This is a genomic window from Thioalkalivibrio sp. ALE16 (genome assembly GCF_000381305.1).
Taxonomy (GTDB): Bacteria; Pseudomonadota; Gammaproteobacteria; order Ectothiorhodospirales; family Ectothiorhodospiraceae; genus Thioalkalivibrio.
In genome coordinates, this window is sequence record NZ_KB906366.1 from 1 (window position 1) to 55,890 (window position 55,890).

Sequence of the window (55,890 nt, forward strand, 5' to 3'; positions counted from 1 at the left end):
GCGGTGATGTCGAACCACTATCACCTGGTGGTGCGGCTGGATTCGGATCGGGCGGCGGCGTGGAGCGAAGGCGAGGTAATGGAGCGCTGGGAGCGGCTGTTCTCCTTGCCGGTGCTGGTAGCCCGCTATCGGGCGGGGCAGACCAAGACGGTGGCAGAGCGCGAGCGGGCGCAGCTACAGATTGCCGAGTGGCGGGACCGACTGCAGGACCTGTCGTGGTTCATGCGCAGCCTGAACGAACATCTGGCGCGGCGGGCGAATGCAGAGGATGGCTGCAAGGGCCGCTTCTGGGAAGGCCGCTACAAGAGCCAGGCGCTGCTGGACGACGCGGCCGTGCTGACCTGCATGAGCTACGTGGATCTGAACCCGGTGCGCGCCGGGATGGCGGATGCGCCCGAGGCCTCCGATTTCACCTCGATCCAGCAGCGCATCCGGGCACTGGCCCGGGAGGGCCAGGGTCATGAAGGGCCGGCGTGTGAAGGCGACGAGCCTCGCCTGACCGTATTGGGGCGGGAAGGCGACGATCCACATGGCAATGCGGTGGCCTTTACTACGGAGGACTATCTGGAACTGGTGGACTGGACCGGTCGCGCGATCCGCGAGGACAAGCGGGGGGCCATCCCGGAATCCATTCCGCCGATCCTGGAACGTCTAGGGATCGATCCAGTGCATTTCCTGCGGCATGTCGGAAGGGGACAGAGATCGCACCATGTAGCGGCCCTGGGGCACGTGGAGCGTTTTCGCGAGGCGGTGAAGCAGCTCGGCCGTCGCAGCATCAAGGGTGTGGGGATATCGGTTCGGATGTTTCTGGCGCCGGCCGGTTGTCGTTGAACCAGCCCGGTTTCAGGGGACCGAAGAAAGGGACCGAAGAAAGGGACAGCCATGATTTCTTGCGACAGACGATGGAGACAGCCTGGATTGATGCGATGTGGCTTCGTGGGTCGGTGCGCCCATAGCGCCGGCGCCCGGGGGCACCGACGCATTGGGCTAGAACAGGCCGCAGGCGGGGCCGGTGCGTGCCGAGCGGACGTTGCGGATGTCCGGGTGGGCTCGCAGGTCATCCACCATCTGGCTGTACAGGCCGTCCGGGACGTCGCGTGCGAAGGTGATATCGACGGTGCCGTTGCGGCGCATGTTGTAGGCGGTGAAGGCGTCCGCCTCGTAATCGAACAGGATCTGGGCGAGCGCATCTTCGGAAGCGAGTGCTTCCGGTGTGTTCGGCTGGGAGGTGGATGCGCAGCCGCTAACGGCGAGCGGAAGCGAGATCAGGAACAGCAGGGCAAGGGTGAAGCGGATGTTCATGGCGGTGTCTCCTTGCTGGGAGCGACAGGAATGCTCCCCCAGACCATGGCGTTCGGTGCCCACTGACTCGCAGCGGCAGGCCCACGGGCTTTTTACAAGCATATGTTAAAACCAGAAGAAAACAAGGGTAGGGGGTTGGGGCATGCGACTTGGGGCCGCGCGAATGGAACCCGCTGTGGTCCGCCTTTGGCGTCATCTGGCACTTGGTTCGGGTGTCCACTCGTTCGCATAGCGGGGCAGGGTCTTGCGGAAGACCTTACAGGAACCGGATTCCAGTTCGCCGCGGTTGCACAGGTTGTTGATTCGAGTGAATCCGATGGCATCCATTAGGAGTGCGGATTCGAGCGTAGAACGATCTGATTTGGCCCAGGCCTGAAGTAATTGAACACCGCTTTCATCGAACTCCCAGTGGCGAGCGATGGCAACAGAGACGTTGCGTGTCAGTCCCTCGAACTCGTCGATGAAGCCTCGGGAGAGGGTGGATGCGCTGAGTGTTTGTAGTTCCCGCAGAAGAACCATGAGTCCGCTGCTATGTGCCAGGGCGGATAGATAGAGTGCGAATCCTTCGCACCCTCCGCCTAAATGCTGGGCACCGATTTTGACATTCATGGCCGTTTGCAGCGTTTCTGGCCAGATTTTCTGGATCCCCGCTGGGCTCAGACGATTGTCCCTTTCGAACTGGGCTATGGGGCTTACGATGGCCGCTGCGACTGCTTCCCTCATGCGCTGATTGCCGAGGATCGTAACGGCCTGTTCGATGCTCAAAATCTCAGACCGGGTTGGGCGTACGGACGGGCTATTGACGACCTTGAGCATGTTTCCGGCCAGAACCGGATCGCTTTCCAGCATTTTCGCGATCTCTTTTGACCGGTATTGCTCGGGGTCGCGCAGCGTGGCCATGAGCCGGGGTGCGATTCGGGGAAGCCGCGGCACTTTGGCACTGAATGAGGTGGCATTCTCCATAAGCCGGTCGCGGAGGCCACGCAGCCAGGCTCGTTCTTCCGGGGAGGGCTCGTCCCAGGAATCGAGCCCTATTTCGAATAGGCCCGCACAGTAGCGCGAGGAGAGCTCTCGTTCCGAGAGAAGCTGCTCCATGCCGTCGTGTTCTTGTTCCCGAGGGCTGTTGGCGAACTCTTTGTTGGATGGAGGCGGGTCGCTGGGTGGCAGATGTTTGTTGTCGCCCACGCGACTGAACCATCGGCGAAGGCGAGAGAGCATCATGGCGGATAGCCGTCCTCGAGTACGGTATATGGCTAGTGGCAGCCGGCGCTGGCTGGCAGCCGCGAGCCCCAGACTGGCGTGTACGGGATAGACCTCAGGTTACTTTCTGGCACAGACCCGATTGAGCGTTTGGCGGCACGAGCGTGAGGCCGACGTTAGGGAGTCACATGGTTTGTGCGTTCGGTGAGTCAGTCCCCGCGATGTGTCATATTCCGGAACGCAAACACAGCGCTGGCGATGATCACCGCGATGGCGAGGCCGTAGTAGAGCGTTTCCAGTGATGCGCCAACCTCCACTGCCTGCTCCAGAAAAAGCACCACCAGGATCACGATCGCGACCTGAATGATCGTGACTTTGAGGTCGTGGAAATGCCGGATCTCCAACACGGAGAGCAAGCTGCTTTTGCTGCCGGAATCCGGCTTGATGAACAGCCGAAACAGGCCAACCGCGATGATCTGGAAAGTCACAGCGATGAGCAGCATGTCGAGGACCTTCAGGAACCTCACCGCCAGGCTCTTGCCCTCATCGACCGAGCTGGGTACCTGCTGGACAAAATCGACCACGATATTGAACACGATGTATACGTTGGCGGCATACAGCAGGAGAGCCGCGATGGTGCTGACCACGACCGTCACCAGTACCAGCAGCCGGCTGGTGGTGAACATTCTTTCGATCATTCGTGCATGACTCCATGGCGGGTAGTGGCGATCCGGAGAATGGAATATGAGGCGGACCGGCGGATATTGATCTATCGAGTGTGGGCCAGCTGGTTCCGGACGATGCTGCCGCCCTTCATGATCAGGTCCAGGTGGTCGGCGGGTGCATCCAGCCAGTCCAGGCCGGCTGCCGGGTCGGCATCGACCACGAGCAGGTCGGCCAGGGCCCCTTCGGCGATGACGCCGAGGCGGCCGGGGTAGGGGGCGCGGTCGCCGGACAGGGCGAGCAGTTGGCCGGCCGCGCCGGTGGCCATGTGCAGGGCCTCCAGCGGGGACATGAAGCGGGTCAGCTTGGCGAGCTGGCGGCCCTGGCTGGCGGCGCCCTCGGGGCTGAACAGGATGTCGGTGCCGAAGGCCATGGGCACGCCGTACTGGCGGCCCAGTTCGAAGGCGCGCTCGGTGCCCGCGCTCACCTGGAGCTGCTTGGCCCGGGAGACGGGGTCCGTCTTCGGGTTGGCGTCCTCGTCGTCCAGGAAGGGCTGGATGCTCCACCACACGTTGGCATCCGCCATCATGCGCACCGTCTCCTCGTCGGCGAGCTGGCCGTGCTCGATGGAGCGCACCCCGGCGCGGATCGCGCGCTGGATGCCCTGCGGCGTGTAGACATGGGCGCATACGTAGGTGCCCCAGTCGGCGGCGGCGCGCACGGCGGCACGCATCTCCTCTTCCAGGTACTGGGCGGTATCCAGTGGGTCGTACAGGCTGGAGACGCCGCCCCCGGCCATGATCTTGATCTGGCTGGCGCCTTGCATCAGCTGTTCCCGGGTGCGGCGCAGCACCTCGTCCACGCCATCGGCGATCGCAGCGACACCGCTGCTCTCGATGTAATTCGGCGGGGTGCTCGGCATGCGTGGCAACTCGTGGCGCTGGCGAAAATCGCCGTGCCCGGAGGTCTGGGAGATCATCGCGCCGCAGGGGAAGATGCGCGGGCCGGCCACCGCGCCGCGGTCGATGGCCATCTTCAGGCCGAAGGCCGGGCCGCCGAGATCGCGCACGGTGGTGAAGCCGCGCATCAGGGTCGCGCCGGCCTCGCGCCCGGCCATCAGGTGCAGGAAGCCGATGTCCGCGGTCATGGCGGTCATCTGGCTGACCCCGACCAGCGTGCTGTGCCAGTGAGCGTCGATCAGGCCCGGGATGACCGCGCGCCCGCCGCAGTCGATTATGCGTGCGGCGGTCGGGCCCTCGCCGCGCCGGGGCAGCGCGGCGATGCGGCCGTCCTCGATCAGGATGTCCACGTCCTCGCGCATCTCGAGGGTCTCGCCGTCGAACAGTCGCAGGTGTGTGAGCAGCAGCGGCTGCCCGGGCTCGCCGGCCTTGAGCTCGCGCGGGGCGAGGCCGAAGCCCGCGAACATGCCCAGCACGGCGGCGGCACCGCCGAGGAACTGGCGCCGGTTCAGGTCGGCCTCGATGCGCCGGAGGGCTGCCTGGGTATGGGCCGCGCCACAGTGGCAGGGGTTGATGCCGGCGTTTGCGCCGTGCGGTGCACAACAGGCCATGCCCATGACGGTGTGGCTCCTGGTTAACGCACGCGACATCGGGATGCGGCGCCGCGTGGTTCGGGACGCGCCCCGACGCCCGTGCGGGTGCCGGAATCCCGGCCGCTGCCGATCGCGAGCGATAGCCGGGGCTATGCTTGCAGCATACCCAAGATCTGGCGCGCGTCTACTGGCCTGACCGGGGCGCTGGCGAAAAGATGAAAAGATAAGGACACCCATGATCTTCCCAGGCCAAGCCTGCTCGAAGTGCGGCAGCGCCATGGTGAAGCGCAAGGCCCGTCGGGGCTCCAATATGGGGCAGGAGTTCTGGGGGTGCACGCAGTATCCCGGCTGCCGCGGGACGAAGGCAGTCCAGTAGGCGGTGACCGGGCGAGACGATGCCCCTGTCGAAGGTCAGTTGTCCCGCCGAGCCAACAGGTTGGTTACGGCACGGATGAGCTGCCACTGGCCCACCAGGCCCACGCCTCGCGCATCGATGTGGGAGAAGCCTTCGATCAGATGCAGGTCGGTCTCGCCGACTGCATGGGCGAGGCGCTCGCTTTCGGTGTGGGGAATCATGTTGTCGTCGCGGCCGTGGATCAGGAGCGCCCCGCTGGAAAGGTGCGCGAGGTCCCGGTGGGCCAGGGATAGCATGTCGATGGCCTCCTGTGCGCTTTCAGGTAGGTCTTCGAGGAGCGCTGGCACGCGTTCCTGGTCATCGTTCCGGATTAACGCCAATAGGCTTCGCCCCTCTTCGCCGAGACCGGCGGCCAGTTTGTCGATCGGGGCCTCGGGATCGTGCATGCGCCGCCAGGCAATTTCGTCGAGGATCTCGCGGTCTGCGGGGGCATTAAGCATGTGCAGATTGCCGCGCAGGAATAGCCACTTCGCCAGTGGATCGGGAGTCCTGGTCATCCAGCGGTCTGACCCAGGTTCCTGGAAGGCCCCGGTCGTGGCGAAGGTGATGACGTTCTTCGTGTCGTAGTAGCCGCCGACCCCGACCAGGAAGTCGATGCTGGCTTCTCCCTGTGGCGTTAGCGTCGCGAGCGCGGCCAGGCCCACGGCGTAAGAGATTGCCGCGACCCCGACGTCCTGGTGATCCGGGGCGCGCTCTGCCTCCAGGCGGGACAACAGAGCAGCGGCATCCGCGATGGCGGCGGCATCCTGGGTGCGGATCCTCAGGGCTTTCGTGCCCTCCAGATCGGGGACCAGCACCAGGAAGCGTGCCCGGGCCAGTGTATTGGCGAGTTGTACTAGGCGGGGGTCGTCCTTGCCCTCTGGCGTAAAGCCCGGCACAAGGACAATACGGGCGCCGACATCCTGCCGGGGATGGTAGAGGTCGGCTTCGATGGCCCCTTCGCTCGTCGTGACTGCAAGCGTTTCGCGCGCGGGTTCCGGGGTGCGGTCCTTCAGCGCGCTCGGTCCGTCACCGGCCTCGATGTCCTGGAGCACCCGCATGGCCTCCCAGTTTTGCACTCCGATGTAGCTGGCAAGAATCACAAGGCCCAGCAACACGGCAGCGATGCGAAGCACTAGTCCTGACCTTCTGGGGGTTCTGGTTCACTCATTTGGAAGACGACTCGGTTCCACCCGGCGTTTTTGGCTTGATACAAAGCGGCATCGGCTTGACGGATGAGGGCGTCCGGATCAAACCGGCGACCGGCTGAAGGGGCCATGCCAAGCCATTGGAAGGGGCTTGCACGTTGAGGCTCGAAACTGGTGGACAGAAGGGGTGGAGTGCACTTCATTTTCAACGTGTTATGTCGCACAGCATGGCAACGGACCCGAATCAGGTTTGGCTTCCATGCAGTCTGCCATTAACGGAACATCGAATGTCCCGTCTGCCACGCGCAGACACTGAAGGCAAGATGAAGTAGGAAGGTGGATCCCGACGCGCAGGCGAGTAGATTTCGGTGTGCAGCCCAGTACAATCCGGAGCTTGAGTGTTGTAGTCCTGACTAGCCCGCGAAGGAGACCAATGTTTCGTATCCGGGAAAGTCAGGATCGGCGAGATGCGGCTGATTCACGCCATGGGTCCGGTCCCTCCGGATGCCTGACAGGAAAGGGAGCGCCCATCATCTGTCCTGCTAACCGTAATCTTCCCTCTGCGGGATCTGCTGGTGAGTGCGTCCCTGCGCGACGCGGCGCGCTTCGGCTGTTCATCGCGCTTTGGGTGGGTGCCGCTTTCGGCATCACAGGTCTGTCGAAGGCGGATGATGAAGCGGTATTCGTGGTCGCCCATCCAGGCGTGTCGACCCAGACCCTGACCCGCGACACGACCCGGGCCTTGTTTGGCATGCGCCAGCGCAGCTGGCCGGACGGCGAGATCGCGCGCGTGTTCGTGCTGGGGGACAACGACCCCGTACATGTGCGCTTTGCGAAGGAAGAGCTCGGGGTCTTCCCCCATCAATTACGCCTTGCGTGGGACCGAGCGGTATTTTCCGGCACCGGCCAGGCACCCCGTCGAGTGGGATCTCTGTCGGAGATGCATGAGCGTGTGGGCACCACGCCCGGCGCGATTGGCTACCTCACAAAGGAGTACCTGGATGAGCGTATCCAAGTCATCGAGATGGAATAAGGTGCGGCCTGCCCTGGGCGGGACCCTGTTACTGATTGCGTCATCGGCAGCCGGCCCGGCGATGGCCGACGAGGGTGCGCTGGGGACCTTGCAGTTGCACGGGTTTCTCAGTCAGGGCTGGGTGACGACGGACTACAACAACTTTTTCGGATCCAGCAGCGACGGCAGCGGCAGCTTCGACTTCACGGAGCTTGGGGTTAACGCCTCCCTGCGGCCCCGTGAAGACTTGCTGCTCTCGGCGCAAGTGCTCAGCCGGCGTGCCGGGGAGATCGGGGATGATGGCCGGCCGAAACTGGATCATGGTTTGATCGATTACCAGGCGCTATCCGGGCCCGAGCGAACGGTGGGTGTGCAGCTAGGGCGAGTGAAGAATCCTTTCGGCCTCTACAATCAAACCCGCGATATGCCCTTTACCCGGCCGGGCATCCTTCTGCCTCAATCCATCTATTTCGATCGTGCCCGTTCGCTGGCGCTGGCCTCCGACGGTGGCAAGGCCTATTTCGAGGAGCGGATAGGCGATGCCGGGCTCCTGCGCGGCGAGGTCGGTTTCGGACGGCCTCAGGCCGATGACGATCTACAGGGGGCGCTGCGACTGGATAACGTCCCGGGTTCTATCGAGCCGCGTAACTCGACGATCGCGCAGCTGCTCTACGAGCACGATGGTGGCCGTGTGGTCGCTGGGTTGAGTGCTGCTCAGGTCAAGGCACGCTTTGAGCGCGATGGTGGGCCCGACGGGCAGTTTGCATTCGAGCCCTGGATTCTTTCCCTCCAGTACAACCAGCCCTTGTGGAGCCTGACCGGTGAATATGCGCTGCGTCATTCCAGCATGGAGGGACTAAGCGACCTCGGGGCCGATTTCGATATCACCGGGGAGAGTTGGTATCTGCAGTACTCGCGTCGCTTCAGTGATGACTGGGAATGGTTGATTCGTTACGACAGCCTGGTGGTCGATCGCAGTGACCGTTCCGGACGTGGCTTTGCAGCCGCTACTGGCCTGCCGGCACATGCGCGCTACGCCGAAGACTGGACCGTTGGCTTGCGCTGGCATCCGCACCCGCAGGTCATGCTGGGGGCGGAGTATCACCACATCGAAGGTACGGGCTGGTTGCCATCCGGTGACAATCCCGACCCATCCGAGACCCGGAAGCGCTGGAACATGCTGATGTTGCAGCTCTCCCTGCGTTTTTGAAACCGGCCGGAACGCAATAGAACGGGCACCTGGGGATGACGAAGCCACACACATCGCATTCGCGCATCCGGGTGGGACTCACGGGGCGGCTTATTGTGCTGACCAGTCTGGTGCTGGTCGGTCTGGTAGCGCTGATTACCACGCTGGGCCATGACATCCTGGAAAGCCAGTTCCAGCAGGAGCGCGAGGACAGTCACGCCCGTGAGCAACGCGAGATGCGGCTGGCGCTGGAACGTGCCGAGGACAGCCTGCAGCAATTGGCAGCCGTGGTGGCGGCGGCGCCGGGCTTGTCCCGTGCGCTCGAGCAGCGAGACAACATACTGGCCGATCAGGTGTTGGCGACCCAATGGCCCACGTTGGAACTGGACGCCGGAGTGGCGCAGGTCCGGATCTATCTCGAATCGGGGCGTCTGCTCTCCAGCCGAGGTGACGACGACAGCCTGACGCCCGGGCTCGTCGAAGATTGGCTGGATCGGGTCCGCGACACAGAGCGGCCTCACAGCGATCTGCGCTGTGCAGCCGACTGTCTTATCCACAGTCTGGTACCGGTGCTGGTGGATGGGGAAATGGCGGGGACTGTGCTGGTTTCCCGGTCTCTGGCCGATCTCACCCAACAGGTCCGTAACGTGTCCGGCAGTGAGGTTGCCCTGTTATTGCGCAGCGCAGGGCAGCCCGAAACGGGGGATATGCTCCGTCAGGTGCCGGAATGGGGCGGGCATCTCCTGGCGATCACCCGGATCGAACAGACGTTGCCGACCCTGCGCGCCATGGCCGAGGAGGTGGCGTGGTCCTCGCTGTCTCGGGATCCAGTGACGTTCAAGGATGGATCGCGGGTTCTGGAGGTCCAGGCGCTCCCGCTTGCGGGCCATGGCGGCACGGATACCGATGTTGAGGGGTACTTGCTGTCCCTCTCGGATATCTCCTCTCAGGTCGCTGCCATCCGGGAGCACACCCGTAACCTGTTCCTCGCCGGGATGACCGGTTGGGTGATCGCGGAGGTCATCGTGTTGCTGATCGTCTGGCCACCGATGCGGCGCCTGTATCGACTGGCTGAGGTGCTGCCGGGGCTGGCCAGCGGTGGCTTCGCGCGAACCCGGGAGGTGATTCCGGAACCGCGCCGGCGGTTTCAGGACGAGATTGATGAACTGGAGACCACGACCCTGGATCTGGCCGATCAGCTGGAGACCCTGGAGGGCACGGTGCAGAACCGGGATCAGCAGCTGGCGGCGCAGATCCAGGCACTGGCGCGCGAGCGCGATTTCATCGGTAGCCTTCTGGACACGGCACGGGTGTTTATCATCAGCCAGGATTCGGACGGGCGGATCACCCTGGTCAATGAATACACGACGACCGTGCTGGAGCATTCCGAGGAGGACTTGATCGGCCGGACGTTTGACGAGGTCCTGCCCATCGGATCTGCCGTCCTGGATGGAGATATCCAGCAGGGGGAGGAAGAACGTTCGTTGCGCACGCCCGGTGGTGAGGAACGGGTGGTCGTTTGGTACCACGCGCCGCTTCCCGGGGATGAGCCGGGCCGGATCTCCGTGGGGCTGGACATCAGCGAACGCAAGGCCGCCGAGGCTCGACTGACCTGGCTGGCCCAGCGCGATCCGCTCACCGAACTCTACAATCGCCGCTACTTCCATGAGGCGCTGGATCAGGCCCTGGCCAAGGGTGCCCATGGCGCCGTCCTGTTGATGGACCTGGATCAGTTCCGGGATGTGAACGAGCTACGGGGCTACCACGCCGGGGACGAGTTGCTGCGCCGAGTGGGCCATACCCTGTACGAGTATCTGGGATACCGCGGCGTAATCGCGCGCCTGGGCGGTGACGAGTTCGCCCTGTTGCTGGAGGGCGCGAGCGACGATCAGGCCATGTACGTGGCGCAGTATGTGGTGAAGCTGCTGGAGGATGTGGATCTCGCCATCGGTGAGCAGCGCCATCGAGTGTCGGCCAGCATCGGTATTGCCCGTTTCCCGGAGCACGGCGCTACGCCCGCTGACCTGATGGCAAGCGCCGATGTGGCGATGTATCAGGCGAAAGAGGGAGGGCCTCAACGCTGGCACATGCTGCACGCGGTGGAAGACGTCAGGGATGAACTGGAGCAGCGGGTCTACTGGGTGGACCAGTTGCACAAGGCCCTGAAGACCAACACTTTTGAGCTGATGGTTCAGCCCATTGTGCGCCTGAGTGACCGCAGCGTGCGTCACTATGAGGTGCTGCTGCGCATGCACGGTGGTGAAGGCGAGTTACTGATGCCGGGACGTTTTATCCCCTTTGCCGAGCGCAGTGGTCAGATCGTGCAGCTGGATCGTTGGGTGCTGCGCGCGGCGCTGCAGTTGTTGGGCAGGATTCAGGACGAAGACATCAGTCTGGCCGTGAACCTCTCCGGGCAGTCATTGCATGACGACTACCTTACGGATTACCTGGCCGAGGAGTTGCGCGCCAGTGGTGCCAACCCACGGCAACTCATCCTGGAAGTGACCGAGACCGCAGCCGTCAGCGACTTTTCCACGGCACGGGGTGTGCTGACCGGCATACGCGCGCTTGGATGCCGCGCGGCACTGGATGACTTTGGGGTGGGGTTCAGCAGTTTCCACTACCTGGGCCAGCTGCCAGTGGACTACATCAAGATCGACGGAAGCTTTACTCGTAGACTCGTGGATGACCATGAAAGTCGGGTCATTGTCCGGGCGATCGCAGATCTTGCGGTTGGCCTTGGCAAGGAGGCGATCGCTGAATTCGTTGATCAGGAGGCGATTATTCCCATTTTGCAGGACTACCGGGTTGCCCTTGGACAGGGCTACCACCTGGGCCAGCCGGTGCCCGCGTCGGAAGTGTTCGGAGACCTCTGAAGACGAGCACCGAGTCAACACCATAAAGAGGACACGCACTATGAGTTCTGCGGATGCAGGTGTGTGTCGTTGGAGGGGGATGCGGGATCTCGCGAACAGTCGAAAATGCAAGGATGTGCTGGCGGAGCGGTCGGGCGCGGGCGCGTTCTGGCCTGGACGCGGCCGCTCGGTTCGACGCGTCGCGCCCCGGGTCGCCGCCGGTGTGGTAGTCACGTTGCTCGTGATCAGTGGTTGCACGCCGTCGGGGGAGGAAGAGCATCCGTCCGGGTACGGCGAGGCGTCCGTGCAGGCGCCGCTCGACATCCGTGAGGCGTCTGTTCGGACGGCGGAGGGTGCCACGCTCCTTGGCATTGAAGACCTGCCCGGCCATATCCAGGTGGACGCGCAGAACGCCTTCGGTGCGACAACGCGATTCCGGGAGGCCAGGGCATCCCCGGACGATGCCTGGGTAGCGGTGGTCACCAGCGGTGCGGCCCACAGCGCCGGCTGGCTGGTGCGGGCGGACAGCGGCGCGGCGAGCCCGGCGGCGTTTCAGTACGGGGGCCGCGTCACGATCGGGCCCTGGAGCGACGATGGGCGCCATGTGGTGTTCGCGCAGGAAGGACCTGCAGGGAACCGTACCCTGACGGTCGTGGATCGCGAATCGCTGGGCGATTCGGTGGAAGCGAATGCGATCCCAGTGCGTGTTGAGCACCACGGGGAGCTGGATCCGGAGGCGCAACGCTACGAGGCGCTGGGCTGGGTGGAGGGAACTCTTCGGTTCCGCCTCGGCGACGAACCATGGGTGTTTGATCCGGCCTCGGGGGCGGTGGAAGCGGGGTAGTGCCAGGCCGAATGGACAGGTTGCCTCGAGCTCTGGTTACTCGCCGCGGGCCGGCAGGGAGGCGTAGTAGGCCGCGAGTGCCGCCATTTCTTCCTCTTCCAGTTCGCTCACGATGCCCTGCATCAAGCCGGCAAGGGACGTCTCGCGCGCGCCGTGGACATAGGCCTGGAGCTGTGCCATCAGATAGCGGGGCGGGTGGCCGGCCAGCGGCGGCAGGCTGGGGTTCCGTTCGCGTCCTTCGTCCCCATGGCAGGAGGCGCCGGACTGGACGTTGCGTTCCGGCAATCCTGCAAGGGCAATCTCGCGCCCTCGTTCCGCCAGATCGCCCGGCACGTCATGCGGGCCGCCCGCCGGTTCCATCTCCGCGTAGTGCCGGCTGATCGCTTCGATCTCTTCGTCGTTCAGGTGCTGGGCGATCCGCGCCATGGTGGCGTTCGGGCGCAGGCCGTCCAGGTAGGCCTCCATCTGCTCCACCAGGTATTGCTCCGGCAGCCCCGCCAGGCGCGGGAACGGCGGCTGCGACTGGCCCTGACCCTGTTCGCCATGGCACTGGATGCAGGCGGTCGCCCCGCGGTCGTTGCCTTCCTGGGCAATGCGTGCACCGAGGTCCTCGTCCCCGCTGGCACTGGCCGTCGGCAGACCCAACGATGCCGCGGTCAGTGCGAGCCAGGCGACTGCGCCGAGGGGTTGGTGGAGGCGTGCCACGCGCATGGCATTGGCGTTGTTCAGGCCGTGTCGGTGCGTACGCCCGGGTGGGCATGGCGGTGGTAGTTCGCGCGATCCGGGATGACGTTGCGGATGCCGCCGCGAGGGTCTTCGACGTCGCCCGCGTAGCGCGGCAGCAGGATCACGTGCAGGTGGTCGATGCTGCGCCCGGCCATGCGGCCGTCGTTGTTGCCGACGGTATAGGCATCGGGCGGATTGCCCAGGAAGGGCAGGTCCAGGACGTTGTCGATGTGGTCCTTGGGGCGCTCGCGCAGGTCTTCGCGGACGCGCATGTTGCGGTACAGCTTTTCCAGGTCCGTGGCTTCGATGACCCGGCGCACGCCGTGAAGCGCGTCGAAGTAGTCCGCCTGTTCGGTGTCGTCGAGGTCGAACAGGGAGACCACGTGGCGCCGGGGAATGACGAGTGCGTGCCCGGGGTTGACCGGATTGGTGTCGAACAGGGCGACGAACGAGCGGTTCTCGTAGATCAGCGGGTCGGCCAGGCCGGCGGATACCCGGCAGAAGTAGCAGTTCGGGGTGGCTGGTTGGGCACTGGTCATGGGAAGGCCTGCGAGTAGGGGCTTGCGTCAGTTGGAAAGTGGCGGATTTTACGCGACTTCCACGCTTGCGTGCCCGCGTCCCTGTATGCGGCGAATCGGATACGCGGTGTGGCCGCGGGACGAATCGGGCCCAGTCGTGCGCGAGCAACGCTCTTTGTGAACGGTAATGTCGGCGCAGGTTCCGAAAACCCTGATGGCTGCATGGCTTGACGGCCGGGATCGCACCACGTAAGTTCCCTAGCATTGTAAGGGGTTTTTGCGGTCCGGTCACTGAGTGATCTCCCGGCCGACCCACCATCCCCCGATACGTTTGTCGAGGCTGTACGCCCGCGCCAGCGGCCGCCGCGCGCCTCGACGACCGGTCGCGCGCAGGCACGACCGGGCTGCACAAACCGGATGTCCGGGCCTGACCCGGGCGGTGGCGTCGCGCCTGGCGCGTTCTTCTTGAACGTCGCGGGTGCCCGCTGCGCCGGAGGATCTTGTGTCACGACGTATCGAAGGGGGAGCTCATGTCCATGCCACTTTCCGGCCTCGTGTTTGCGCTGCTGTGCGGCGTTGTCGCGCTGGTCTACGGTCTGTTGTCCATCCGCTGGGTGCTTTCGCGATCGGAGGGTACCGACGAGATGCGGCGGATCGCACGCGCGATTCAGGAAGGCGCCTCGGCCTACATGAAGCGGCAGTACACGACCATTGCAGTGGTCGGGGTGGTGCTGTTCGTAGGGCTGTGGCTGGTGATCGGCATCGGCTCCGCGGTCGGGTTTCTGATCGGTGCCGTGCTTTCCGGGGCCGCCGGATTCATTGGTATGCATGTGGCGGTGCGCGCCAATGTGCGCACGGCCGCGGCCGCGAAGTCGAGCCTGGAGGCGGCGATGGATGTGGCCTTCCGTGGGGGCGCGGTGACCGGCCTGCTGGTGGTCGGGCTCGGGCTGCTGGGCGTGGCGGGCTATTTCGCCGTGCTCTGGTGGCTGACACCGGAGGGGGGCGATGTGGGACTTTCGCCCCTGGTCGGGCTGGCCCTGGGCGGTTCGCTGATCTCCATCTTTGCCCGTGTGGGTGGTGGCATCTTCACCAAGGGCGCGGATGTCGGGGCGGACCTGGTGGGCAAGGTCGAGGCCGGTATTCCGGAGGATGACCCGCGGAACCCGGCGGTGATCGCCGACAACGTGGGCGACAACGTGGGCGACTGCGCCGGGATGGCCGCGGACCTGTTCGAGACCTATGCAGTGACCATCATCGCGACGATGATCCTGGGCACGCTGCTGATTCCCGAGCTGGGGCTGATGGCCGCGGTGTATCCGCTGGTGCTGGGCGGCGGCGCGATCCTGGCCTCGATCGTCGGTACCTTCGTGGTTAAGGCGCGCGAGGGTTCCGAGATTATCCGGGGGCTCTACAAGGGGCTAATCGTCTCGGGGGGGCTGGCTGCCGTGGCATTCCTGCCCATTACCCTGGTGCTGGTTCCGGATACCGCGCTGGCCAACAACATGGGCATCGAGAGCGGGGCCGCGCTGCGCCTGTACGGGGCGGCACTGGTGGGGCTGGTCCTGACCGGCGTCATTATGGTGGCGACGGACTACTACACCTCCACGGTCTTCCGGCCGGTTCGCCATCTGGCCGAGGCCTCCACGACCGGTCACGCGACCAACATCATCGCCGGGCTGGCGCTGTCGATGAAGGCGACCGCCGCGCCGGTGCTGGCGGTGTGCGCCGCCATCCTGGTGGCCTATGCCTTTGGCGGGCTCTACGGCATCGCGATCGCCGCGACCACGATGCTGTCGATGACCGGGATCATCGTGGCGATGGATGCCTACGGTCCGATCACGGACAACGCCGGTGGCATCGCGGAGATGGCCGACTTGCCCTCCGAGGTTCGGGATACCACCGATGCGCTGGATTCGGTGGGCAACACCACGAAGGCCGTGACCAAGGGCTATGCCATCGGCTCGGCGGGCCTGGCGGCACTGGTGCTGTTTGCCGACTACACCCACGAGCTGGTGCATTACACCGGGGGTGGGCACAACTTCGAGCTGAGCAATCCGAACGTGATCGTGGGCCTGTTTATCGGCGGCCTGATCCCGTACCTGTTTGCGTCGATGACCATGGAGTCGGTCGGCCGCGCGGCCTCCGGCATCGTGAACGAGGTGCGGCGCCAGTTCCGCGAGATCAGCGGGATCATGGAGGGCACCACGAAGCCGGACTACACTCGAGCCGTGGATATGCTCACCAGCGCGGCCATCCGCGAAATGATCGTGCCCTCGCTGCTGCCGGTGCTGGTCCCCGTTCTGGTCGGCGTGTTCCTGGGTACCGAGGCCCTCGGGGGGCTGCTGATCGGGACGATCGTGACCGGGCTGTTCGTGGCGATCTCGCAGACCGCGGGCGGCGGCGCCTGGGACAACGCGAAGAAGTACATCGAGGACGGGCATCACGGGGGCAAGGGGTCGGAAGCGCACCATGCCGCAGTGACCGGCGACACGGTCGGTGACCCCTACAAGGACACCTCGGGGCCCGCGATCAACCCGCTCATCAAGGTGCTGAACATCATGGCGCTGCTGCTCGTGCCCGTTCTGTAGGGCCCCGAACCGGAAGGAGAATCGACATGCCGAGAATCCGCGTACAAATGGCCCCGGATCTGGAGTTCAACATGGAACTCGACGTCGAGGGCGTCGACTGTGACAGCCGCGACTGGGACGTCCAGCAGCACAAGGCCGAGATCTATGCCGAGTTCGAGCGGCGGCTGAAGGCGGCCTTCCCCGAGGGGGTGAAGATCCACACCTTCGAGTACGGCCTGGCCTGCAAGCCAGGCTGACCCGGCGGGAGGACACGCAGACGTGCGTGTCCTCCCGCTGCGCTGCGCAAGCGTCAACCACGGGGCGGGCTGTTGCGAGCACCGCGCCGCCGCGAGCGTGCGCATTCATCAGTCTAGGGAGACGCTGATTGAATCGCACGTCCGCGCTCGAGTCGCTTTTGCGTGCGAACAAGGTGCGGTGACTGCCGTGCAGTCATTCTGCACAAGGGAACCGCAACGCTGTGCGCGCGCCCGTTTTTGATCAACAACGGGCGGCCGAGCCCCTGCTTTCTATGGCTTGTGCGGTTGGTGCCCCCCCGATTCTGAATGAATATGGCCCGATCCTGCGTTGTGCCCCGAATCCAGCAGAAACGGGCGGGTAGAACCACTACCCGCTGCACGACGCGCCTTGTCTCGGAACGCTTTGTCTCGAAAAACTGGGGGGCACCAACGCGGACGTGCGATTCAATCAGCGTCTCCCTAGCGCATGGTGAGGGATTCCACTCGGTTGCGGCCGGCGCGCTTGGCGCGGTAGAGCCCTTCGTCTGCGTGGCCCACCAGGGCTCGAGGCTCCACCGGCCAGCGGGTGTGCACGCTGCATACGCCGATACTGACGGTCACGCGACCTTCGGCGCTTTCCGGATGCGCCAGGTTGAGGGCGTATACCGCTTTGCGGATGTGCTCGGCGACCTGCAGCCCGCCTTCAGGGTCGGTATCGGCCAGGATGCAGGCAAACTCCTCGCCGCCGTAGCGCGCGACCAGGTCCGATGGCCGGTTAAGGATGGAGCGCATGACGTCGGCCACCGCGCGCAGGCAGTCATCCCCGGCCTGGTGCCCTAAGGCGTCGTTGTAGGGTTTGAAATGATCGAGGTCGATCATCAGCAGCGACAGGGAGCGCTCGCGCCGGGCCGCGCATTCGCGCTCCAGCTGGCTGTCGAACTCGCGCCGGTTGGCCAGGCCGGTGAGCCCGTCCACGCGTGCCTGGCGGGCGAGTTCCAGCTCGACCTGTTTGCGCGCCAGGGTGCCCGCGATCATGTCGGCTACGAGCCGCAGTACGGTGATCTGGTCCTCGGTCCAGCAATAGGGCGCATCGACTGCGTCGAATCCCAGGATGCCGAAGGCCTTCTGGTCACTGACCAGGGGGATCAGCAGCAGGGAGCGGATCTGCTCGCGGCGGAATTCTTTCTGCTCCGTACTTGCCTCGGGTGGGAGGCCGTCGATGTCCGGCACGTGCACCACTTGCCGCGCGAGGACCTGTGACGTGACCCAGTTATGCGCCTTGAGCGGAATACCCTGGAGGTTGTCGCGGTGGGCCTGCACGCCGTCCGCGCACCACTCGTCGACTAGGCTCATCTGCCCGGCGGGGAGATCGAAGCGGAATACGTAGGCGCGCCCGAGCCCGAAGAACACGCCCAGGCGCTCCAGGCTTTCCTCGACGACGCGGTCGACGTCCTCGGCGGCGATGTTGATCAGGGCGGCGGAGATCTCCGCGATCAGGCCCTGCAGGCGATACTGCCGGTCGTGGGAATCCTCCAGCCGCCGGCGGTCGGTGATGTCGTAGGCGACGGCGCTGGATCCGAGCAGCGTCCCCTGCGGGTCGAACAGCTGTTCAGAGTGCCACGACAGGATCCGGTCGTCCCCGGCGCGGGTACGGATGGTGGTCTCGAAGCCCTGAAGTGCGTCGCCCTGCTGAATGATCTGGCGGGTGCGTGTTAACAAGGCCTCGCGGTAGTAGGGGTCGGGATACAGCCATTCCCAGACCCGGGTGTGCCCGAGGACCTCTTCGCGGGTATAGCCGCTGATGCGCTCGGCGGCGCGGTTCCAGAAGGTGATGCGCCCCTCCACATCCAGCGAATTGATCCAGACCGCGGCGTTGTCGACGATCAGCGCGTTGAGCTGATTCTGATCCCTGAATGCCATCCATGCCCCCCAGAGCAGAAGAACGACCCTGACCCCAGAATGCCAGAATGCCCGGTCCGGGCAAGCATCCCGTGTGTGATGGTCCAGGCCCGGTGGGTGGATGACGCCGTGTACTCAAAAGGCCTCAGCGGGCCCGGTCGACGTTGAGCGCGCAGGTGAACGGGGGCGTCTCGTCCAGTGAGTGGGCGAGGGCATAGGCGGCGGAGGGCCGCATACCGGCGACGACCATTTCCACGCCGCAGATGGCGCAGATGGCATGAACGGCCTTGAGCCATTCGTAGTAGACGCGGTCGATTACGGGAACCTTGGTCAGATCGTAGATCAGGCGTCGGGCATCCCGGCCCTGAAGGAACGCGGCTAGCGGCTCCAGATAGGCGTTGGCATCTGTCGGGTCCAGACCGTCGCCCGGTTCCAGCAGCACAATCGCTCCGCCGATCGGAGTCAGGTGCATCCCCTGGACGCTTGCTTCGCTCATCGTGGCAGGCCCGTGATTACCTGGACGCCTGGTGCCGTTTGAGGCTCACTGGGAGGTGACGACGTGGACGTCGAGGATCTTGAACGCTTCCTTGAGGCCTTCCGCCAGGGTGGAGCGTGTGAGGACATCGCCGAGCTCGATGTTCAGGCTCGTCAAGGCCCGGGCAATCTCGGGGCGAATGCCGGTGAGGACCGCGCTGGCCCCCATCAGGCCCACCGCGCGGATCATCTGCACCAGATGGTGCGACACCTGGGAGTCGATGGCCAGTACGCCGGTTACGTCCATCACCACCACACGCGCGCGGTCCTGCTCGATGCGTTCCAGCAGTTTTTCCATCACGATCATGGTGCGGGACGAATCCAGTGTGCCAATAATCGGTAGCGTGAGGACCCCGTCCCAAATCTCTGTAATCGGGGTGGAAATTTCGCGGAGTTCCTCCTGCTGCGCCTGGATCGTGCTTTCTTTCTGCTCGAGGTAGACGCGATAGACATCCAGGATGATGTCGTTGAATACGCCCGCGAGGAGCAGCAGGGTCTCCTTGAGCTGCTGTGCGGAGAGCTGGCCGTCTTCGCCGAGCCCATCGATCATCACGTGCTGCATGAACTGGATATAGCGTACGAACTCCTCCATGTTCCCGCCGCGCACCTGGATCTGCTGCGACATGGTAGTGAAGAGCTGGCGCAGGGCCTTGAATTCGGCGCTGCGGCGGTCGACTTTCGAGCCGCTTTGCAGGAGCATCACGAACAGTTCGAGGAATTCGACGCTGTAGTCGTTGATCTCGTCCTTGGACAGGATGTTTCCCTGGACGAAGATGTTCTTGCCACGTTCCTCGATGACACCCGAGATCGTCCCGATATTGAGCATCAGCTGCTCGATCAGGATCTGGTCGGCGGTTTTGGACTTCGCGGGTTGTTTAGCCATGCGTTCCCCCCTTCGCGGGTGTGCTTCGGATCACGAGTAAGGATTTGTCGTCATTGCCCCGGCCAAGCACCTGCCCGAGCAGCAGCGCGATCAGCTGCGGGTGCAGGCGCCAGAGCGACGGAAAGCTGCCGAGGGTCCAGGTTCGCCGGATGCCGTCGGAGCAGGTCATGAGTAGCGCATGGGCCGGAAACGCCATCTCGGTTTCGTCGAAACTGCGGTGGGCATGGCCCAGGACGCCGGGGGAGAAGGTGACGTTGCGTTTCTCCCCATTGCAGATCAGGTAGGCATTCATGTCGCCCACCCCGCAAACGCGGGCTTGTACCTGGGCGGCGTCCACCTCGCCGGCAAGTGCGACGGCGCCGCGTCCGCCGCGCAGGCGCTTGCTGAGATCCCCCAATGTCTCCTGCAGGTCGCTCTCCAGCCTGGACGCCTGACAGCTTCCCGACACGGCGTCGTGGGCCTCGGCACCATGACCCAGACCGTCCATGTGCAGCCAGCGCAGGCGGCTGCCCGCCTGGTCCAGGTCCAGGCAGTCGCCGTTGTACGGTCCGTCCTGGTAGGCACGGAGGAACTGCCCGGCCTGGAAAGGTGCTGCCGCCTTCGGGGCCTGCGGATGAAAGCGGGCCCAGATGGCCGTGCCGTGCCAGGGGGCCTCGGGCGCCACACCATTGGGAATAGTGTAGAACTCGGATTCGTGGGCCAGTCTGCGGATCGCGCCCAGGCCCTTGCCCATTGTGCCCGACGTGGTGTAGCCATCCTCCAGCGCCGCTGGCAGATTCGGGATGCCCGGGCCGAAGTCCATCGCAAACAGGTCGACCGCAGGTGCCGGGCGGGTGGTTTCCCATATCTGCACCAGCCCGGCTCCCCCGGCGTACTTGACCTGATTGGTCACCATCTCCTTGCAGGCCAGTTCCATGTGCTCGCGTGCCGCTTCGGAGAACCCCATGCGGCGAGAGACGGCGCGCAGCTTTGAACGCAGCAGTACTTGGCCACTGCCGTCACTGGAGCCCTGCTCGGTAAGCAGTCGGATGGGCGGATCGTGGTCCGCAATGTCGCTCGCTATGTTCGGGACTCGACCGGCCATTAGGCTTTGCCGGCCGAGGCCACGCAGGCTTCGCCTCCGGCGAGAGAAACTCGACCACGGCCCTTGTGCTTGGCATCGTAGAGTGCGACATCCGCGCGGCCAATCAAGGTATCCAGGGTGTCCTCCTCGCGCAGTTGTGCCACACCAATGCTTACTTTGTTGTCCATGCCCGCGAGTACCCGGTCGGAAATGGCGCGCGCCGCGTGGGTGTCTCCCCAGACAACGATGGCGAACTCGTCACCGCCGATTCTGCACACCATATCGACATGCTCGCGAATGGACGCGCGCATCACGTCGGCCATGCGCTGCAGGTACTGGTCACCATGCTGGTGGCCGTGGGTATCGTTGATCTCCTTGAAGAAGTCGAGATCCAGCAGGATCAGGCACAAGGATTCACGTTGGCGACTGGCCCGGAGCACGGCCTCGCGCAGCCGGTTGTCGTAGGCGCCACGGTTGAGCAGGCCGGTGAGGCTGTCCGTCTCGGCCTTGCGTATGGAGGCCTGAAGCTCGTTTTTCTTGCGATCCAGGTCTGCCTCCAGTTCGGCCATCTCGTGCGCGGCCCGCTGACGCGCCTGTTCGAGCTCGGCGGCAAATTGCTCGTTGCGCCGGCGAAGGAGTTCGGGGTCGGCCGATTCACTGGCCTTGCGCAATGCTTCCGCCAGTTCGTGCACGTCCTTGCCCGCCGGGGAGGCCGGCAGCTGGGCAACCAGATGCTGCTCTTCGAGCCAGTCCCACTGTACTTTGTTGTTGTCTACGCGCAGGGAGGCTTCGAGGACACCGGAGGTTTCGATCGCGGCAGCGCGCAGTCGCTCCAGCAGGGGGGGTAACGCAACCGAGGCCGCGAACTCGCTTCCACCCAGGATACGCACGGCATCCACCGAGAAGCGGGCCAGCCGAAGCCGGTCCGGTTCCACCGATACCGAGAGCCTGAGCAAGGTTTCTCCCAAAATGCGATCGCCCTTTCCCTGTGTAAGCCTGCACGAGTCCGGCTGCAGGTGACTTACCCCGCTTGCCTCCTTGCAGCAGGCCGGTCCCAAACGCGAGCGTCTCCCTAGCCTAACCGGGTGGCTGGACCGGGTCTACGGGGTGTTGTCGGATGCCCCCGAATATGCGATCCCCCTTGGGGGAAACAGCAAACGAGCGCTTCCGTCCGGGATCGCGGGCCTCGCTGTTCGCGTTCTTCTATCAGGTCGAGTTCCTGGCCAAACGTTTGCGCCGGGTTCCCACAGGACGGTACTTGCAAGCCAGGCATTTCAAACACTGCGGATCGTGGTGGAGGGCCCGCTGCGTCGCGCTAACGGGTCCAGGAATGTGCGGGCAAAGCACGTAGTTGTGTGGTAGCTCGCGTGGGTACCACGGGTTTCCCCGAGAACAGGCGCGTGGGGTACCGGGTGGGCCCCTACCAGGCGAGTGCGAGCAGGCCCGCGCCGATGCAGACGACGATGACCGGGACAATCGTCTCGCGGATCACCTGACCCTCGCGGGCCTGCAGCCCGGCGGCCCCGGCCGCCATGGCGATGTTGTGCAGCGAGATCATGTTGCCCACCCCGGCACCGATCAGTTGCAGCGCCAGCACGGTCGGAATCGCCATGCCCAGGGCGTCGGCGGTATCGGCCTGGAGTTGCGCGAACAACAGGTTGGAGACGGTGGCGCTGCCGGTCATGAACGAGCCCAGTGCGCCGATAAAGGCGCTGAACATCACGAATGTGCCGCCCAGGATCTCCGCCAGTCCCTGGCCCAGGACCTGTGGCATCGACGGCAGGCCGGCCGCGTTGTGGCCGGAGGTCAGCAGGAGCTGGGTGAGGGCGATGATAAAGGCCAGCACGATCGCGGCGACGCGCAGCTTGGTCCAGGTGGCGGCGACGGCCTGGGCCAGCGTGGGGCGGCTCACGCGGAACAGCACCAGGGCGGTGAGCAGGGCAAGACCAAAGTAGAAATACGGGGTGTACAGCGGGGTCAGGCTCTGGCCGAGTTCGATCTCCCGAAACGCCCCGGGCGACCAGCGCACGGACTGCAGGGCCTCGCGCAGGGGCATGATGGTCCGCGACGCGATCAGGGCAACGGCCATTACCGCGAAGGGGACGAAGGCCAGCAGGACGCGTCCGACCGGGGCCTGCTCGACTTCCTCCCGTCGCTCGTGGCCGGGCAGCAGGAAGCCGCGGTGGGCCGCCAGGGCAATGATCGCCATGGCCGCCACGCCCCCGATGATGGACGGCAGCTCAGGCCCCACCAGCCAGGCAACCAGCAGGTACGGGATGCCGAAGGCCAGGGCCGACAGAACGGCGAACGGCACGAATGCGCGGAAGCGCCCGCGTTCCTCGCCCAGGGTGGCGACCCAGACCATGAACAGCGTGACAAACGGCGCCAGAGCGGTGTGGATCACGGCCGTCTGCAGCACCGCGGAGCGGGTGGTTTCCGCATCCAGGCCGAGGCCGGCGAAGCCGATGATCACGGGGGTGCCGGCCGCACCGAAAGGGACGGCGGTGCTGTTGCCGATCAGGGCGATGGCGACGGCCTTTAGCGGCCGCATCCCGAAGTAGACCAGTAGCGGGGCGGCCAGCACCGCGGGGGTGCCAAAACCGGCGATGCCCTCGACGAAGCTGACCAGCCCCCAGCCGAGGAGCATGGCCAGTACCCGGTGGTCGCGCGAGACGCTGGCGATCACCGACTGGATCGCGCTCATGTGCCCCGTACCGATCATCACGTTCAGCACCAGCAGCGCCAGTACGATGATCAGCAGGACCTCCACGAACACGACCGCGGCGTCCAGCAGACTGGCCACCAGCACGGGGCCCGATACCTCCCAGACCAGGACGGCCAGCACGAGTGTGGCGAGATAGGCGAGCGGCGCGGCCTCGAAGGCCGGGCGGCGCAACGGCACCAGCCATGCGAACAGCAGCAGGAAGGGCACCAGCGTAAGCCAGAACAGCACGATCGCTTCTCCCGCGCGACGCGAATGGGATCATGCTACCCCGTCGCCGAGCGCGCATACACATCGGTGCGGTCGGATCGCTATAGAACAGGCACGCGAACCTGCACAGACAAAGGGATATCCGTCATCGGTCACGCCGCGTGGAGATCCGGTGGAAATCGTTCGGAGGGGATGCGAGGGGGCGGAGGAAGGTGTTCGGCTCCGGGCCACCAGGACTTGCGTTGGCTCGGGAAAGCCCATGGCGCGTGCCATGGGCAGGAAGGTTCAGGGGGTAAAGGGGATACCCCCGCTGGTTCGATGACCCCGGGCATCGCTCCCCGGGGAGCAGGCAGTACAGGCCGGCCGAAGGGGCCGGCCTGTCGACGGACCTGGTTTCAGTCTTCTTCCTCCTCGGTGTCATTCCCCAGGTCGATGCCACCTTCGGCTTCGGCATCGGTTTCGGCTTCGGCGCCGTCATCACCCATCCGGGTGTCCGCGCCGGCACCTGCGCCCATACCGCCTTCGGCACCCGGGGCCCGACCGTCACCGGTCGCACCGCCGGCCGCGCCACCGGAGGCCTCGGACCCCCGTTCGGAGCCGCCGGCCATTCCGCCACTGGCCTCGGCCCCGGTTTCGGCCGCTCCTTCTGCCGACCCGCAAGGGGGTAACACTGATCCATGTACACGCTCGCGCTCGAGTCGCTTTTGCGTGCGTTTAATGCGCGGTGACTGCCGTGCAGTCATTCTGCACAAGGGAACCGCAACGCCGTGCGCGCGCGCATTTTTGATCAACAACGGGCGGCCGGGCACCTTCGTTGATTAAGTTGTGGGGCTGGTGCCCCGGGTTCCCCGATTCTGCGTTGCGCCTCGAATCAATTAGAAACGGGTGGGTAGAACCACTACCCGCGGCATGCCGCGCCTTGCATCGGAAAACCTGGGGGCCAACGCGAGCGTGCAGATTGATCAGTGTTTGCCAAGGCCGCGCAGCTTTCTTCGGGCCTTATCGCGCCAGTTGGCGGCCAGAGCCTCGCAGTCCGCGAGCTGCTCCAGGGGCGTGCGCTGCTTGTGCTGGTAGACCGCCGCCATGGCGCCCGCGATGCTGAGGGTGTCGGGCAGGCGTTCAAGCCGCTCGATGGTGTCGCCCACGCCGAGGGTGCCCGGTTGCAGCACGCGGTAGAACCAGCCACAGCGGCCGGTGTCCTGGACCTCGCGGGCCAGGCCCGGGATGTCGAAGCGTACGTCGAGTTTCCAGCACGGCGTACGGGGCTGGCTGACCTGCACCCGGGCGGAACCGATGCGGTAGATATCGCCGATGTGGACGTTGCGCTCGTCCATGCCGTGGCTGGCGAGGTTCTCGCCAAAGCCGGAGGCGACGAAGCGGGCGGCGTGAGCCGGGTACTGCGCCTGCCAACCGTCGTACCGGTCCAGGCTGTAATGGAGCAGGGCGCGTTCCGGTCCGCCGTGGTTGTCCGGGTCCGCCTGCTCGTCACCGTCCAGGCCCAGGGGCCCCACCGCGAGCGGGCCGGCCACCGGCTGCTTGTCGATGGCGCTGGCGCGGCCTCGGGCGTAATCCGGGGCCACGCGGCCGGTGTAGAGGCCGATGAGTCGGTTGGCGGTCATACGGGTGCAGTTCCGGGCTTGCGCATGGTCGCGACGATACAACAGGTCCGCGTCTGCGTGACGCCTGTTCGCTCAGCGCCCGGCCAGATAAAGCAGCCGCGCGATGAAGGCGATGCCCAGGATGATCCAGCCGATGGGGTAGGGCACCACGCCGGAGAAGAACGCGGTCAGGCTGGCGACGAGCAGGGCGCCGATGATAAGCAGGGGGATATCCATGGCATTGAGAGCACTCACGGCGGCGGATGTTCCGCAAGCCCCGTGCCCCCCGACAGCCAAGTGCGCCGCGCCATAATACGGACCACGTCGGTACCGCTGATGGTATCGGAGAGCCTGGCGCCGCAAGGAGTTGCTGCATGTTCAAGACCGTCCTGATCCTTGGCCATATCCGCGGGATTCGTATCCAGCTCCACATCAGCTGGGTATTCATCCTGATCCTGCTGGTGGCCAGCATGAGCACGGGCTTTCACCATCAATACCCGGAGTGGAGCCTGGCCATGGCGGCCGGCACGGCGCTGGTGACGGCCCTGCTGTTCTTTGCGTCCATCCTGGCGCATGAACTGGGGCACAGCATCGTCGCGCTGCGGCGCGGGGTACCGGTGGAGTCCATCACGCTGTTCATCTTCGGCGGCGTGGCGCAGATGGAGCGGGATCCGGAGCGGGCCGAGGACGAGTTCTGGATCGCCATTGCCGGGCCCGCGGTGAGCGTGGCACTGGCGCTCGGTTTCGCCGCGCTCGCGCAGGCCACCGCGGGCGGGTACGAGCCGATCCCGGTGGCCCTGGGCTGGCTCGCGCTGATCAACCTGATCGTGGCGATCTTCAACCTGATCCCCGGGTTCCCGCTGGATGGCGGGCGGGTGTTCCGCGCGGTGATCTGGAAGCTCACGGGTGATGCGCGCCGCGCCACCGAGGCAGCCGTTTGGGGCGGGCGTGTGGTGGCGTTCCTGCTGTTCGGCTTCGCCTTCTGGAACCTGGTGGTGATCGGCAACCTGATCGGTGGGCTGTGGATGATGCTGATTGCCTGGTTCCTGCTGACCATGGCCGAGGGCCAGGGCCGAATGTTCGATATGCGGGAACGCCTGGCCGATGTGCGCGCGCGGGACCTGGCCAGCCCGGATCCGCCCTGCGTGCGCCCGGAGACCACCATCGACGACTGGATTCACCACGATGTGCTGCCGGGCGGGCGCCGGGCCTTTCTGGTGGGTACGCCGGAGCGGGTGCAGGGCCTGGTGAGCCTCAGCGACAGCCGCAAGCTGCCGCGCGAGCAGTGGGCCGCGCGCCGGGTCGACGAGATCATGACCCCGGTGGAGTCGCTGAGCCGGGTGGCGCCAGACACGAAGGCCGAGGCGATCCTGCGCATGATGAGCGAGCGCAACCTCAACCAGATCCCGGTGATGGAGGCCTCCGGGCGCGCGATCGGCTGGATTGAACGCCAGCAACTGCTGCGCACCATCGAGATCCACATGGATCTGCAGCGGCCATAGGCAGGCCGCCCGGGGTGGCGGCGAGCGGGGCTTTCCGGCCGTGCGTTGGGTGCCGATGGTCTGGCGGCCGTTGGTCTCGATGCTGGCACAGCCCCGGTTCGTTCCGTCGTTGCGCGAGGCCTGAACGGGCCGGCCGAGACCGCTCGCGGTTGGCGTGGCTTCGGTCAGTCGGAGGCGGGGCGGGCGCGCCACTGGTCGAGGATGTCGAGGATCGGGTCGATGGCGGGGGGCTCGTCCGTCAGCGGGCCGGGGACCAGCAGCCCCCGGTGCGAGGCCTCAAGAATCAGGGGCTCCGGGTGTCCCTCCAGGCTCAGTGACTCCAGCGGTACGACGCCGTCGCCCAGTTCCTCGTCGGTCTGCTCCCACCATTCGCTGATGCGTCCGGCCACCGCCTCCAGGTCGATCTGCTCGTCCAGCGCGGCGAGGCTCTCGCGCATGGCGGGGGTGGGTTCGGGGAGCTTGCCACCGATGATGCGGACCGGGATCGCCTCGGGCCAGGGACGGGCATTCAGTTCGGCCAGGAAGGGGCTGTCGGGACGCAGGTCGATCTTGGCGGCGCCGGTGCCGTCGCGCAGCCCGGCGAACAGCGAGAAGCGCTGCTCCTGGAGGTCGGCCAGCCATTCGCGCACCTCCAGCCAGACCCGCAGCCGTGCCCATTCGGAGCCGTGGTTGGGGGTGGCGACGAGGATGACACCGGCCACTGGCCGCCCCCCGACCCGGGGCGGCTTGCCCTCGGGTTGCCGGTAGCGCGTCACGAAATCGCGGATCACCAGGCCACCCATGCTGTGACCGATCAGGATCAGCGGGGCATCGCCCTCGAGTTGCCCCCAGTGTTCCGCCAGGAGGTCCGTGCTGTGGTCGATGGCCTGGTCGTTGGGGTAGCGGAACTCCCAGCCGTTGAGGCCGGCTTCGTCCAGCGCCGGCGCGAGCGTATCCCAGATATCGCCAGGCTCGTCCAGCCCGTGCAGGAGCAGGACGTCCGGCGGGTGGTCCTCGCCGAAGCGCTCGGATCGGGGAATGAAGCCGAGCAACTCGTCGGGAAGCTCCATGGCCTCCGGAAACCACTCGCTCAGGCGGTCCTGCACCTCCACGCGCAGTTCGCGCTCCTGCTCCGGGTTGTGTTCGGCCCAGCCGACCCAGATTGTCAGCGCGAGCAGGGGCAGGCCCACCAGGATCAGGAAGGCCGCGAGGCGCCGGCGGCGCCGGGACGAATCGGGACGGGGGGCGTTCATGTGTTCACCATCGGACAAGCGGGCCTGCGCGGCAAGGGGTGTCGCGGGGTATGGACCAGAGGGTTTTCCACCCTGTGTATCATGACGGGACTCCCGTTATGGATCACCTGTTATGCGCCGCGCTTACCTGCTCCCCTGGCTCCTTCTGCCCTTCCTGCTGACGGCCTGCGCGGGACTGGACGTACGCGATTTCGGGCTGGATGGGGGCGGGGGTGATCGAGCCGAAGAGGCGATCCGCGAGGCCCTGCGCGTCGGGACCGAGCGCACGGTGGAACGCACCGGCCGCGAGGACGGCTACTGGGGGAACGCGCTGATCCGCATCGGCTTGCCACAGGAGCTGGAGCAGGCCGGGGATGTGCTGCGCCGCGTCGGGTTCGCGCGCGAAGTGGAGGACCTGGAGCGGCGCATGAACCGGGCGGCGGAGTCCGCGGCACGGGAGGCGGTGCCGGTGTTTGTCGACGCCATCCGCGGGATGCGTCCCGAAGACGTTCAGGGCGTGCTGCGGGGTGCCGATGATGCCGCCACGCAGTACCTGCGCGGGGCGTCGGAGTCCACCCTGCGCGAGCGCTACATGCCCATTGTCCGGGAGCAGATGGAGCGGGCGGATGTGTATCGCGTGTACCAGCCGCTGCGGGATGCGGCGGGACGCATTCCCGGCCTGGAGGCGCTGGACGTGGATCTGGACCGCTACGTGACCGATCACGCCCTGGACGGGTTGTTCACCATCCTGGCCGATGAGGAGCGCCGTATCCGCGAGGACCCGGCGGCACGCACCACCCAGTTGCTGCGGGAGTACTTCGGTCAGTAGTGGACCGCGTGGAGCCCGCCGGTGCGAGGCGCGTCGGAGAGCAGCAAGGTCGGGATCTCTTTGGCCAGCAGCGGGCGGGCGAAGTAGTAGCCCTGGACGCAGTCGAATCGCAGTTGGCGGCCGATCTCCAGTTGCTCCCGGGTCTCCACCCCTTCGGCGATCGTGCGCAGACCCAGGGAGTCGGCCAGCAGGACGATGCCCCGCGACAGGTCCCGAGCGGAAGTATCCAGACCCAGTCCGGAGATGAGCTGGCGGTCGATCTTGAGGATGTCGATGGGGAAGCGATTGAGGTAGGCGAGGGATGAATAGCCGGTTCCGAAGTCGTCGATGGCCAGCGGGACACCCAGCGACTTGAACTGGTGCAGGGTGTCGGTGGCATTGTCCATGGCCAGCACGGTTTCCGTCAGTTCGATGTGGAGCAGCTCCGGCGGGAGTTGATGCCGCTCTAGCGCGGCCGCGACGTGGGCCGCCATTTCGGGTCGCACGATGTCGTGTGCCGAGAGATTGATCGCGACGTACCAGGGTGGGGGGCCATGCTTGGTGGCCTGGGCCCTCCATTCAGCGGCCTGGCGGCAGCCCTCGTTCAGTACCCGGTCGCTGATGTCGTGGATCAGCGAGGAGTCCTCCGCTACATCCAGGAAGTCGGCCGGGGCGAGTTCGCCGCGAATGGGGTGCTGCCAGCGGATCAGTGCCTCGACCCCGACGTGGCGTTCCAGCTCCAGGGAGTAGATCGGCTGGTAGCGCAGGAAGAACTCGTTGTGCCGAAGCCCGCGCCGGATATCGAATTCCTGGCGCATCCGCCGCAGCTCCTCGGTAACCGGATGCAGCGCCGGGATGACCAGCCAGGCCATCAGTTGTCCGATGCCGATGAAGAAGCCGGTGCGCGTCAGCCAGCGCTCGGTCTCCTGGGCGGTGCCGGCCGCGACATCCACCGGCGTCAGGGGGCCGGCCAGCACGCCGGCGACCAGGGCCACGACCAGCGCGGTGCTGGCGCCGAAGCGCGCCGCGGCGAACAGGATGGGGACGTAATAGAAATGCGGGACGATACTGTCGGCCCCGCCCGCGGTGTAGACGATCAGCCAGGAAAGGATCAGCCCACCGAGGATCAGCGCACTCGCGGTGACAAACGACATGCCGACCCAGGCGCGCAGGGTCGTGCGGGCGAGGTGGTCGGAATACCGAAGGCCGCCGGCGGAGGGAGGAGCCGATTCGAACCTGGACATCGCGTACTTCCTTTGGCCGATCCCGGGCCGGTTGCTGCAGTGCGGGCCGCCTCATCGCGGGGCGCGGCTCACGGCCGCGATCCGGAATGTACGAGATCGCGACCTATTTCCCGAGTGTAGCCCATGCGCGGGAAAACGCCGGCCGGCGTCCGCCATGGCCCGGGCCTGTTGCCGGCTGGGTCGCGCGGGGATCCAGTTGTCCGGTGCGGGTCGGGCGCCCGCACCGGATTTGACGGGCTAGTCGCAGGCGGTGGCGGCGGCCGGGAGGTTGCCGCGCACGCAGGTGCTGATCTCGGGCGGGTTCTCGTTGCTGCGCAGGCGGACGAAGCGGCCGTCGATCTCGCCCGCGGCGTTGGTCGGGTAATGGTCGCCCATGTGCATGCCGGCCCCGTGCAGGACCCAGTAGTTGAGCATGTGCGCCTCGCCGTGGGGCTGTTCCAGGTAGACCAGGGTGGCGCCGTGGGCCATCTCGGTCACGATCAGCCGTCGGATCCGCTCGCCGGCCTCGAATTCGACATACCCCAGCGCATGGCTGCTGGCATGGCCGCCGCGCATGCCCTGCATCTCGGGGGTGTGATTGGTCTGGATCACGCGGAAGCGCCCGTGGGGCTGGCCGTCCCGCATCTCGCCGTCGAAGCGCATGACCATCTTCATGCTGCTGTCCATGGCGGAGGCGGCGTACAGCCGCCGCGCCTCCTCGATGCTGGAGACGGCCGCCGGTTCCATGGCCTGGTGGTTCTGGTACCAGGTCATCCAGAAGCTGACGGGCCCGTTGTCGACCGCATCCGGGCAGGCGCCGTCGGCATGCAGTTCGAAGCGGTCGAAGCCCAGGTCCACCGAACCGCGTCCCTTGTTGGTGACCAGGGCGCGGGCAAAGATCACCTCGGCCGGCGTTTCGAGGTTGGCCATGGCGCGGTAGCGGTCGTCCCAGGCGCATTGCGTGGCGCCGCGTCCCGGCAGGGCCTGGCGGCTGATCTGCCGCGCCTCGCGCGAGCCGCGTTCGCTGCGATAGGTGTCCAGCAGCGCGCGGGTGCCGGGCTCCAGCAGGGACGTGTCCACTGCCTGGATGTTGCGGTCGAACTGGCGGTCGGCGCCCGGGGTGGCGTGGGCGGCCGTGGCGGCCAGGCCGAGGGTCAGGGCGAGGCCCAGAGCAAGGAAACGGGTGGGTGTCGGGTGGGTGCGCATCAGTCGGTTCTCCGTGGGTTTACTGCCATTGCAGGTCCATGCGTTGCTGCATGCGGTGCCATTCGGCGGTGATGATGTCGCCCGCCACGCGATGGGCGGCGTCCATGCGCGGGCGCGCCTCGGGGTAGAGGAGCATCACGGCCTCGCTGGCGCGGGCGAAGTCGCGCCGGGTGCGGTAGTGCACCATGGTGTGCACCAGCAGGCTGTCGAGATCGTCGAAGGAGCGGTCGGCGGCCTCGCGGTAGCGCGCCATGCGCTCCGGGGTTAGTTCGAGCTGGCGGTGGGTCTGCGACAAGCCGTCGAACAGGGCGAAGAAGCCCATCCCCAGATCGGCCCCCTGGCGCAGGGCGTGATCGCCCAGCTGGCGCTGCAGGACCTCGCCGGCGCCGAAAAGGCCGGCATTGCCATCGCGCGCCAGCAGGCCAAAGAGGCTGCCGGTGGCACTGGCCGGGGCGCCACGGGGCCGGGAGAGTTCGCGGATCTCGCGGTCCAGGCGCTGATGCCCCGCGTCCAGCAGGAGTTCGAGCGCCGGGGCGGTGTCGTCACCCAGCGCACGCAGGACGTCCTGGCGCTGTCCGTGTGGCAGGCGCTCGAGATCCCGTAAGACCCCGGCGACATCCCGCGATCCGATCTGCAGGCGTTCGAGCTCGCCGCGCACGGCGGCTTCCGGGTCCTCCAGCACGCGCGCGAGCTGGCGCACCTGGTGCCCGGCATGCTCGCCGACCAGTCCGTGCCGGCCCAGCTCTCCGAGAATCGCGGTGACCTGTTCCAGTCCGCCGGCGGGGGTGCGGCCGGGCTCGGTGGCGGCGACCAGGGCGCTGCCGAAATCCATTGCGGGGACACCGGCGGTGCGGCTGGCATGATCGAGCAGGCCGCTCATGCGATGCGTCTGCTGCGCGCCATAGGCCATTGCGGCGGTCTGCAGCAGCCGCCCGGCGAGACCCGCGATGTCGCGGGAGGATTCGCCCACGGCCTCGTCGACCCAGCCGGCGAGATCCCCCTGCGCCGTATAGGGCGAGAGATAGGCCCCCCGATTGTCGGGCAGCGGCTCCGGGGCCACGGAGGCCACGGCGGGCAGGCAAAGCAGGCCCCCCAGTCCGAGCAGAGCGGGGCGAAGCCAGGGGCCGAGTCTGGCGATCAAGCCGGGCATGCGCAGGGGCATGGGGCGGGTTCCTCCCTGTCGGGTGGTCGCGGCCCATTCGGATCCATTCCGGTATGTTCGCCACCGATCCTGAAGGATCGCCACCCAGTCGTGAGATTAGGCGAAGCGGTGGACGGGGTCAAAGCCGCGCGTGGCGCCGGGGGCGAGACTACAGCGTGACGTCCGCCTCGAGGATCAGAAAGACCAGCAGGGCGAGGGTGGTGGCCCATAGCAGGAGGTAGCCCGCCATGCTTTGCGCGGCGGCTGCCCGCTGCGCCTGGCCGCGCGGGCGTACGCCCTGGTAGAGGAAGACGAGCTTGGCCGAGAGGTTTACGCAGACTACGTTCACCGCGAGCAGCAGGGCCGCCATGTACGCGGCGGAGAATTCGCCGGAGCCGAGCATGATCCCGACGGTCGCGGCCGGCGGGAGCAGGGCCACGGCGACCATCACGCCGACCAGCACCGTGGGCAGGCCGGTGGTCAGCGACAACACGGCCGCGGCACCGGAGGCCAGGGCCAGCGCGACCGAATCCAGTCCGACCTCGGTGCGCATCTGCAGCTCGCGGGCACCCACATCCACCGACATGACCGTGGCGAGCAGCATCCCGATCAGGATGGCACCCCCCAGGCCCACCGCGTTCGTGCGCAGGGAGCGGCCGATCAACCGGGTGTCCGCCATGGAGGTGCCCAGCGCCAGCGCCAGGTTGGGCCCCAGCAGGGGCGCAATGACCATGGCGCCGATGACCACGGCCACGTTGTTCTCCAGCAGGCCGATCGCGGCCACGATGGTGGACAGCACGGTCAGCAGCAGGAACTGGCCGGTGAGATCCGCCCCGCCGGCGACGTTGGTGTAGAGCTCCTCGCGTGACACGGCGCGGGCCTTCTTGCCGGCCGCCTCCTTGTCGGCCTCTTTCGGCTCCTGAAAGGGGGCCGGCAGTACGGCCTCGACCGGCAGCACCAGGATACGCGCGGTCTCGGACGCGCCGAGTACACGGTAGAGGTCGTCCATCAGGCGTTGGCGGTACTCGGTGCTGACCAGCATGTGCACCGCCATGCGGTCGCGGTTCTCGTCCACGCCGTGCCACAGCACGTCGATCGCGAGCCCCTCGGCGATGCCCAGCACGGTGTCCAGGTGCCCGGCGGGTCCCACGACCTCGATGATCTTGCTGCTCATGAACGTCCTCCCGGTGGATGACCGGCATCCTAGCAAGGCTTCTCGTTAGGCGCCGTTAGCCGCGATTTGTGGCTCTCCGGTAGTGGCAGGATAATCCCGGCCGCGGGGCGCCCCGTGCCCTGACTCGACGAACCTGGGACACGAATGCTGAAGAAGATCAAGGTGGAGCACGTCGTTTGCGGGATGTTTATCCGCGAGTTGTGCGGGTCGTGGATGGAGCATCCCTTCTGGCGTACGCGCTTCCTGCTGGATGACCCGAAGGATCTGGCGAGCCTGCGGGACAGCAGTATCCGCGAGGTGTGGATCGACACCTCCAGGGGGCGCGACACGGAGGCCGTGGAGGCCGTTGTGACGCCGGAGGAACGCGACGTCGCGGTGCCGGCGCCGTTGCAGTTCATCCCGGATACGGGGCGCGACCGGGAGCCCGCCTCGACCCGGGAGGAGCTGGAGCGGGCGGCCACCATCTGCCGGAAGTCGCGCCAGGCCATGACGTCGATTTTTGGCGAGGCGCGGATGGGCCGCGCAGTGGATACCGAACTGGCGCGCAAGGTGGTCGAGGAGATCACCGACTCCGTAACCCGCAATTCCCGGGCGCTGGTCAGTCTGGCGCGGTTGAAGAACGCGGACGACTACACCTACATGCACTCGGTCGCGGTGTGCGCGTTGATGGTGGCGCTGGGGCGAGAACTGGGGCTGGAAGACACGGAACTGCTGGCGGCGGGAGAGGCGGGGTTGATGCACGACATCGGCAAGGCCGCGATGCCGCTGGAGGTGCTGAACAAGCCGGGTAAGCTGACCGCGGAAGAGTTTGCCGTGATGAAACGCCATCCGGCGGAGGGCCACCGAATCCTTCAGGCGGCCGCGGAAGCGCTCCATCCGGTGACCCTGGATGTCTGCCTGCACCACCACGAGAAGATGGACGGCTCGGGATACCCCGAGGGGCTGACCGGCGAGCAGATCACCCTGTACGCAAAGATGGGCGCGGTCTGCGATGTCTACGATGCGATCACGTCGAACCGGCCGTACAAGGCGGGTTGGGATCCGGGCGAATCCATTCGCAAGATGGCCGAGTGGGCGGACGGCCACTTCGATCCCCGGGTGTTCCAGGCCTTCGTGAAGAGCCTGGGGATCTACCCCGTGGGTTCGCTCGTACGCCTGGAATCCGGCCGCATCGGGGTGGTCGTCGACCAATCGTCCGCATCCCTGCTCAAGCCGGTCGTGAAGATCTTCTACTCCACCACCTCGGGCTGCCGGATCCCCCCGAAGATCGTGGATCTCTCCGCGCCACACCAGAAGGAGGCCATTGCTGCCCGCGAGGATCCGGCCGCATGGCCGTTCCCCGATCTCGATGAACTCTGGTCGGGCCTGCCACAGGAGCGGCAGACCCGCGACCGCCGCGAGGCGTAGACCCCCGCGCACCTGGAAGACGGTTAGTGCCCGTCGCGGGGGATGGAGGCGACGGATTCGACCACGAGATTGGCGCCGTCGTGGATCTCGTCGACGATGCCCTGCACGGTCTGCACCTGGGCGTCGGCCTGTTCGGCGATCTCGCGCACGGTCTCGATGCGTTCGCCGATCTCGCGGGTGCGTTCCAGGTTGCCGTTGATCACCTCGGCGATGCGGGTGGTGGCCTCACTGGTGTTGGCGGCGAGCTTGCGCACCTCCTGGGCGACCACGGCAAAGCCGCGCCCCTGTTCGCCGGCACGGGCGGCCTCGATCGCGGCGTTCAGCGACAGCATCCGGGTGGTTTCGGCCACCGTGCGGATGGTCTCGATGATGGATTCGATGTTGCGGGCCTCGGCGTTCAGGCGTTCCACGGCCTCCTGGGTGCCGCTGACCTCGCTGCGGATCTGCTCGGTATGGCGGGCGTTCTGTTGCAGCGAATCCGCGCCGCGGCGGGCATGTTCCGCGGTCTTCTGCGCCATCTCGTGGGCGACGGCCGTCGCTTCACGGGTGCGTTCGGCGGTATGCACGCTGGCGGTGATGTCCGTGGCGAACTTGATCACCTTCTCGACCCGTCCGTGTTCATCAAGGATCGGGTTGTAGGTAGCCTCCAGCCACAGTTCCTCACCGGATGCCGTGAGCCGGCGGAACTTGCCGCTCATCAACTGCCCGCGCGCCAGGCGCTCCCAGAAGTCCGGATGATCGCGGTAGAAGGCTTCGTCACAGAACATGCGGTGGTGCTGGCCGCGGATCGCGTCGAGATCGTAGCCCACGGCCCTGAGGAAGTTGTCGTTCGCCTTGAGGATCACGCCGTCCGGGGTGAATTCGATGACGGCCATGGACCGGTCCAGCGCGGTAAACACCGCAGCCTGGTCGCGCAGTTGAGCCTGCCGCTCGGTCACGTCGTAGGCCAGTTTCGCCACCTTCTCCACCCGCCCATGGGCGTCGCGCACGGGAAAGTAGGTGGCCTCGAGCCAGAGGGTTTCGCCCGAGCGTGTCACTCGGGGGAAGGTGCCGGCGCGCGATTCCCCGGCCGCCAGGCGGCGCCAGAAGTCGCGGTACTCCAGCGAACGGGCGTATTCCGGGCTGCAGAACATCCGGTGGTGCTGCCCGATCACGTCCTCGCGGTTGTGGCCCACGGCCTGGAGGAAACGCTCGTTGGCGTCGAGGACCTGGCCGCGCGGGGTGAATTCGATGTAGGCGACCGCCTCGCGAATCGCATCGAGCACGGGGTCGGCGGGCGCGTCGGAAGCGGCTGCGGCGTCGGCTCGGGAAGGGAAGATGGATGTCATGCTGGACTCCGGACAGTGAGCGAACGACCTGTGTCGTTGAAATGACTGTACAGGTAGTGTACAAGAAAAGTACAGATATTGATTGCAAGGAGCGATGGCATGGGGCACTCAGCACGTTCGGGAGGCTCGTGGGCGGTTCTGTGGCTTGGTCTGGCCGTGCTGCTGGCCGGCTGTGGCGGGACCTTTCCCCAGCCCGGTCCTGGGGCGACGTTCGAGGATGGACTGACGGCGGACGCCCTGTTCCAGCGCACGCTCGCGGCGCACGGTGGAGATCTGCGCGCGTTCGACGGCGACCTCAACCAGGCGACCGATGGCGAATGGGGGCGCATGATCCAGCGCATCCAGCCGCTGGTGGCCGACGCGGGCTACCGCGGGGTGGGGGAGGAGCGCTTCCGCCCCGCCGATGATCTGTACGCCCTCCACTACACCGGGCCGGAGGGCACCAAGAGCGTGCACCGCCATGGCGACGTGTTTCGGGTGTACTACGACGGCGAGCGCAGCACGGATCCCGAGCGGATTCGTGCCAGCGCGATGACCACGGATGCCGGCGAGCTATTTCATTACGGACCCAGCTTCGTGAAGCATCGGGCAACGGGTTTCGAGCGCCTGGAGGATCGGCGCGAGGGCGGGGTGCCCTATCGGCGCGTCCTGGCCACCCTCGAGCCGGGTTTTGGCGAGGCCGACCGGGACCAGGTGGTGATGTGGATCCATCCGGAGACGGACCTGCTCTATCGCGTGCACATCACGCTGAACGGCTTTGGACCGACCCAGGGTGCCCACGTGGACACGACCTTCCTGGAGTATGCCGAGGTCGAGGGATTCACCTTGCCGACCCGCTTCGAGGAGCGGGTGCGGGGCCCGCTGCGTCTGTTCGTGCACGAGTGGTGGGTTACGGGACGTGACAGCAACCGCGGCTGGTCAACCGAGGATGTGCGCGGTCCCGGGTTTTCCGGCGCGGCGGGCGCGGCCGCGGCCGACTCTCCCGCTCCGTGATGGGCGCCCGGACATGCCATCATTCACCGATGACGACCGAAACGAGCCGGAACAACACCGAATCGGCGAGTGAAGCGCCCACCCCGGACGCGAAACCGGCAGGCACGACCGCGGCCTGGGGCAGCTGCTCGGCGGAGCCCTACTGGCTGGAAGTCGCGGAGGAGCTGGGGCTGGATCCCGAGATGGGCCCCGGGATGGACTCTGGGCCGGTGCCGGAATCGCCTTCGTCCTGAATGCGGTGGATCACCGCGAGGGCCGTGCGCCGGCTGTAGTCGTGGATCTTCCAGTGGTCCGGCATCCAGCCGACCAGGAAGCGGTAGAAGTCGGCCTGGGCCACCGGGAACAGTGCGCGCCACTCGCGCTCGACGGCCCCGGCCACGTCTCCCTTGCCCTCCGCGTGCAGGGCCTTGCCCAGGGCGGCGAAATAGACCTCCAGCAGTTCGGCCTCCCAGGCCTCCTGTTCCCGTTCGTCCAGGCAGCTCCCGAGGAAATAGGCCACGTCGCGCATCCCGCAGCCACCGCCTGCGTACTGGAAATCGACGGCGGCGACGGCGTCGGCCCCGGGCGTGAAGCAGAAGTTCGCGACCTTGGCGTCGCCATGGACGAGCGTGCGGTGGCGGGCACCGGTCAGGGCGGCGTCCAGCACGGGCGCCGCGGCGCGAATCGCCGGGTCCTCGATGGCGGCCCATTCGTCCGGGCGGGTGGCCAGGTGCCAGTAACTGCCCTCGGGCCACAGCCCCTTCGGGGCGTGTCCCAGGAAGCGTGCATGAAAGCGGGCCAGCCAGTGCAGGCAGTGCTGCGCCTCGGCGCGGGTCAGGTGTTCCTTGCGCCGCGCAAAGCCGGCGGCGTCGAGGTCTTCCAGCAGGAGCAGGTGCTCGTCGCCGATGGTCCCGGTGGCCAGGCAGTGGGGCACACGGCTAACGGGGTTGCAGAGGCCGGTCCAGTCGCGATACCAGGCCATTTCCACCTGGTAGGAGCGAACCTTGCGCTGATGCGAGCGGTCGTTGCTCCAGCCCCGCGGATGGTCCATTGCGTCGGGGAAGACCACGTGCTTGAGGATGACCGTCGGCTGGTCGGCCCCTTGCAGCCGGTAGCGGACGATCTCCCCGTAACCGCTCCACAGGGTCTGGATCACCTGCTCGCGTTCCGCCTGGCGGGCGCCGGTGGCCTGCCGGACAAAGTCGGTGGTGCGGGCGCTCATCGGCGCGGGGGCAGGGCGCGGCAGCTCCAGAACACGCCGACCATCTCCAGCATCGCCGCGTCGTCCCGCGTCCAGAACACGATGTCGTCGGTGGGGTTGGCGTAGCGTCCGCCGTAGGCGGTCTCGGTGGCCTGCAGGCGGGCCCGGGCACCATTGAAGGCGAGCAGGGCCTGGTTGTCTTCGAAGGTGGCGGTGAACTCGGGCCCGTAGGCGCAGATGTAGGACACCTCGCGCGGCGCGTCGTCGCCGCGGGGCAGTGCGCTGCAGCCGGCGAGCAGGACGATTCCGGCGAGGACGAGGAGTGGGCGCACGCGGTGGCCTCCGGTGGATGGTGTGCCATCGTAGCCGCTGGGCGGACGCCCTTGCATGTCTCCCTGCGGTGCCGGGGTTGTTGGCACGCAGTGATCAGGCGCTGTGGCCCGACTGCGCGCCGGTTGCCGCGGGTCGCGCGAGCAGGCGTTCGCAGTCCGCCGCTGCCTGCGGGCGGGCAAACAGGAAGCCCTGCAGGGTCTGGCAGCCCTCCGCCTCCAGGAAGTCCTTCTGTGCCGCGGTCTCCACGCCCTCGGCGACGGATTCGAGACCGAGGTTGTCGGCCAGGCCCAGTATGGTGCGGACGATGGCGGCATCACTGGTCCCGGGCGCCAGATCCGCGATGAAGCAGCGGTCGATCTTCAGCACGTCCAGCGGGAAGCGGCGCAGGTAGGCCAGCGAGGAATACCCGGTACCGAAATCATCCAGGGCCACCCGCACGCCCCGCTCGCGGAACTGGCCCAGGGTACGGATTACCTGCTCGATGTCGGCCATCAGCATGCTTTCGGTGACCTCCAGTTCCAGGGCATTGGCGTCCAGCCCCGTCTCTTCCAGCACACGGTCAATGCAGTGGGCCATTTGCCGATCCCGGAACTGGGGGGCGGCCAGGTTCACGGACATCCGCACGGCGGGGAGTCCGGCCTGATGCCAGGCCCGGCACTGGCGGCAGGCCTCGGTCAGGATCCACTGGCCCAGCTCGACGATCAGCCCGGTCTCCTCGAGGATCGGGATGAAGCCGCCGGGCGAATGCACCGTACCGCCGGGGTCCATCCAGCGCAGCAGGGCCTCGACGCCGACGACGCGCCCGTCCTGCGCGGCCACCCGTGGCTGGTAATGCAGGAAGAACCCCTCGTGGTGGTCGACCGCGCGCCGCAGCTGACCCTCCAGCGAGACGCGCTTGCGCACGTCGCTGTTGAGGTCGCCGGAGCAGAATTCGATGGCATTGCCCTCGGTACGCTTGGCCTGATGCATCGCCGATTCGGCGCGCCGCATCAGGTCGGCGATGTCGCGGGTATCGTGCGGATACACGGCGACCCCGATCGAGCCCGGGACGTAGAGTTCGTGTTCCCCGGCCTTGATGACCCGGCGCAGGGGTTCCAGCAGGCGGGTGACCGATCCGGCGACCGCGCCGGGTGCTTCCACCGGCAGCAGGGCGCCGAACTCGTCCCCGCCCAGTCGGGCCAGGACGCCGCCCACGGGCAGGCGGTTCTCCAGCCGCCGCGCCACATGTTGCAGGACCTCGTCACCGGTGGCCTGGCCCATGCCTTCGTTGACGCTCTTGAAGCGGTCGAGCCCGATATGGGCGAGTACCAGCGGGCGTCCCAGGCGTTCGGCATCCACCACGGCCTGCTCGGCGCGCTCGGCAAACCGGGTCCGGTTGGGCAGGCCGGTGAGGGCGTCGTGATAGGTGATGAAATGCAGCCGCCGCTCCGCCTCGCGGCGCTCGGTAATGTCGTGCACCACACCGGCCATGCGCTGGGGCCGGCCTCGGGAGTCGAAGTCCACGCTACCGCGCTGGTGCACGATGCGGACGCTGCCATCGGGGCGGACGATCCGGTGTTCGATGTCGTAGTCCGGGCCCTCCGGGGTCAGGGCCGCGTCGACGGCATGCTGCACGCGCTCGCGATCGTCCGGATGCACGGCCCGCATGAAGGCCTCGTGGGTCGCGCCCCACTGGTCCGCTTCGAGGCCGAAGATCCGGAAGACTTCGCTGGACCAGCGGATCCTGCCGGCCTCGAAATCCGAGATCCAGTTGCCCAGATGAGCAATCTGCTGGGCCTCCTGGAGTTCCCATTCACGCTGCTCCAGGGCCTCGCGCGCGGCCTGGCGCTCGGTGATGTCCTGGAAGGAGACCACCGCGCCGGTGACCCGGTTGCGGGAATTGAACAGGGGGGCCACGTTGATCAGTACAGGAAACCCGTGCCCGGCGCGGCTCCAGAAGTATTCCTCGCAGGCCTGCAGCGGTTCCCCGGTACGCAGGACCCGGTACACGGGGCATTCCGTGGCCGGGAAGGGCTGGCCATCGGGGCGGCTGTGATGGGACAGCTCGTGCGAGTTGCGGCCCAGAGCTTCTTCCTCCGTCGCAAACCCCAGCAGTTCGCGGGCGGCGGGGTTGAGGAAGGTGTAGTGACCGTCGGCATCGATGCCGAACACGCCTTCGGCCAGGCTCCCCAGGAGGTTGTCGCGCAGGGACTCGGTCTGCCGGCGCTCGGTGACGTCGATGCCCAGGGTCTGGAAGTGGGTGATCCGGCCGGCCCCGTCGAAGAACGCGCGGCTGGTCCAGCGAACCCAGCGGTCCGCGCCATCGCCGCGCTGGACGGGGTTTTCGATGGTGCGCACCGGGGCATCGGGGGTGTAGCGCAGCAGGTCGGCCCGGTTTTCCGCCTGGCGCTCGTCGGGCAGGTCGTGGATCCAGCGGTGGCCCACCAGCCCGCCGGGCGGGGCCGCGAAGAATTCGTGGGCGGCCTGGTTGGCATAGAGGATGGTCGTGTCGGGGTGATAGCAGATGATGATGAAGGGGTGATGTTCCACCAGTTCCTGGTACTGGATCTCCACCCCTGACGAATCGCTCATGCACTTCCCCCTGTCGGTCGCGGTTTCGGTGGCCCCTTCCCACCGATCGCGTCTTCCGGAGTCTGGCAGGAGGTCCGCGACCGCGCAAACGGTACTTCAGAGGGAGATTTGGCTCGCGCTACGCGACCGCCTGTCGCCGGATGCGGGAGCGCCCGTAGAGGTCAGTGCGGGTCCTCGCGGGACTCCAGCTGATCCAGCGGGTCGTGGTCATCCTCCTGTTGACGCACCCGTCGTGCGTGCAGGCCGGGATCGGCGAGCGAGGGGTCGGCCTGTACATTGCGTACCACCAGAAAGGTCCACACGGTGGCAAACCCCCACAGAAAGACCCCGATGGCCAGCGGGAAGGCGGCGTGCCCCGAAGCACCCCCGAGGCCGGTCCACAGGGCATAGGCAATGGAGACCAGGGCCGCGGCCCAGACGATGGCGATGGGGGCGGCGCAGCTGTGGGCGGCGGCACCGTAGCGGTAGGCCGCGATCGGGGGCAGGGTGATGCCGAGGGTTCGGTATAGCGCGGGTTCGCGCGCGGGGTCATGCAGGCTGGTCATGTCCGTTTCGCCCTCCCGAGTGCCGGATTCCCCGGAGTCTGGTCCGAAACCGGGGCGTTTTCCAGATGACGGCGCGTAGCGCCCGGCGGAATCGGGTATGGATCACGGATTCGGGCGTTAGCGGCCGATCGTGTCCCCGTCACGCACGCGTATCGGTTTTCTCTGGGATCGCTGGCGATGGCAATGGTTCAGCCGGCCCTCGGGGAGTCCGTGATCGCGATCCGGTTGCGGCCATTGCGCTGGGCCTGATACAGCGCGCGGTCCGCGGCCTCGACCAGCCGCGCGGTGCCGCCCGTCGCGTCCGGGATGCTGCTGCTCACCCCGGCGCTGGCGGTGAGCGTCGGGGCAACGCGCGAACTGGCGTGCGGGATCGCCTCGTCGCGTATGCGCTGGAGGCAGCGTTCGGCGAGGGTGTGAGCACTCTCCCGATCGGTGTCCGGCAGGATCAGCACGAATTTCGCCCCGTCCCCGTGTGCCACCGGGTGTTTCGGGCGGGTTCGCGCTCATGGCGAAAGGCGTCCTTGTGCCGTCTTTCAGCTTGTTGTGAGTGGCTGGATCAGCAGCTCGAGGCGCGGGGTCCGGACGGGGCTGCCCGGGTTCGTGTTCACTGTGCCGGTACCCATACTGCGCAGTACCAGCCGCTCGGGTGCCACGCCGGCATCCTGCAGGCGCTTGCCCGCGTTCAGGGCATCGCCTGCGGCGGGGGTCTCCGCGCCGTCGTCGGAGTCGGGGTCCGGGCCGTCGCGATAGGCCACGAGGGTGATCAGGCTGGCGCGGAATTCGTGGAGCAGGTGACCAATGGTGTCCAGCGCATGGGCCTGGCCGTTGCCTTCGTTCAGGGTGACGTGGATGCCCGCGTCCCGGTGCTCGATGGTGGCGGGCTGCCCGGCCAGCTCCTGGCGCAGCCGGGCGCCGAGGACATCCACGTAGTAGCCCACGCGGGCCGGCTCCAGCGTCTCGTGGCCCTGCTCGCGCAGGGCCACGCGGCGTTCGCTTTCCGCGTGCTCGGAGGTGGCCAGGCTCAGCGCCGCGGCCGAGGGTTCCTCGGGCGTGGCCTCGTCGGCCGCAGGGGTGTCCGCGGCCCCGTCCGGGTCGGTGACCGGCTCGGCGGTCGTGGCAGGGCGGTCCTCGGTCGCGGCCGGGCGTTCCTGTTCTACCGGCAACAGACCGCAGCCGGTGGCGGTTGCCGCCAGCAATAGGGCCAGTGTCAGGGCGCGTCCCGGCAGGCGCGGGGTGGGGATATTGGGCATGCTCTCCTCAGTGGTTGCGGCACCAGTCCAGGAAGGCCGCGGCGGGCAGGGGGCGGCTGTACAGGTAGCCCTGTCCGCCGTCCACGCCCTGCTGGCGCAGCCATTCGGCCTGGTGGGGCGATTCGATGCCTTCGGCGACGATGTGCAGCTTCAGGGAACGGGCCATCTCGATGATGTGGCCGATCACGCTGCTGGTTACCGCCTCGTGGGCGATGGCATCGGCGAAGGTCTTGTCGATCTTCAGTGTATCCAGTTCGAAATGTTCCAGATAGGAAAGGCTTGAATATCCTGTGCCAAAGTCGTCGATGGCGATGCGGTGCCCGCGCCCGCGCAGTTCCCGCAGGCGGCCGCGTACGGCGTCTTCGTTCAGCAGCGAGCGTTCGGTCAGTTCCAGCTTGATCGAGGCGGGGGCAACGCCGGCCTCGCGCAGGGCCTTGCGCAGGGCGTCCCCGAAGCGATCGGAGGCCAGGTCGTGGCCGGTAATGTTGAGGTTGATGGTCTGTTCGGTATGCGCCCGCAGGTGATCCCCCAGGTCGTGGAGGATGGCGCGCAGGATCGCGAGGGTCAGGTCGGTGGCCTGTCCGGTGTCCTCGGCCAGGGGCACGAACACATCCGGACGAATGGTCTCGTCGCCCTCGCGGTGCCAGCGTGCGAGGGCCTCCGCCCCCCGGCAGCGGCCATCGGCGAGGTCGACGATGGGCTGGTATTCCACGCTCAGGCGGTCGCGGGCGATGGCCTCGCGCAACTCGCTGGCGAGGCTCAGGCGCCGCCGCAGGTAGTGCACCACCAGGAGCAGCCACAATGCCACCAGCAGCAGCCCGAAGATCCCGGCCACGACAAGGGTTGGCAGGTAGCGCTCCCAGAAGGCCGCCAGTGGCTGCGCCGCGATGATGTCGATGGGAAAGATCGTATCCAGGGAGAAGTGGCTGACCAGGCGCCCCGCGGCATGGTCGACGCTGAGACCGGCGGGCGTGGCGTCGGGCGACGGCAGGTCCGCGTCGGCTGGATGGCGTGTCATGGGCAGGCCTTCGACCCACAGGCCAACCTGCTGGCTGTCCAGCAGGCCGGGGGGCATCAGCAGCCGCGGGTCGATGGCCACGTCGTGCTGTCCGAAGCGCATCAGGAACAGCTCGACACCGCCCACGGCGGTTGCCGTGCTCGGCCACCAGGCGATCACGCCACTGTCATAGATGCGGCTGGCCCGGGGCGGGGTCAGGGCCTCGCCCTGGACGAATCCGGCCCCGCACTGGCGTTCCGCCGCGCGCCAGTAGCCGATGGCCCGTACATGCGGCCGGGCCATCGCCACATCCTGCAGGTGTTCCAGGTGTTCCGGCGAGCAGGGCTCCATCTCCAGCTGGTTCAGGGTGTCCAGCAGGTCGCGGGCATCGACCAGGGTCGCCTCGGTCCCTTCGCCCAGGCGCTGGGCGAGTTCGGCCAGGCGTTTTTCCTCCGCCACCACGGACTCCTGCCAGAGGAACCAGGCCAGGGCGGCGAGCGGCAGCAGGATGCCGAGCAGGGCCGCGGCCGAGACCGAGAGCAGGACCTTGTCGCGTCGTGTGATCATGGTGGCCGTGGAAGAGGCGGGACAGTTGAAGCTTAGCATGCGCCCGGACGAATTCCGGGGCGGGCGCGGCGCTTTGGCGCGGCATTCGGAGCCGTCTATGCTCGAAGGGATACCAGTCGGTTCGGGGGTGCCCGATGAACACGAAGACGGAACCCACCCAGCCCGGAACACGGGCCGAAGCCGCTGTTGCCGCGCCGCGCAGCCGCCTCAGCATGCACGAAGGCGTGACCGCGTCCTGTGACTGCTGTTCCTGCGAGGCGGAACCCTACTGGGCGGAAGTCGCCCGGGAACTGGGGATCGACCTGGAGTCCGAAGTGGGTGCGCAGGGAGATCGGGGCTAGTCGCAGGTCCCGACGGAGTCGCGGGCGCAGATGCGGCCATCGGTCCAGATGCTGCGCCCGAGCCGGGCCCCGTCCAGGCGTGCGCCCGCGAGGTCGGCCCCGGTCAGGTTGGCATGCGCGAGATTGGCGTCCTCGAGGTTGGCGTCGACCAGGTGCGCCCGGATCAGGTCCGCCCCGGTCAGGTTGGCGCCGGCGAGATCCGCACCCTCCAGGCTGGTCAGGGTGAGATCGGCGAAGCGCAGATCGGCGTCCGTGAGGCGGGCACCGTGCAAGCGCGCGCCGGCCAGGCGGGTGTTGTGCAGGGATGCGCCCGTCAGGTCGACGCCACGCAGGTCGGCGCCGGCCCGGTCACAGTAGTTCCAGTTGATGCCGGGCGCCGGTGCCGCTGCGCAGTCCGGTCCCGGGTCGCGTTCGAGCGTGATGCCGAAACCGATGAGCAGCGCGAGGGCCAGCGCAACCGCGGAGCCGCCCACGATCCAGGGGCGCGGCCCGCGGATCCAGCCGCTCCAGGGCGGTGGCGGTTGTTCCAGGATCTCGGCCCATTGCTGGCGGTGAGAGAGGGTCTCCGGTGATTCCGGGCAGCGGCGGTCGCCCTTGCGGCGGTCGCGGATCTCGGGCGGCGGGTCGTCGTGACGCCGCTCGCGGCGGCGTTCGTCTTCGCGCAGGCGCGCCTGCTCCAGGCGTTCGCGACCCTCCGGGGTGTGGGCGTTCTGCAGCTCTTCGGGGATCAGGTGCGGGCGCTGGTCGATCCGCCACCAGGTCTCGCCGTCGCGACTGACCTCGTCATCCGGGCACAGGCGGCCCAGGATCAGGAAGCGGCCGATGGAGCGCTGGGGGTAGGGGCCGCAGATATGCTCGCCGCGCCGGGTAAACCACAGTTCATGGCGCCCGTCGCCGGGTTCCGGTAACGGGTCGTTGGGATCGGGCGAGGGATTGGGGGGGTCGTGGGCCACGCTGCTCCTGGATTCCCGCGGGGTCACCTCCGTTGCGACCGATGCCGCGATTATAGGGGATGCCCCCGGGACTCGAGCTGCTCGCGCAGTTCGTCGGCGGCGGGCTGTGCCTTTTCGAGGATCTCGTCAATGCGGTTGAAGTGCAGCAGGCGGATGCCGCCGGTGTCCGGGACGAGGTAAAGATCGGGCGGATCCAGCCGGGTCATGTGGCGGATGATGGAACCCTGCATGATGCTGAAGCTCTTGAACAGCAGGTCCGTGATGCCGATGTCCTCGGTGTCGTTCTGCGCGCCGTTGCCGGAGACATCCACGGCGATGACATAGTCGTACTGGCCCTGGAGCAGGTCGTAGGGCAGCGGGTTGGAGGCGCCTCCGTCGATCAGGTAGCGGTCATCGCCATGTTGCACCGGTTCGAACAGTCCCGGAACGGCCATGCTCGCGCCGATGGCGGCGAAGAGGTCGCCCTCGTCGATCACCACGCTGTCCCCACTGCGGAAGTCGGTGGCCACCACGGAGAACGGGATGCGCAGGTCGTCGAAGTCACGGGCCTCGGTGTGATCGGCGAGAAAGCGCAGGAATTCGCTGGAGTCGAACAGGGCGTTGCGGCCCAGCCGCAGCGGGACCAGGTCCAGCAGCTTGATGTCGGAGCGTGCCAGCCCGGTGAGGGCGTCGAGTTCGGACCCGGCGAAGTCATCGAACAGGTCCAGGATCTCTTCAGCATCCAGCCCAGCGGCATACAGCCCGCCGATCACGGCCCCGATGCTGGTGCCGGTGATGCGGTCGGGGTGCATCTCGAGGTCGTCGAACACCTGGAGGATGGCGATATGCGCCAGGCCGCCGGCGCCGCCCGAGCCCAGCGCCAGCCCGATGGTTGGCGATGACGAATCGGCGCGCTCCGCCATCAGAGGCGCCGGCGCGGCGGACAGCAACAGGGCGAGGAGCAGGACCAGCAGCGGCTTCATGGGGTGGCGTACTTCCGAATCGTGAGGTGCATCCTGCTACCCTGAGCCGGAATGCATCCGGGGGCAAGCCTTTTGGAATCAGGGTATTCGAGTGTGCGGGCCGACAGGATTCCCCGTGGGTTCAAGTGGGCCTATCTCGCCTTTGTGCTGGTGCTGGTGCCGATCTACGCGGCCGTGCACGGGTGGTTCAATTTCCTGTGGTTTTCCAACGTCGCGCTGCTGGGCGGGCTGCTCGCGGCCTGGCTGGAGAGCCGTCGCCTGGCCAGCATGATGCTGGTGGCCGTAGTGCTGCTGGAGCTGGGCTGGGTGCTGGACTTCCTGCTCAGCATGCTGGTCTGGGGCTGGGCGCCGCTGGGCATCGTGCACTACATGTTCAACCCCGAGATTCCGTTGTTCGTGCGCCTGCTGTCGCTGTACCACCTGCCGCTGCCGTTCGTGCTGATCTGGCTGGTCTGGCGCCTGGGTTACGACCCGCGCGCCTGGCGCTACATGGCGGTTCTGGGCTGGGCCATCCTGCTGCTGACCTTTGCGCTGGCGGACCCCGAGAACAACGTGAACTGGGTCCTGGGGCCGGGCGGCCAGGTCCAGGAGTGGATGCATCCGGTCACGTGGCTGGGCGTGGTGATGGCTTTTTGTACCGGGGTCTGGTGGTTGACCCATCTTCTGTTCGGGTGGTTGCTGCCGCGGCGCGGAGTAGAATGAAGTGGTCCGTCGGGTGGTAATGGCGAGGTGCTGCTGTGAGTGAGTCCCTGCATGTGGTGTGTCCGCATTGCGATGCGGTCAATCGAATCCCCGCCGCGCGCCTTGGCGCCGGGGCGAAGTGTGGCCAGTGTCACCAGCCGTTGTTCGTCGGCGAACCGGCGGAACTGACGAGCACGAATTTCCGGCGGCACGTCGAGCGCAACGATATCCCGCTGCTGGTCGATTTCTGGGCGCCCTGGTGTGGTCCCTGCAAGATGATGGCGCCGCAGTTTCGGCAGGCGGCGGGGGAGCTGGAGCCCACCGTGCGGCTGGCCAAGGTGAACACCGAGGCAGCACCCGATCTGGGGCAGCAGTTCGGGATCCGCAGCATCCCGACGCTGGCGCTGTTCCGCGGCGGCCGCGAGCTGGCCCGCCAGGCGGGGGCCATGGGCGCGGCGGATATCGTGCGCTGGACGCGGGGGCAGGTGTAGACGTGGGTCCGGGCCCGGCGTCCAGCGGCCCGTGTTTGCTAGCCCAGTCGGCGCCAGGCCTCGTGGCCGCAGCTCATGCACTGGTACTGGGCCTCGAAGTGTCCCGGTTCGTCCGGGCGTTCGCGGATGGTGCCGTCCTGGAAGGTGAAACTGCGCAGGGTGCAGCGCGGGCATTTCTCGACCGGGTCGCGCGGCGGACGGGGTTCGCCGGATGTCGGCGCGGGCTCGCCGTCCGTGGAGCCGGAGGCCTCCTCCAGCGCCTGATTGAGTTCCCGCGTCAGTTCGGCGGTGAGGCGGTGGGCGGCCTCCGCTCGGTCCTCCCGGGCCATGGCTTCCAGTTCGGCGAGGCGGTCGCGGATGGACTTCAGGCGGGACGCGAGTACGGTCATGGGGATCTCCGGGGTGGTCTGTCCGCGAGCATAGCCGGTTCGAGGTGGCCCGGGGATATCAGGAGTCGCCAGCGACTTGCGGATCCAGGCGCACTACCGTGCGTCCCCGAATCTGTCCCGCGAGGATCTGCTCGCCGTAATGCGGCAGGTCGTCCAGCCCGATCTCGGTGGCCATCGCCTCCAGATCGTGGCCGGGGAGCAATGCGGCCAGGCGTTCCCAGGTCTCTCGCCGTCGTTCGGCGGGGCACAGCACCGAGTCGATCCCCAGCAGGTTGATGCCGCGCAACAGGAACGGCAGGACCGTGGTCTTGAGCTGTGGCCCCCCGGCCAGGCCGCAGGCCGCCACCGAGGTTCCATAGCCCATGCCGGCGAGTACATGGGCCAGCATGTCGCCCCCCACCGTGTCCACGCAGCCGGCCCAGCGTTCGCGCAGCAAGGGCTTGGTCGGGGCATCGGCCAGGTCGGCGCGGGGCAGGATCGTCGACGCACCCAGCTGTTGCAGGTAGTCGGCGTTCTCCGCGCCGCCGGTGACGGCGGTGACCGTGTAGCCCAGGCGGGCCAGCAGACGTACGGCGATACTGCCCACGCCGCCGGAGGCACCCGTGACCAGGACCTCGCCGGCGTCCGGCTGCAGGCCGTGGTCCTCCAGGGCCTGGATCGCCAGCATGGCGGTAAAGCCGGCGGTGCCCGCGGCCATGGCCTGGCAAGCGTTGTAGCCCGCAGGCAGCGGGACGAGCCAGTCCGCCTGCACGCGGGCGCGTTCGGCGTAGCCGCCCCAGTGGGTCTCGCCCACTCGGTAGCCGGTCAGCACAACGGGGTCGCCCGGGCGGTAGCGTGGGTCCGCGGACTCGAGGACCGTGCCGGCCAGGTCGATGCCCGGCACGTGCGGGTAGTCCCGGACCAGGTTCCCCTGGCCCTGCAGGATCATGCCGTCCTTGTAGTTCAGCCCGGAATAGTGCACCCGCAGCAGGACCTCGCCGGCGGGCAGGTCATCGAGCTGGAGTGGGCGGATTGTCGCCCGCGGTCCATCGGGCGTGTGTTCGAGGATCAGGGCCTTGAAGGTATCGGTCATGCGGTCTGGCGTGGTGTACGGATGGGACGGAGAGCCTAACAAAGGTGCGAGCGCGGGACCCGCGCGGCGGGAATGTTGCTACCCTCCAGAGTATGGGCGAGCATCGTGGACGGGCTCCGTCGAACGATTGCGCGGTGCGTGCCGACAGGTATCCCTGTGCGAGGATGGCCATGGCGGACGATCTCCACACGCGTTTCCACACCCTGATCATCGAGCATGCCCCGGTGTGGGTGAACACCCTGGACACCGAGGGGCGGGTGACGCTCTGGAATCGCGCGGCGGAGCGGATCAGCGGCTATCGGCGCGAGGACGTCGTGGGGCATGCCGCGATCTGGGAATGGCTTTACCCCGACGCTGACTATCGCGCGGCGATCCAGGAGGAGGTGGAGGCCATCATTCGCGACGGGCGCGAGATTGCGGGTCTGGAGACCACGATCCGGACGCGCAGCGGCGAGGCGCGCACGCTGTCGTGGGCGGCCCAGCGGTTTTTCGATGATGACGGCACGCTCATCGGGGCCAGTGCGATCGCCGAGGACATCACCCGCCGCAAGCACCTGGAGGCAAGGGCCCAGCGCCAGCAGCGGCTGCAGGCGTTGGTGTCCGCGATCTCCGCCCGGTTCGCCGACCTCGCGGCGGACGCAGTGGACGCGGCCGTAACGGAGGTACTTCGGGACCTCGGCGAGTTCTTCCAGACGGGCCGTGCCTATGTGATCCGGTTCCGTCCGGACGGGGCGACCATGGACCTGGTGCATGAGTGGTGTGCCCCCGGCGTCCAGCCGTTCCTCGACCAGATGCAGGGCATTCCCATGGAGTCCCATGGGTGGGTGACCGGTCACATCCGGCGCCGCGATACCGTGCACGTGCCCGATGTGGACGACCTCCCCCCGGAGGCCGCGGTGGAGCAGGCCGAGTTCCGCCGCCAGATGATCGAGTCCCTGTTGCTGATCCCGCTGATCAGTGATCAGAACGCCTTCGGCATGCTGGGTTTCGACTCGGTGAACCGGCGCTGCGAATGGAGCCCCGAAGAGATCGCCACCCTGCAGGTGGTGGCCGACATCATCGCCGGAACGTTCGCCCGCAAGCAGGCGGAGGCCGAGCTGGCGCGCCAGGCGCGGGTGGATGGCCTGACCGGGCTGGCGAACCGACGCGAATTCGACGCCGTGCTGGAGCGCGAATGCCGCTCTCGCCGCGAGGTGAATCTGGCACTGCTGATGATCGATATCGACCACTTCAAGCCGTATAACGACCGCTTCGGGCATCAGCGCGGGGACGACTGCCTGCGCCGGGTAGCCCGGGTGCTGCGGGAAGCGGCCCACCGGCCCACGGATCTGGTTGCGCGCTACGGGGGTGAGGAATTTGCCTGCATCCTGCCGGACACTACGCTGGAGGGTGCCCGCGCGGTCGGCGAGCGGGTGCGCCGCGAGGTGGAGGCCCTGAAACTGGAACATCCGGACAACGTGACCGCTTCGGTGACGGTCAGTCTCGGCGTCAGTACGGTGAGCGGGGCGCGTTCGACGACCCCGGAGGCTCTGCTGGGCGAGGCGGACCGGCTGCTCTACTGCGCCAAGCGCGAGGGGCGCAACCGGGTCTGCGCGGCGGGGCTGTAAGTGGCCGCGCCCGAGTCGCTATTCGCCGGTTGAGCGCGTCGGGCGCTCGCGCGGGTCGGGCGAGCGCGCGTCGGTGCGCTCCAGCAGGGGTACGACGGGTGTGGACTCGCTGTCCTCGCTGACGAACTGGTCGCCTTCCATCCACGGCGGCGGCAATTGCGGCCGCATGTCCTGGACCTGGGCCAGATTCGGGAACTCGACCTTGGAGAACAGCTCGGCGGCGGATTCCTGTGCCTCGGGGTTCTGCACGGTCAGCACGAAGCCCGTGGCCAGCACCAGCAGGGACAGCTGGAAGCGCTGATCGCGGTAGGTGGAACGTGAACGCAGCAGATCGAGCATCGGATGGTCTCTCGGGAGTCTTGCTTCAGGAGACATTACGCCGGGGCGGGTGGTTCCTTCAAGCGGGCATGAGGAAAGGCCGGGTTTTTGGCTGGCCCGGGGCGCGGCCGGCGGATCTCAGGGTTCGCGGCGGCAGACCAGGAAGACCTCTTCCACTCCCGCGGTGGGCACCATGCCGGGGCTCAGAGCGAGCGGCTTCTGCAGGCGCAGGCCCAGGGGCATCAGGAAACGGTTGTAGACCTTCATGGCGACGGGCCGGTGTCGCTGCAGGAACCACATCCCGAGGTCGGTGAGGCGCGAGGATTTCGGCTTCATCCCGAAGATCGCGCTTTGTTCGATCGTCAGCCCGTGGCGTTCGAGTAGCTGGATCAGATGCGCCGGCTCGTAGCGCCGGTAGTGGCCGACGATGTCGTCGAACGGGGTCCAGTACTCCGGGTGCAGCGGGGTCGAAAGCAGCACCCGGGCCCCGGGCGCGGCCACCCGCGAGAGTTCGCCAAGGGCCGCCTCGTCGTCCTCCACGTGTTCGATGATGTCCAGTGCGCACACCAGGTCGAAGCGGTCGTCGGCATAGGGCAGGGCGGAGATCGGGGCGGTCTGGGTGACACCGCCCCGATGGTCCAGTGCGGCCAGGGCCGGCGGGCTGATGTCGACGAAGTGGGTGTCCGCGATGGGCAGTCGCGGGCGCATGCCGGGCCCCACTTCGAGGCGGCGCTCACGGGATGCCGCGAGACTGGAGACCAGGGTCCAGGTATTGAAGCGCTCGGGGGCTACCAGGCGGGTATCCGCCCACAGGCCATCATAGAAACGCTGATTGACGTCGCCGATGTCCGAACAGGGTTGTGGGGAGGGCTCTCGAGTCACGTAGAGGGCGTGCTGGAATGCGGGACGACAGTCTAACGAACCTGGAGGACGGTGACAGGTTTGCGGGCGTGTAGCGGGAAACCGTTCTCGGTTTGAGGGGGGCGACCGCATGGGTACGCCGTCATGGCCGGCCCGCCCGCCGGCGCGAGTGCTGGCGCTGAATCCAGTAGCGCAGCACCGAGCCGAGCAACAGGAAGATCGCCAGGACGACCAGCGGCAGGAGGGTCCGGGCCTGCAGGACCTCGCCGGTGGTGATGGCATCCGTGGCCTCGTGGATGGCGGTGGCGTAGACGCCCCACTTGACGGCCAGGCCGAGCACGGCCGCCAGCAGGAAGCCGCCCAGTGGCAGGCCGAGGGCCCCGCCGGCGTAGTTGATCATTGAATGCGGGAAACCGGGGAACACCCGCAGCGCCATCTGCGTGGCGACGTGGCCGTGGCGCCGCAGGAAATCCGTCAGCCAGTTGTCCTCGCGGCCATCGCGTTCGGTGCGCGCCAGGCGGGCGGCGACCCGGTAGGCCCCCCAGGCACCACTCGTGCTGCCGATCAGCAACAGGCCGACGGCGACCAGCGGCGGATGGAACGGGGCAATCAGCCATATGACCAGCGTGCCCGGCAGGGCGAAGACGAGCATCAGCGCCATCAGGAGCACCAGCCCGGCGGTGGCCCAGGGGCCGCCCGCGAAGGTCTCGCCCCAGGCCAGCAGGCGGGCCGGGTCCCCCATCCACAGCGCGCTGCCGATGCCCAGCGCGATCAGCAGGACCAGCACGCCACGCCCCAGGGTGGCGCGTGTGATCCGGTGGTGGACTGGCGGCATGGGTTCTCCGTGGCTGCGGCGGGACGATGGTCTCAGGGTAGACGATGCGCACGGGTGGCGTGGATGATCCGTGTTTCCCTCGCATTGCCGCGATGGATGGGTACACTCGGCGGGGTACCGCGAAGGAGCGACGGATTGAGCAAGAAGCTGGAAAACCGGACGGCACACAAGATCCTGCGCGGGCTCAAGTCGCGTTATCCGGTGTTCTACCTGCTGGGCTGGGACGAGGACCGCATGGAGCGGCTGCTGCGCTCGGTCGCGCGCTCGTTCTACGGCGAGGATGGCCACCTGGAGGTCTGGTCGGCGAGCCACGGGTTCGGCGAACACGATGCCCCGGGCGCGCCGACCACCGATCCGGTCGCGGCGGTGGCGCGGGTGGCGGCAGGGGAGACGGAAGCGCCGCGCATGGTCCTGCTGAAGGACCTGCCCACCTGGTTCGACGACAACCCGGCACTGGTGCGCGGGGTCCGCGATCTCTACTACCAGCTGAAGAAGGGTCGCAACGTGGTGTTCCTCAGCTGTCCGCTGCTGAAGCTGCCGGAGATCCTGAAAAAGGAGGTCTTCCTGGTCGAGGTGGACCTGCCCTCGGAGGCCGAGGTGCTGGAGCAGCTCGAGCACACCCATGGCGCCGAGGCGATCCCGCGCGAGCAGTTGTTCCGCCTCGCGGCGGGGATGCGCGGGTTGTCCCTGAACGAGGTCGGGCATCTGAGCGCGCGGCTGTTCCGCGGCCAGCCCCTGCCCGAGGCCGAGATGCTGGCCGAGATCCAGGAGGAGAAGGGCCAGATCCTGCGCAAGGAGAGCTGTCTCGAGTTCTATCCGCCACAGCGCTCGCTGGAGGACATCGGGGGCCTGGAGAATCTCAAGGAATGGGTGCGCACGCGCGCCGACCTGTTCACCGAGAAGGCCTGGAACGACAACGTTCCGCTGCCAGCCGGGGTGCTGTTCATGGGGGTCAGCGGCTGTGGCAAGAGCATGGCCGCCAAGGCCATCGCCACCGCCTGGGGGCTGCCGCTGGTGCGGCTGGACATGAGCCTGGTGCTGTCCGGCAGTTTCGGCACCCCGGAATACGCCTTTGCCCGGGCCACCCGTATCGCGGAGGAGATCGCGCCCATGGTGCTGTGGGTGGACGAGCTGGAGAACGCCTTCGGCTTCGACAGCCACGCCGCCGGCAGCGCCGGCAATGTGAATATCTTCTCGAGCTTCCTCACCTGGCTGCAGGAGAAGTCGCCACGCGTGTTCGTGGCGGCGACCGCGAACCGTATCCAGCAGCTCCCGGCCGAGCTGATGCGCAAGGGGCGCTTTGACCAGTTGTTCTTCCTCGACCTGCCGAACGTGGAGGAGCGCAAGGAGATCCTGCGCATCCATATCGAGCGCCATGGCGGCCACCTCGAGGACTTCAACCTGAACTACATGGCGGCCAGTACCGAGGACTGGAGCGGGGCCGAGATCGAGCAGGCGGTGAAATCGGCGCGCATCGACGCCTACCAGGAGGGCCGGGTATTCAACCAGCGCGACGTAATTCGCAACGTGATCAACACGGTACCGCTGTCGCGGACCATGGTGGAGCAGATCCGCGAGATCAAGAGCTGGGTATTCCAGCGCGCGATCAACGCCTCGAAGCCGGAGACCAAGGGGAACACTGATTGATCTGCACGCTCGCGCTGGCGCCCCGGGTTGTCCGAGACCAGGCGTGGTGCGCAGCGGGTAGTGGTTCTACCCGCCCGTTTCTAATCGATTCGGGGCGCAACGCTGGATCGGGGAACAGGGGGCACCAACGCAGACGTGCGATTCAGTCAGCGTCTCCCTAGCTGACGGGGTGCGGGCTTGCCTGTCCGGCCCCCGGGGCAGCATCGGGTGGGGTGTCCGGCAGGTCGGGTCCGCCCGGGCCGTACAGGGTACGCGAAACCACGCGGTCGCGGCCTTCGCCCTTGGCCTGGTAGACGGCCTGGTCGGCGACCCGGAAGAGGTCGTTCATGCTGACCTCGCGCCCGGCCGGGCGGCTGGTGACGCCGAAGCTTGCGGTAATGGTCAGCCCGGCGGGTTCGAGTTCACGCAGCTGCTGGCGCAGCTCCTCCGCGCGGGTGTGGGCATCGAACAGGTCGCATTCCGGGAGTAACAGGAGGAATTCCTCGCCCCCGAAACGCAGGGCCACGTCGCTCTCGCGTCCGGTGGTGCGCAGGAGTTCGCCGACGCCGACCAGGACCTCGTCCCCGACCAGGTGGCCATGGGTGTCGTTGATCTGCTTGAAGTGGTCGATGTCCAGCAGGATCAGGCTGAGCGGGATGTCGTTCTGGTTGGCTTCGGCGAAGAAACGCGCGGCGCACTCGGCCAGGACGTTGCGGTTACGGAGCCCGGTCAGCGGATCGATCATTGCCATGTCGTAGAGCTTCTGGCGCTGGTCCTGGACCTCCTCGAACAACCGCTTGTTGGCCAGCAGGTTCCCGATGCGGGCGCGGACCTCGTCCTCCAGCACGGGTTTCGTCACGAAGTCGTTGACGCCGAGGCGGAAGAGTTCGGCGCGCCGGTTCTGGTCGTCCAGGCCGGACATGGCCACGATAGGCAGGCTGGTCTTGTCGGGGAACTGCTGGCGCAGCCGACTGACGAGCCCCATCCCGCTGATCTCGCCCTCCACCAGGATGTCGGAGAGCACCAGGTCCCAGGTGCCCCGGTCAAAGGCCTGCAGGGCCTCGTCGGCGCTGCGGAAGTGCGCGACCTCCAGGCCCATTCCCTCGAGGATGCGGATCATCACGCGGGCGACGGTGGGACTGTCCTCCACGTACAGGACGTTCCCCTCGTGGGCGTGTTCCACCGGCCGCCCGTAGCGCGCGG

The 55,890-nt window shown here is 67.0% G+C and carries 51 protein-coding genes and 3 pseudogenes (1 of these 54 only partly in view); 17 read left to right on the forward strand and 37 right to left on the reverse strand.

The window, feature by feature from the left end:
- Positions 1-831 (forward strand): hypothetical protein (locus F627_RS0110945; RefSeq protein WP_019584043.1); only part of this gene is annotated, 831 nt, incomplete at its 5' end.
- Positions 832-987: 156 nt separating this feature from the next.
- Here the strand turns inward: F627_RS0110945 and F627_RS0110950 are convergent.
- From F627_RS0110950 to F627_RS0110965, 4 genes are all read right to left on the reverse strand, one after another.
- A complete protein-coding gene (locus F627_RS0110950) occupies positions 988-1,302 on the reverse strand; it encodes a hypothetical protein (RefSeq protein WP_017940341.1) in 315 nt (104 codons plus the stop codon).
- A 192-nt stretch (positions 1,303-1,494) separates the two neighbouring features.
- Complete coding sequence (locus F627_RS15730; RefSeq protein ID WP_231370151.1) at positions 1,495-2,523, reverse strand: HDOD domain-containing protein; 1,029 nt, start codon at positions 2,521-2,523, stop codon at positions 1,495-1,497.
- A gap of 188 nt (positions 2,524-2,711) precedes the next feature.
- Entirely contained in the window at positions 2,712-3,188 is a 477-nt protein-coding gene (locus F627_RS0110960) for a YqhA family protein (RefSeq protein ID WP_019584045.1), read from the reverse strand.
- A gap of 83 nt (positions 3,189-3,271) precedes the next feature.
- A complete protein-coding gene (locus tag F627_RS0110965; protein ID WP_019584046.1) occupies positions 3,272-4,741 on the reverse strand; it encodes an amidohydrolase family protein in 1,470 nt (489 codons plus the stop codon).
- A 232-nt stretch (positions 4,742-4,973) separates the two neighbouring features.
- Here F627_RS0110965 and F627_RS16545 point away from each other — a divergent pair.
- Positions 4,974-5,093: pseudogene (locus F627_RS16545) on the forward strand (topoisomerase DNA-binding C4 zinc finger domain-containing protein); the annotation flags it as partial.
- 35 nt (positions 5,094-5,128) lie between these two features.
- On the opposite strand, the gene F627_RS0110975 reads toward F627_RS16545, so the two are convergent.
- Entirely contained in the window at positions 5,129-6,247 is a 1,119-nt protein-coding gene (locus F627_RS0110975) for an alpha/beta hydrolase (RefSeq protein ID WP_019584048.1), read from the reverse strand.
- A gap of 445 nt (positions 6,248-6,692) precedes the next feature.
- Between F627_RS0110975 and F627_RS0110980 the strand changes: the two genes are divergently transcribed.
- From F627_RS0110980 to F627_RS0110995, 4 genes are all read left to right on the forward strand, one after another.
- Positions 6,693-7,292, forward strand: a complete 600-nt coding sequence (locus F627_RS0110980) for a hypothetical protein (RefSeq protein WP_231366594.1) — start codon at positions 6,693-6,695, stop codon at positions 7,290-7,292.
- A gap of 61 nt (positions 7,293-7,353) precedes the next feature.
- A complete protein-coding gene (locus F627_RS0110985) occupies positions 7,354-8,481 on the forward strand; it encodes a hypothetical protein (RefSeq protein WP_018876330.1) in 1,128 nt (375 codons plus the stop codon).
- 35 nt (positions 8,482-8,516) lie between these two features.
- On the forward strand, positions 8,517-11,336 hold the full coding sequence (locus F627_RS0110990; protein ID WP_019584049.1) for an EAL domain-containing protein: 2,820 nt from the start codon (positions 8,517-8,519) through the stop codon (positions 11,334-11,336).
- 79 nt (positions 11,337-11,415) lie between these two features.
- Positions 11,416-12,159 (forward strand): hypothetical protein, encoded by a 744-nt coding sequence (locus F627_RS0110995; RefSeq protein ID WP_026332091.1) that lies wholly within the window; start codon positions 11,416-11,418, stop codon positions 12,157-12,159.
- Between the two features lie 36 nt (positions 12,160-12,195).
- Here the strand turns inward: F627_RS0110995 and F627_RS0111000 are convergent, their stop codons facing one another.
- Both F627_RS0111000 and F627_RS0111005 read right to left on the reverse strand, forming a co-directional pair.
- Positions 12,196-12,870 carry a cytochrome c gene (locus F627_RS0111000; RefSeq protein WP_019584051.1) on the reverse strand — a complete coding sequence of 225 codons (675 nt, stop codon included), beginning with the start codon at positions 12,868-12,870 and terminating at the stop codon, positions 12,196-12,198.
- A 14-nt stretch (positions 12,871-12,884) separates the two neighbouring features.
- Positions 12,885-13,424, reverse strand: coding sequence for an HIT family protein (locus F627_RS0111005; RefSeq protein ID WP_018866069.1), 540 nt, complete (start codon positions 13,422-13,424; stop codon positions 12,885-12,887).
- 509 nt (positions 13,425-13,933) lie between these two features.
- Here F627_RS0111005 and F627_RS0111010 point away from each other — a divergent pair.
- Together F627_RS0111010 and F627_RS0111015 are read left to right on the forward strand one after the other, a co-directional pair.
- Complete coding sequence (locus tag F627_RS0111010; protein WP_018876335.1) at positions 13,934-15,991, forward strand: sodium-translocating pyrophosphatase; 2,058 nt, start codon at positions 13,934-13,936, stop codon at positions 15,989-15,991.
- A 47-nt stretch (positions 15,992-16,038) separates the two neighbouring features.
- Positions 16,039-16,227 carry a hypothetical protein gene (locus tag F627_RS0111015; RefSeq protein ID WP_018866071.1) on the forward strand — a complete coding sequence of 63 codons (189 nt, stop codon included), beginning with the start codon at positions 16,039-16,041 and terminating at the stop codon, positions 16,225-16,227.
- 459 nt (positions 16,228-16,686) lie between these two features.
- Here the strand turns inward: F627_RS0111015 and F627_RS0111020 are convergent, their stop codons facing one another.
- The 9 genes and pseudogenes from F627_RS0111020 to F627_RS17025 all read right to left on the reverse strand — a co-directional run bounded on the left by F627_RS0111020 (position 16,687) and on the right by F627_RS17025 (position 25,370).
- Positions 16,687-18,126 (reverse strand): diguanylate cyclase, encoded by a 1,440-nt coding sequence (locus F627_RS0111020; RefSeq protein ID WP_019584052.1) that lies wholly within the window; start codon positions 18,124-18,126, stop codon positions 16,687-16,689.
- Between the two features lie 124 nt (positions 18,127-18,250).
- Positions 18,251-18,601: a hypothetical protein gene (locus F627_RS0111025; RefSeq protein WP_038036143.1), complete on the reverse strand. Its 351-nt coding sequence runs from the start codon at positions 18,599-18,601 to the stop codon at positions 18,251-18,253.
- Positions 18,602-18,646: 45 nt separating this feature from the next.
- Positions 18,647-19,522: an STAS domain-containing protein gene (locus F627_RS0111030; protein ID WP_019584054.1), complete on the reverse strand. Its 876-nt coding sequence runs from the start codon at positions 19,520-19,522 to the stop codon at positions 18,647-18,649.
- Complete coding sequence (locus tag F627_RS0111035) at positions 19,515-20,606, reverse strand: ATP-binding protein (protein WP_019584055.1); 1,092 nt, start codon at positions 20,604-20,606, stop codon at positions 19,515-19,517. Before F627_RS0111035 ends, F627_RS0111030 begins: the two co-directional genes overlap by 8 nt.
- On the reverse strand, positions 20,606-21,520 hold the full coding sequence (locus tag F627_RS0111040; RefSeq protein WP_019584056.1) for a GGDEF domain-containing protein: 915 nt from the start codon (positions 21,518-21,520) through the stop codon (positions 20,606-20,608). Before F627_RS0111040 ends, F627_RS0111035 begins: the two co-directional genes overlap by 1 nt.
- A gap of 485 nt (positions 21,521-22,005) precedes the next feature.
- On the reverse strand, positions 22,006-23,538 hold the full coding sequence (locus F627_RS0111045; protein ID WP_019584057.1) for an L-lactate permease: 1,533 nt from the start codon (positions 23,536-23,538) through the stop codon (positions 22,006-22,008).
- A 374-nt stretch (positions 23,539-23,912) separates the two neighbouring features.
- Positions 23,913-24,170, reverse strand: a pseudogene (locus tag F627_RS15735) (cellulase); the annotation flags it as partial.
- Positions 24,171-24,479: 309 nt separating this feature from the next.
- Positions 24,480-25,136 carry an MOSC domain-containing protein gene (locus tag F627_RS0111055; RefSeq protein WP_019584059.1) on the reverse strand — a complete coding sequence of 219 codons (657 nt, stop codon included), beginning with the start codon at positions 25,134-25,136 and terminating at the stop codon, positions 24,480-24,482.
- 72 nt (positions 25,137-25,208) lie between these two features.
- Positions 25,209-25,370 (reverse strand): hypothetical protein, encoded by a 162-nt coding sequence (locus F627_RS17025; protein ID WP_155986834.1) that lies wholly within the window; start codon positions 25,368-25,370, stop codon positions 25,209-25,211.
- Between the two features lie 119 nt (positions 25,371-25,489).
- Between F627_RS17025 and F627_RS0111065 the strand changes: the two genes are divergently transcribed.
- Positions 25,490-26,617, forward strand: a complete 1,128-nt coding sequence (locus tag F627_RS0111065) for a site-2 protease family protein (RefSeq protein WP_018876342.1) — start codon at positions 25,490-25,492, stop codon at positions 26,615-26,617.
- A gap of 164 nt (positions 26,618-26,781) precedes the next feature.
- Here F627_RS0111065 and F627_RS0111070 read toward each other — a convergent pair whose 3' ends face one another.
- Entirely contained in the window at positions 26,782-27,849 is a 1,068-nt protein-coding gene (locus F627_RS0111070) for a triacylglycerol lipase (protein ID WP_019584060.1), read from the reverse strand.
- A 112-nt stretch (positions 27,850-27,961) separates the two neighbouring features.
- On the opposite strand from F627_RS0111070, the gene F627_RS0111075 reads away from it, so the two are divergent.
- Positions 27,962-28,657: a DUF4197 domain-containing protein gene (locus F627_RS0111075; RefSeq protein WP_018866081.1), complete on the forward strand. Its 696-nt coding sequence runs from the start codon at positions 27,962-27,964 to the stop codon at positions 28,655-28,657.
- On the opposite strand, the gene F627_RS0111080 is transcribed toward F627_RS0111075, so the two are convergent.
- From F627_RS0111080 to F627_RS0111095, 4 genes are all read right to left on the reverse strand, one after another.
- The gene (locus tag F627_RS0111080; RefSeq protein ID WP_019584061.1) at positions 28,651-29,880 is read right to left on the reverse strand and encodes a bifunctional diguanylate cyclase/phosphodiesterase; all 1,230 of its coding nucleotides are present in this window, start codon (positions 29,878-29,880) and stop codon (positions 28,651-28,653) included. The two genes, F627_RS0111075 and F627_RS0111080, sit on opposite strands and share 7 nt — an antisense overlap.
- A gap of 237 nt (positions 29,881-30,117) precedes the next feature.
- Entirely contained in the window at positions 30,118-31,065 is a 948-nt protein-coding gene (locus F627_RS0111085) for a hypothetical protein (protein ID WP_019584062.1), read from the reverse strand.
- Between the two features lie 19 nt (positions 31,066-31,084).
- On the reverse strand, positions 31,085-32,227 hold the full coding sequence (locus F627_RS0111090; RefSeq protein WP_018866084.1) for a hypothetical protein: 1,143 nt from the start codon (positions 32,225-32,227) through the stop codon (positions 31,085-31,087).
- Positions 32,228-32,375: 148 nt separating this feature from the next.
- Positions 32,376-33,380 carry a TIGR00341 family protein gene (locus tag F627_RS0111095; protein ID WP_019584063.1) on the reverse strand — a complete coding sequence of 335 codons (1,005 nt, stop codon included), beginning with the start codon at positions 33,378-33,380 and terminating at the stop codon, positions 32,376-32,378.
- A 144-nt stretch (positions 33,381-33,524) separates the two neighbouring features.
- Between F627_RS0111095 and F627_RS0111100 the strand changes: the two genes are divergently transcribed.
- Entirely contained in the window at positions 33,525-34,787 is a 1,263-nt protein-coding gene (locus F627_RS0111100; RefSeq protein WP_019584064.1) for an HD-GYP domain-containing protein, read from the forward strand.
- A 23-nt stretch (positions 34,788-34,810) separates the two neighbouring features.
- Here the strand turns inward: F627_RS0111100 and F627_RS0111105 are convergent, their stop codons facing one another.
- The gene (locus tag F627_RS0111105; protein WP_019584065.1) at positions 34,811-36,115 is read right to left on the reverse strand and encodes a PAS domain S-box protein; all 1,305 of its coding nucleotides are present in this window, start codon (positions 36,113-36,115) and stop codon (positions 34,811-34,813) included.
- A gap of 99 nt (positions 36,116-36,214) precedes the next feature.
- Here F627_RS0111105 and F627_RS0111110 point away from each other — a divergent pair, with 99 nt between their 5' ends.
- Entirely contained in the window at positions 36,215-37,108 is an 894-nt protein-coding gene (locus tag F627_RS0111110; RefSeq protein ID WP_019584066.1) for a hypothetical protein, read from the forward strand.
- A 139-nt stretch (positions 37,109-37,247) separates the two neighbouring features.
- Here the strand turns inward: F627_RS0111110 and F627_RS0111115 are convergent, their stop codons facing one another.
- The 7 genes and pseudogenes from F627_RS0111115 to F627_RS0111145 all read right to left on the reverse strand — a co-directional run bounded on the left by F627_RS0111115 (position 37,248) and on the right by F627_RS0111145 (position 44,551).
- Positions 37,248-38,309: a phosphotransferase gene (locus tag F627_RS0111115; protein ID WP_019584067.1), complete on the reverse strand. Its 1,062-nt coding sequence runs from the start codon at positions 38,307-38,309 to the stop codon at positions 37,248-37,250.
- Positions 38,306-38,620, reverse strand: a complete 315-nt coding sequence (locus F627_RS0111120; RefSeq protein ID WP_018866090.1) for an MliC family protein — start codon at positions 38,618-38,620, stop codon at positions 38,306-38,308. The genes F627_RS0111115 and F627_RS0111120 overlap by 4 nt, the downstream gene beginning before the upstream one ends.
- Positions 38,621-38,714: 94 nt before the next feature.
- The gene (locus F627_RS0111125; protein WP_026332094.1) at positions 38,715-41,192 is read right to left on the reverse strand and encodes an EAL domain-containing protein; all 2,478 of its coding nucleotides are present in this window, start codon (positions 41,190-41,192) and stop codon (positions 38,715-38,717) included.
- A 161-nt stretch (positions 41,193-41,353) separates the two neighbouring features.
- Positions 41,354-41,737: a hypothetical protein gene (locus F627_RS0111130; protein WP_018881116.1), complete on the reverse strand. Its 384-nt coding sequence runs from the start codon at positions 41,735-41,737 to the stop codon at positions 41,354-41,356.
- Between the two features lie 188 nt (positions 41,738-41,925).
- A pseudogene (locus F627_RS0111135) lies at positions 41,926-42,231 on the reverse strand (diguanylate cyclase domain-containing protein); the annotation flags it as partial.
- A 39-nt stretch (positions 42,232-42,270) separates the two neighbouring features.
- Complete coding sequence (locus F627_RS0111140) at positions 42,271-42,987, reverse strand: hypothetical protein (RefSeq protein WP_019584070.1); 717 nt, start codon at positions 42,985-42,987, stop codon at positions 42,271-42,273.
- A 7-nt stretch (positions 42,988-42,994) separates the two neighbouring features.
- Entirely contained in the window at positions 42,995-44,551 is a 1,557-nt protein-coding gene (locus F627_RS0111145; protein ID WP_026332095.1) for an EAL domain-containing protein, read from the reverse strand.
- A gap of 134 nt (positions 44,552-44,685) precedes the next feature.
- Here F627_RS0111145 and F627_RS15740 point away from each other — a divergent pair, with 134 nt between their 5' ends.
- Positions 44,686-44,892 (forward strand): hypothetical protein, encoded by a 207-nt coding sequence (locus F627_RS15740; RefSeq protein ID WP_018866096.1) that lies wholly within the window; start codon positions 44,686-44,688, stop codon positions 44,890-44,892.
- On the opposite strand, the gene F627_RS0111155 is transcribed toward F627_RS15740, so the two are convergent.
- Both F627_RS0111155 and F627_RS0111160 read right to left on the reverse strand, forming a co-directional pair.
- A complete protein-coding gene (locus tag F627_RS0111155; RefSeq protein ID WP_019584072.1) occupies positions 44,889-45,845 on the reverse strand; it encodes a pentapeptide repeat-containing protein in 957 nt (318 codons plus the stop codon). The two genes, F627_RS15740 and F627_RS0111155, sit on opposite strands and share 4 nt — an antisense overlap.
- Positions 45,846-45,895: 50 nt before the next feature.
- Entirely contained in the window at positions 45,896-46,807 is a 912-nt protein-coding gene (locus F627_RS0111160; RefSeq protein WP_019558563.1) for a patatin-like phospholipase family protein, read from the reverse strand.
- Between the two features lie 144 nt (positions 46,808-46,951).
- Here F627_RS0111160 and F627_RS0111165 point away from each other — a divergent pair, with 144 nt between their 5' ends.
- The gene (locus tag F627_RS0111165; RefSeq protein ID WP_018866099.1) at positions 46,952-47,509 is read left to right on the forward strand and encodes a hypothetical protein; all 558 of its coding nucleotides are present in this window, start codon (positions 46,952-46,954) and stop codon (positions 47,507-47,509) included.
- Between the two features lie 35 nt (positions 47,510-47,544).
- Positions 47,545-47,979: a thioredoxin TrxC gene (gene trxC / locus F627_RS0111170; protein ID WP_026279188.1), complete on the forward strand. Its 435-nt coding sequence runs from the start codon at positions 47,545-47,547 to the stop codon at positions 47,977-47,979.
- A gap of 38 nt (positions 47,980-48,017) precedes the next feature.
- Here trxC and F627_RS0111175 read toward each other — a convergent pair whose 3' ends face one another.
- Both F627_RS0111175 and F627_RS0111180 read right to left on the reverse strand, forming a co-directional pair.
- Positions 48,018-48,368 carry a hypothetical protein gene (locus F627_RS0111175; protein WP_018866101.1) on the reverse strand — a complete coding sequence of 117 codons (351 nt, stop codon included), beginning with the start codon at positions 48,366-48,368 and terminating at the stop codon, positions 48,018-48,020.
- Positions 48,369-48,426: 58 nt separating this feature from the next.
- Entirely contained in the window at positions 48,427-49,440 is a 1,014-nt protein-coding gene (locus tag F627_RS0111180) for an MDR family oxidoreductase (RefSeq protein ID WP_019584073.1), read from the reverse strand.
- Positions 49,441-49,610: 170 nt separating this feature from the next.
- On the opposite strand from F627_RS0111180, the gene F627_RS0111185 reads away from it, so the two are divergent.
- Positions 49,611-51,047 (forward strand): diguanylate cyclase, encoded by a 1,437-nt coding sequence (locus F627_RS0111185; RefSeq protein ID WP_018866103.1) that lies wholly within the window; start codon positions 49,611-49,613, stop codon positions 51,045-51,047.
- Positions 51,048-51,065: 18 nt separating this feature from the next.
- On the opposite strand, the gene F627_RS0111190 is transcribed toward F627_RS0111185, so the two are convergent.
- The 3 genes from F627_RS0111190 to F627_RS0111200 form a co-directional block, all read right to left on the reverse strand.
- Positions 51,066-51,386 (reverse strand): hypothetical protein, encoded by a 321-nt coding sequence (locus tag F627_RS0111190; protein WP_018866104.1) that lies wholly within the window; start codon positions 51,384-51,386, stop codon positions 51,066-51,068.
- Between the two features lie 117 nt (positions 51,387-51,503).
- Positions 51,504-52,247, reverse strand: coding sequence for a class I SAM-dependent methyltransferase (locus F627_RS0111195; protein ID WP_018866105.1), 744 nt, complete (start codon positions 52,245-52,247; stop codon positions 51,504-51,506).
- A gap of 121 nt (positions 52,248-52,368) precedes the next feature.
- A complete protein-coding gene (locus F627_RS0111200; RefSeq protein WP_018866106.1) occupies positions 52,369-53,061 on the reverse strand; it encodes a VTT domain-containing protein in 693 nt (230 codons plus the stop codon).
- A gap of 135 nt (positions 53,062-53,196) precedes the next feature.
- Between F627_RS0111200 and F627_RS0111205 the strand changes: the two genes are divergently transcribed.
- Entirely contained in the window at positions 53,197-54,708 is a 1,512-nt protein-coding gene (locus F627_RS0111205; protein WP_019584074.1) for an AAA family ATPase, read from the forward strand.
- Positions 54,709-54,865: 157 nt separating this feature from the next.
- Here the strand turns inward: F627_RS0111205 and F627_RS0111210 are convergent, their stop codons facing one another.
- A protein-coding gene (locus tag F627_RS0111210; RefSeq protein ID WP_019584075.1) for a diguanylate cyclase crosses the window boundary here: on the reverse strand, positions 54,866-55,890 show its 3' portion. 337 nt of this gene lie beyond the right edge of the window; 1,025 of the gene's 1,362 nt are visible here — the last part of the coding sequence; its start codon lies off the right edge, out of view; it ends in the stop codon at positions 54,866-54,868.

What these genes read in the sequence shown, in the direction of transcription:
- F627_RS0110950 (WP_017940341.1), bottom strand. Translation starts at nt 1,302, where the DNA reads ATGAACATCCGCTTCACCCTTGCCCTGCTGTTCCTGATCTCGCTTCCG.
- F627_RS15730 (WP_231370151.1), bottom strand. Translation starts at nt 2,523, where the DNA reads ATGATGCTCTCTCGCCTTCGCCGATGGTTCAGTCGCGTGGGCGACAAC.
- F627_RS0110960 (WP_019584045.1), bottom strand. Translation starts at nt 3,188, where the DNA reads ATGTTCACCACCAGCCGGCTGCTGGTACTGGTGACGGTCGTGGTCAGC.
- F627_RS0110965 (WP_019584046.1), bottom strand. Translation starts at nt 4,741, where the DNA reads ATGGGCATGGCCTGTTGTGCACCGCACGGCGCAAACGCCGGCATCAAC.
- F627_RS0110980 (WP_231366594.1), top strand. Translation starts at nt 6,693, where the DNA reads ATGTTTCGTATCCGGGAAAGTCAGGATCGGCGAGATGCGGCTGATTCA.
- F627_RS0110985 (WP_018876330.1), top strand. Translation starts at nt 7,354, where the DNA reads ATGGCCGACGAGGGTGCGCTGGGGACCTTGCAGTTGCACGGGTTTCTC.
- F627_RS0110990 (WP_019584049.1), top strand. Translation starts at nt 8,517, where the DNA reads ATGACGAAGCCACACACATCGCATTCGCGCATCCGGGTGGGACTCACG.
- F627_RS0110995 (WP_026332091.1), top strand. Translation starts at nt 11,416, where the DNA reads ATGCGGGATCTCGCGAACAGTCGAAAATGCAAGGATGTGCTGGCGGAG.
- F627_RS0111000 (WP_019584051.1), bottom strand. Translation starts at nt 12,870, where the DNA reads ATGCGCGTGGCACGCCTCCACCAACCCCTCGGCGCAGTCGCCTGGCTC.
- F627_RS0111005 (WP_018866069.1), bottom strand. Translation starts at nt 13,424, where the DNA reads ATGACCAGTGCCCAACCAGCCACCCCGAACTGCTACTTCTGCCGGGTA.
- F627_RS0111010 (WP_018876335.1), top strand. Translation starts at nt 13,934, where the DNA reads ATGTCCATGCCACTTTCCGGCCTCGTGTTTGCGCTGCTGTGCGGCGTT.
- F627_RS0111015 (WP_018866071.1), top strand. Translation starts at nt 16,039, where the DNA reads ATGGCCCCGGATCTGGAGTTCAACATGGAACTCGACGTCGAGGGCGTC.
- F627_RS0111020 (WP_019584052.1), bottom strand. Translation starts at nt 18,126, where the DNA reads ATGGCATTCAGGGATCAGAATCAGCTCAACGCGCTGATCGTCGACAAC.
- F627_RS0111025 (WP_038036143.1), bottom strand. Translation starts at nt 18,601, where the DNA reads ATGAGCGAAGCAAGCGTCCAGGGGATGCACCTGACTCCGATCGGCGGA.
- F627_RS0111030 (WP_019584054.1), bottom strand. Translation starts at nt 19,522, where the DNA reads ATGGCTAAACAACCCGCGAAGTCCAAAACCGCCGACCAGATCCTGATC.
- F627_RS0111035 (WP_019584055.1), bottom strand. Translation starts at nt 20,606, where the DNA reads ATGGCCGGTCGAGTCCCGAACATAGCGAGCGACATTGCGGACCACGAT.
- F627_RS0111055 (WP_019584059.1), bottom strand. Translation starts at nt 25,136, where the DNA reads ATGACCGCCAACCGACTCATCGGCCTCTACACCGGCCGCGTGGCCCCG.
- F627_RS0111065 (WP_018876342.1), top strand. Translation starts at nt 25,490, where the DNA reads ATGTTCAAGACCGTCCTGATCCTTGGCCATATCCGCGGGATTCGTATC.
- F627_RS0111070 (WP_019584060.1), bottom strand. Translation starts at nt 27,849, where the DNA reads ATGAACGCCCCCCGTCCCGATTCGTCCCGGCGCCGCCGGCGCCTCGCG.
- F627_RS0111075 (WP_018866081.1), top strand. Translation starts at nt 27,962, where the DNA reads ATGCGCCGCGCTTACCTGCTCCCCTGGCTCCTTCTGCCCTTCCTGCTG.
- F627_RS0111080 (WP_019584061.1), bottom strand. Translation starts at nt 29,880, where the DNA reads ATGTCCAGGTTCGAATCGGCTCCTCCCTCCGCCGGCGGCCTTCGGTAT.
- F627_RS0111085 (WP_019584062.1), bottom strand. Translation starts at nt 31,065, where the DNA reads ATGCGCACCCACCCGACACCCACCCGTTTCCTTGCTCTGGGCCTCGCC.
- F627_RS0111090 (WP_018866084.1), bottom strand. Translation starts at nt 32,227, where the DNA reads ATGCCCCTGCGCATGCCCGGCTTGATCGCCAGACTCGGCCCCTGGCTT.
- F627_RS0111095 (WP_019584063.1), bottom strand. Translation starts at nt 33,380, where the DNA reads ATGAGCAGCAAGATCATCGAGGTCGTGGGACCCGCCGGGCACCTGGAC.
- F627_RS0111100 (WP_019584064.1), top strand. Translation starts at nt 33,525, where the DNA reads ATGCTGAAGAAGATCAAGGTGGAGCACGTCGTTTGCGGGATGTTTATC.
- F627_RS0111105 (WP_019584065.1), bottom strand. Translation starts at nt 36,115, where the DNA reads ATGACATCCATCTTCCCTTCCCGAGCCGACGCCGCAGCCGCTTCCGAC.
- F627_RS0111110 (WP_019584066.1), top strand. Translation starts at nt 36,215, where the DNA reads ATGGGGCACTCAGCACGTTCGGGAGGCTCGTGGGCGGTTCTGTGGCTT.
- F627_RS0111115 (WP_019584067.1), bottom strand. Translation starts at nt 38,309, where the DNA reads ATGAGCGCCCGCACCACCGACTTTGTCCGGCAGGCCACCGGCGCCCGC.
- F627_RS0111125 (WP_026332094.1), bottom strand. Translation starts at nt 41,192, where the DNA reads ATGAGCGATTCGTCAGGGGTGGAGATCCAGTACCAGGAACTGGTGGAA.
- F627_RS0111130 (WP_018881116.1), bottom strand. Translation starts at nt 41,737, where the DNA reads ATGACCAGCCTGCATGACCCCGCGCGCGAACCCGCGCTATACCGAACC.
- F627_RS0111140 (WP_019584070.1), bottom strand. Translation starts at nt 42,987, where the DNA reads ATGCCCAATATCCCCACCCCGCGCCTGCCGGGACGCGCCCTGACACTG.
- F627_RS0111145 (WP_026332095.1), bottom strand. Translation starts at nt 44,551, where the DNA reads ATGATCACACGACGCGACAAGGTCCTGCTCTCGGTCTCGGCCGCGGCC.
- F627_RS15740 (WP_018866096.1), top strand. Translation starts at nt 44,686, where the DNA reads ATGAACACGAAGACGGAACCCACCCAGCCCGGAACACGGGCCGAAGCC.
- F627_RS0111160 (WP_019558563.1), bottom strand. Translation starts at nt 46,807, where the DNA reads ATGAAGCCGCTGCTGGTCCTGCTCCTCGCCCTGTTGCTGTCCGCCGCG.
- F627_RS0111175 (WP_018866101.1), bottom strand. Translation starts at nt 48,368, where the DNA reads ATGACCGTACTCGCGTCCCGCCTGAAGTCCATCCGCGACCGCCTCGCC.
- F627_RS0111180 (WP_019584073.1), bottom strand. Translation starts at nt 49,440, where the DNA reads ATGACCGATACCTTCAAGGCCCTGATCCTCGAACACACGCCCGATGGA.
- F627_RS0111185 (WP_018866103.1), top strand. Translation starts at nt 49,611, where the DNA reads ATGGCGGACGATCTCCACACGCGTTTCCACACCCTGATCATCGAGCAT.
- F627_RS0111190 (WP_018866104.1), bottom strand. Translation starts at nt 51,386, where the DNA reads ATGCTCGATCTGCTGCGTTCACGTTCCACCTACCGCGATCAGCGCTTC.
- F627_RS0111200 (WP_018866106.1), bottom strand. Translation starts at nt 53,061, where the DNA reads ATGCCGCCAGTCCACCACCGGATCACACGCGCCACCCTGGGGCGTGGC.